41 protein-coding genes (2 of these 41 only partly in view) are annotated in these 57,671 nt (G+C 57.3%); 22 read left to right on the top strand and 19 right to left on the bottom strand.

Translation table 11 applies throughout. The features are described 5' to 3' along the window. Both fni and ACR0AG_RS09370 read right to left on the bottom strand, forming a co-directional pair. Positions 1-898: the 5' portion of a type 2 isopentenyl-diphosphate Delta-isomerase gene (gene fni / locus ACR0AG_RS09375; RefSeq protein WP_480838089.1), read on the bottom strand. The gene continues 152 nt to the left of window position 1, outside the view; only the first 898 of its 1,050 coding nucleotides appear in the window; it begins with the start codon at positions 896-898; the stop codon falls past the left edge of the window. Further along, a complete protein-coding gene (locus ACR0AG_RS09370) occupies positions 895-1,932 on the bottom strand; it encodes a hydroxymethylglutaryl-CoA reductase (RefSeq protein WP_480838087.1) in 1,038 nt (345 codons plus the stop codon). The genes fni and ACR0AG_RS09370 overlap by 4 nt, the downstream gene beginning before the upstream one ends. A gap of 329 nt (positions 1,933-2,261) precedes the next feature. Here ACR0AG_RS09370 and rfbC point away from each other — a divergent pair, with 329 nt between their 5' ends. The 11 genes from rfbC (at position 2,262) to ACR0AG_RS09315 (ending at position 20,845) form a co-directional block, all read left to right on the top strand. Further along, entirely contained in the window at positions 2,262-2,831 is a 570-nt protein-coding gene (gene rfbC, locus ACR0AG_RS09365; protein ID WP_480838085.1) for a dTDP-4-dehydrorhamnose 3,5-epimerase, read from the top strand. Continuing rightward, a complete protein-coding gene (gene rfbB / locus ACR0AG_RS09360; RefSeq protein ID WP_480838083.1) occupies positions 2,828-3,868 on the top strand; it encodes a dTDP-glucose 4,6-dehydratase in 1,041 nt (346 codons plus the stop codon). The genes rfbC and rfbB overlap by 4 nt, the downstream gene beginning before the upstream one ends. Beyond that, positions 3,865-4,737, top strand: coding sequence for a dTDP-4-dehydrorhamnose reductase (gene rfbD / locus ACR0AG_RS09355; RefSeq protein WP_480838081.1), 873 nt, complete (start codon positions 3,865-3,867; stop codon positions 4,735-4,737). The genes rfbB and rfbD overlap by 4 nt, the downstream gene beginning before the upstream one ends. 257 nt (positions 4,738-4,994) lie before the next feature. Then, the gene (locus ACR0AG_RS09350) at positions 4,995-11,420 is read left to right on the top strand and encodes a type I polyketide synthase (RefSeq protein ID WP_480838079.1); all 6,426 of its coding nucleotides are present in this window, start codon (positions 4,995-4,997) and stop codon (positions 11,418-11,420) included. Between the two features lie 2 nt (positions 11,421-11,422). Continuing rightward, positions 11,423-12,433, top strand: coding sequence for a glycosyltransferase family 2 protein (locus ACR0AG_RS09345; RefSeq protein WP_480838077.1), 1,011 nt, complete (start codon positions 11,423-11,425; stop codon positions 12,431-12,433). Between the two features lie 2 nt (positions 12,434-12,435). After that, entirely contained in the window at positions 12,436-17,043 is a 4,608-nt protein-coding gene (locus tag ACR0AG_RS09340; RefSeq protein WP_480838075.1) for a MupA/Atu3671 family FMN-dependent luciferase-like monooxygenase, read from the top strand. Continuing rightward, positions 17,040-17,708 carry a 4'-phosphopantetheinyl transferase family protein gene (locus ACR0AG_RS09335; protein WP_480838073.1) on the top strand — a complete coding sequence of 223 codons (669 nt, stop codon included), beginning with the start codon at positions 17,040-17,042 and terminating at the stop codon, positions 17,706-17,708. Before ACR0AG_RS09340 ends, ACR0AG_RS09335 begins: the two co-directional genes overlap by 4 nt. Before the next feature lie 60 nt (positions 17,709-17,768). Next, complete coding sequence (locus tag ACR0AG_RS09330; RefSeq protein ID WP_480838071.1) at positions 17,769-18,161, top strand: GtrA family protein; 393 nt, start codon at positions 17,769-17,771, stop codon at positions 18,159-18,161. Positions 18,162-18,178: 17 nt separating this feature from the next. After that, entirely contained in the window at positions 18,179-19,201 is a 1,023-nt protein-coding gene (locus tag ACR0AG_RS09325) for a glycosyltransferase family 2 protein (RefSeq protein ID WP_480838069.1), read from the top strand. Between the two features lie 54 nt (positions 19,202-19,255). Beyond that, a complete protein-coding gene (locus ACR0AG_RS09320; protein ID WP_480838067.1) occupies positions 19,256-20,023 on the top strand; it encodes a WecB/TagA/CpsF family glycosyltransferase in 768 nt (255 codons plus the stop codon). A 189-nt stretch (positions 20,024-20,212) separates the two neighbouring features. Further along, on the top strand, positions 20,213-20,845 hold the full coding sequence (locus ACR0AG_RS09315; protein ID WP_480838065.1) for an outer membrane protein: 633 nt from the start codon (positions 20,213-20,215) through the stop codon (positions 20,843-20,845). A 14-nt stretch (positions 20,846-20,859) separates the two neighbouring features. On the opposite strand, the gene ACR0AG_RS09310 is transcribed toward ACR0AG_RS09315, so the two are convergent. Genes ACR0AG_RS09310 through ACR0AG_RS09300 form a run of 3 tightly spaced genes read right to left on the bottom strand, consistent with a single transcriptional unit; the run spans position 20,860 to position 23,241 of the window. Then, the gene (locus ACR0AG_RS09310; RefSeq protein WP_480838063.1) at positions 20,860-21,591 is read right to left on the bottom strand and encodes an amino acid ABC transporter ATP-binding protein; all 732 of its coding nucleotides are present in this window, start codon (positions 21,589-21,591) and stop codon (positions 20,860-20,862) included. Continuing rightward, positions 21,591-22,424, bottom strand: coding sequence for an amino acid ABC transporter permease (locus ACR0AG_RS09305; RefSeq protein WP_480838061.1), 834 nt, complete (start codon positions 22,422-22,424; stop codon positions 21,591-21,593). Before ACR0AG_RS09305 ends, ACR0AG_RS09310 begins: the two co-directional genes overlap by 1 nt. 1 nt (position 22,425) lies before the next feature. After that, a complete protein-coding gene (locus tag ACR0AG_RS09300) occupies positions 22,426-23,241 on the bottom strand; it encodes an ABC transporter substrate-binding protein (protein ID WP_480838059.1) in 816 nt (271 codons plus the stop codon). Between the two features lie 282 nt (positions 23,242-23,523). Between ACR0AG_RS09300 and ACR0AG_RS09295 the strand changes: the two genes are divergently transcribed. Then, positions 23,524-25,254 (top strand): type I secretion system permease/ATPase, encoded by a 1,731-nt coding sequence (locus ACR0AG_RS09295; protein WP_480838057.1) that lies wholly within the window; start codon positions 23,524-23,526, stop codon positions 25,252-25,254. Then, positions 25,254-26,561 (top strand): HlyD family type I secretion periplasmic adaptor subunit, encoded by a 1,308-nt coding sequence (locus ACR0AG_RS09290; protein ID WP_480838055.1) that lies wholly within the window; start codon positions 25,254-25,256, stop codon positions 26,559-26,561. Before ACR0AG_RS09295 ends, ACR0AG_RS09290 begins: the two co-directional genes overlap by 1 nt. Before the next feature lie 15 nt (positions 26,562-26,576). Here the strand turns inward: ACR0AG_RS09290 and ACR0AG_RS09285 are convergent, their stop codons facing one another. Further along, entirely contained in the window at positions 26,577-28,487 is a 1,911-nt protein-coding gene (locus tag ACR0AG_RS09285) for a beta-propeller fold lactonase family protein (protein ID WP_480838053.1), read from the bottom strand. Positions 28,488-28,831: 344 nt separating this feature from the next. On the opposite strand from ACR0AG_RS09285, the gene ACR0AG_RS09280 reads away from it, so the two are divergent. From ACR0AG_RS09280 to ACR0AG_RS09270, 3 genes are all read left to right on the top strand, one after another. After that, entirely contained in the window at positions 28,832-32,722 is a 3,891-nt protein-coding gene (locus ACR0AG_RS09280) for a beta strand repeat-containing protein (RefSeq protein WP_480838051.1), read from the top strand. A gap of 148 nt (positions 32,723-32,870) precedes the next feature. Further along, complete coding sequence (locus ACR0AG_RS09275; protein ID WP_480838049.1) at positions 32,871-35,003, top strand: type I secretion system permease/ATPase; 2,133 nt, start codon at positions 32,871-32,873, stop codon at positions 35,001-35,003. Next, positions 34,987-36,297 carry an HlyD family type I secretion periplasmic adaptor subunit gene (locus ACR0AG_RS09270; protein ID WP_480838047.1) on the top strand — a complete coding sequence of 437 codons (1,311 nt, stop codon included), beginning with the start codon at positions 34,987-34,989 and terminating at the stop codon, positions 36,295-36,297. The genes ACR0AG_RS09275 and ACR0AG_RS09270 overlap by 17 nt, the downstream gene beginning before the upstream one ends. Before the next feature lie 28 nt (positions 36,298-36,325). Here ACR0AG_RS09270 and ACR0AG_RS09265 read toward each other — a convergent pair whose 3' ends face one another. From ACR0AG_RS09265 to ACR0AG_RS09220, 10 genes are all read right to left on the bottom strand, one after another. Then, entirely contained in the window at positions 36,326-37,027 is a 702-nt protein-coding gene (locus ACR0AG_RS09265; RefSeq protein WP_480838045.1) for a response regulator transcription factor, read from the bottom strand. Further along, positions 37,027-38,892 carry a PAS-domain containing protein gene (locus tag ACR0AG_RS09260; RefSeq protein WP_480838159.1) on the bottom strand — a complete coding sequence of 622 codons (1,866 nt, stop codon included), beginning with the start codon at positions 38,890-38,892 and terminating at the stop codon, positions 37,027-37,029. The genes ACR0AG_RS09265 and ACR0AG_RS09260 overlap by 1 nt, the downstream gene beginning before the upstream one ends. Before the next feature lie 91 nt (positions 38,893-38,983). Further along, on the bottom strand, positions 38,984-40,600 hold the full coding sequence (locus tag ACR0AG_RS09255; RefSeq protein WP_480838043.1) for a bifunctional aspartate transaminase/aspartate 4-decarboxylase: 1,617 nt from the start codon (positions 40,598-40,600) through the stop codon (positions 38,984-38,986). A gap of 17 nt (positions 40,601-40,617) precedes the next feature. Beyond that, positions 40,618-42,303 carry an aspartate-alanine antiporter gene (aspT, locus tag ACR0AG_RS09250; RefSeq protein ID WP_480838041.1) on the bottom strand — a complete coding sequence of 562 codons (1,686 nt, stop codon included), beginning with the start codon at positions 42,301-42,303 and terminating at the stop codon, positions 40,618-40,620. A 220-nt stretch (positions 42,304-42,523) separates the two neighbouring features. Next, on the bottom strand, positions 42,524-43,345 hold the full coding sequence (locus ACR0AG_RS09245; RefSeq protein ID WP_480838039.1) for an ATP-binding cassette domain-containing protein: 822 nt from the start codon (positions 43,343-43,345) through the stop codon (positions 42,524-42,526). Next, the gene (locus ACR0AG_RS09240; protein WP_480838037.1) at positions 43,342-44,340 is read right to left on the bottom strand and encodes an ABC transporter ATP-binding protein; all 999 of its coding nucleotides are present in this window, start codon (positions 44,338-44,340) and stop codon (positions 43,342-43,344) included. Before ACR0AG_RS09240 ends, ACR0AG_RS09245 begins: the two co-directional genes overlap by 4 nt. After that, a complete protein-coding gene (locus ACR0AG_RS09235; RefSeq protein ID WP_480838035.1) occupies positions 44,337-45,464 on the bottom strand; it encodes an ABC transporter permease in 1,128 nt (375 codons plus the stop codon). Before ACR0AG_RS09235 ends, ACR0AG_RS09240 begins: the two co-directional genes overlap by 4 nt. Positions 45,465-45,468: 4 nt before the next feature. Then, a complete protein-coding gene (locus ACR0AG_RS09230; protein WP_480838033.1) occupies positions 45,469-46,473 on the bottom strand; it encodes an ABC transporter permease in 1,005 nt (334 codons plus the stop codon). A gap of 67 nt (positions 46,474-46,540) precedes the next feature. After that, positions 46,541-48,580: an ABC transporter substrate-binding protein gene (locus tag ACR0AG_RS09225; RefSeq protein ID WP_480838031.1), complete on the bottom strand. Its 2,040-nt coding sequence runs from the start codon at positions 48,578-48,580 to the stop codon at positions 46,541-46,543. A gap of 30 nt (positions 48,581-48,610) precedes the next feature. Beyond that, the gene (locus ACR0AG_RS09220) at positions 48,611-48,799 is read right to left on the bottom strand and encodes a hypothetical protein (RefSeq protein WP_480838029.1); all 189 of its coding nucleotides are present in this window, start codon (positions 48,797-48,799) and stop codon (positions 48,611-48,613) included. Between the two features lie 442 nt (positions 48,800-49,241). Here ACR0AG_RS09220 and ACR0AG_RS09215 point away from each other — a divergent pair, with 442 nt between their 5' ends. From ACR0AG_RS09215 to ACR0AG_RS09200, 4 genes are read left to right on the top strand one after another with little or no spacing between them, the layout of a single operon-like run. Then, positions 49,242-50,366 carry an MlaE family lipid ABC transporter permease subunit gene (locus ACR0AG_RS09215; protein WP_480838027.1) on the top strand — a complete coding sequence of 375 codons (1,125 nt, stop codon included), beginning with the start codon at positions 49,242-49,244 and terminating at the stop codon, positions 50,364-50,366. A 1-nt stretch (position 50,367) separates the two neighbouring features. After that, positions 50,368-51,183 (top strand): ABC transporter ATP-binding protein, encoded by an 816-nt coding sequence (locus tag ACR0AG_RS09210; RefSeq protein ID WP_480838025.1) that lies wholly within the window; start codon positions 50,368-50,370, stop codon positions 51,181-51,183. Positions 51,184-51,188: 5 nt separating this feature from the next. Next, positions 51,189-52,505, top strand: a complete 1,317-nt coding sequence (locus ACR0AG_RS09205) for an MlaD family protein (protein ID WP_480838023.1) — start codon at positions 51,189-51,191, stop codon at positions 52,503-52,505. Continuing rightward, positions 52,502-53,158 carry an ABC-type transport auxiliary lipoprotein family protein gene (locus ACR0AG_RS09200; RefSeq protein ID WP_480838021.1) on the top strand — a complete coding sequence of 219 codons (657 nt, stop codon included), beginning with the start codon at positions 52,502-52,504 and terminating at the stop codon, positions 53,156-53,158. Before ACR0AG_RS09205 ends, ACR0AG_RS09200 begins: the two co-directional genes overlap by 4 nt. A gap of 26 nt (positions 53,159-53,184) precedes the next feature. Here the strand turns inward: ACR0AG_RS09200 and ACR0AG_RS09195 are convergent, their stop codons facing one another. Continuing rightward, on the bottom strand, positions 53,185-54,765 hold the full coding sequence (locus ACR0AG_RS09195; RefSeq protein ID WP_480838019.1) for an FMN-binding glutamate synthase family protein: 1,581 nt from the start codon (positions 54,763-54,765) through the stop codon (positions 53,185-53,187). A gap of 221 nt (positions 54,766-54,986) precedes the next feature. Between ACR0AG_RS09195 and ACR0AG_RS09190 the strand changes: the two genes are divergently transcribed. Together ACR0AG_RS09190 and crcB are read left to right on the top strand one after the other, a co-directional pair. Further along, positions 54,987-55,394, top strand: a complete 408-nt coding sequence (locus ACR0AG_RS09190) for a fluoride efflux transporter FluC (RefSeq protein ID WP_480838017.1) — start codon at positions 54,987-54,989, stop codon at positions 55,392-55,394. Continuing rightward, positions 55,391-55,753: a fluoride efflux transporter CrcB gene (gene crcB / locus ACR0AG_RS09185; protein ID WP_480838015.1), complete on the top strand. Its 363-nt coding sequence runs from the start codon at positions 55,391-55,393 to the stop codon at positions 55,751-55,753. Before ACR0AG_RS09190 ends, crcB begins: the two co-directional genes overlap by 4 nt. Here crcB and ACR0AG_RS09180 read toward each other — a convergent pair. Next, positions 55,750-57,273 carry a DHA2 family efflux MFS transporter permease subunit gene (locus ACR0AG_RS09180; protein WP_480838013.1) on the bottom strand — a complete coding sequence of 508 codons (1,524 nt, stop codon included), beginning with the start codon at positions 57,271-57,273 and terminating at the stop codon, positions 55,750-55,752. The genes crcB and ACR0AG_RS09180 overlap by 4 nt on opposite strands. Beyond that, positions 57,270-57,671 carry the 3' portion of an HlyD family secretion protein gene (locus ACR0AG_RS09175; protein WP_480838011.1) on the bottom strand. It continues 582 nt past the right edge of the window, so only the last 402 of its 984 coding nucleotides appear in the window; its start codon lies off the right edge, out of view — the gene reads right to left on this strand; its stop codon occupies positions 57,270-57,272. Before ACR0AG_RS09175 ends, ACR0AG_RS09180 begins: the two co-directional genes overlap by 4 nt.

The following is a 57,671-nucleotide window of genomic DNA, read 5'->3' as shown; positions in this document are numbered from 1 at the left end:
CCCCGCAGATATCAGCCCCTAAAATCAAGCTTTTAGCCATGTCGATCCCATTTCGGATACCGCCGCTGGCGATTACCGTGGCCGGAACGGCGTGCTGCGACAATGTTTCGCGCGCCTCAAGAAGGCTTTCAACCGTGGTCAGACCCCAATCCTGAAACACAATCCCCAGATCATCATCCTCGGCAGCGCGCCGGTGGTATTCGATACGGCTCCAGGATGTTCCGCCACGCCCGGCCACGTCGAAATGCCGTATTCCGGCGTTCAGGCCGCTTTCGACATCTGCGCCCGAAAGGCCCGAGCCGACCTCCTTGAGCAGCACGGGCACGTCCAGCGCGTTGCTGATCTCTGCAATTTTTGCAGCCAACCCGGCAAAGTTGCGATCCCCCTCTGGCTGGACCGCCTCTTGCAAGGGGTTGAGATGCAGATAGAGACCATCCGCGCCCAGAACCTCGACCGCGCGGCGACACTCAGACACGCCCATGCCGCAGTTCAGCTGGACCGCGCCGATATTGGCGATCAGCGGCACGGAGGGTGCGATGTTTCGCAATTCGAAACTGGCCCGCGCTTCGGGATTGGTGAACATCACACGTTGTGAGCCGACCGCCATGGCCACGCCGGTTTCTTCGGCAGCCGCGGCAAGATTGCGGTTGATGCGAATGATCTCATCATTCGCACCGCCGGTCATGGAAGAGATCAAAAGCGGAAAGCTCAGATCCTTGCCCAGGAACCGGCAGGATGTGTCGATCTGGTCGAGGTCCAGATCCGGCAAAGCCCGATGGATCAGAGCGACGTGATCAAAACCACTGGCGCCGCGTTCAACATCAGGATCGGCCAGAACAGCGCGCAAATGGTCCAGCTTGCGCCCCGCGACACTTTGATTTTGCGCGCGCGCGTTCACCGTTCAAGTTCCAGATGCGTGCGCACAAGCTCACCCGGATTGGTTTGAGCCGCCAGCAGCGAAAGCTCACCGCACAGCACCACACCGGCGCAAATACCGGCCAGACGGCGCGCATTCGCGCCGTTGTCTCGGGTCACTTTACAACCCATTCTGGCCAGATGCTCCTCGACGATGGAGTTCCCTTTGCCCGCCCCGACAGAGCCGACAATCAGGTTGGGCAACGTGCAGGAAAAATACAGGTTTTCACCGCGCTTTTCGCATTGCACCTGACCTTGCGAGCCTTCGATGATGTTCGCCGCGTCCTGACCTGTTGCCAGATAGAAGGCCAGCAACATGTTGGCGAAATGGGCATTGGCGCTGCGTAGCGAACCTGCGAGATTCCCGCCGACATAGTTCTTTTCGTGGTTCAACAGAACCATTTTGTCGGCATCGGTACGCAGCATCCGGGTCAGGATTTTCTTGGGAATTTCCAGCTCGGCGATCATGTATTTGCCGCGCCCCAGCAAACCGTTCACGGCCGAAGTTTTCTTGTCCGTGCACAGGTTTCCCGAGATCGACGAATAAGACAGGTGCGGCTGATCGGCGAGGACCCATTCCACCACAACTTCGGCGGCTTTGGTCACCATATTGTGCCCAGACGCGTCACCCGTCGAACATTCTACGCGTAAAAACAGCAGGTTGCCTGCGATTTGCCGGTTGAGATTGACCAGGCGTGCAAACCGGCTGGTAGAGGCCACAAGCTCGGCAATCTTGTCGTATTGGGACTGAATGCGAAGCCAGGCGGCATGCGCCTCGGCGCCAGATTTCGCGCGTACCACGATGGATCGTGTCATGCGCTCATCCACCATTGTCACGTGAATACCGCCGGAATGGCGCGAAACACCGGCGCCGCGGTCGGTCGACGGCCAAAGGGGGCTTTCAAACGTCGCAAGCGGAACGCTCACCTCTCCGTCAACAACGTCACCTGTGAACAGCAGGGGGCCGACCCAACGGGTCGGAATAGGAGTGGAGAACATTTCCTTGTCGCGCACCATTCGCCCCTCTTTGCTCTTTTTCCGGCCCAGACATTCGGCCACAGAGTCATTCTAAGCCATTTGGACTGCTTCAAATTTCACACATCTGCGATCCGCTCAGGCTGCCAAGATGGGCCCATTCTCAGGATACGTGCCGCCAGATTCGTGCCTTAGTACATCCAAGGCCACCGACACACCATCAATTTTCCAGATCGCCAAGACTGGACTTGGGGAGCCTTGGCAAGAGGAATACGGGCGCAGAGTGTTGACAAAACTCTGGGCGATGCAAAAACAGGGTCCATCGAAGTTTATGCGGTGGTTGCTTGGCCGTATTTTGGAGCCCTGGATCAATGGACATTCTATCGCTCGCCATACCTGAGGTGAAACTGATCACCCCCCGACGTTTTGGTGATGCACGCGGCTTTTTCTCGGAAACCTACAATCTGACCAGCTTTGCCCAAATCGGGGTCGATACGATCTTTGTGCAGGACAACCACTCTGTCTCTCAGGCCATGGGAACCGTGCGCGGGCTGCATTTTCAGGCCCCTCCGCGCGCGCAGGTCAAACTTGTGCGCTGCGGGCGCGGACGGCTTTTTGACGTGGCGGTGGATATTCGCAAGGGATCTGACACTTTCGGCCAATGGGTGGGCCAGGAATTGAGTTTTGAGAACGGTCAAATGATGCTGGTTCCGGCCGGATTTGCCCACGGATTTCTGACTTTGGAGCCTGATACAGAGATCATCTACAAATGCTCTGACACCTACGCGCCGGAAACAGAAGGGGCGATCCGCTGGGATGATCCTGATATCGGGATCAAGTGGCCAGACGTGGCGGCCGCGCCTAATATATCGGACAAAGATCGCGAGGCACCGCTTTTGCGCGACACGCAAAGCCCGTTTTCCTATGGAGACGACACATGAAGCTTTTGGTGACCGGGGGGGCCGGTTTCATCGGCTCCGCCGTGGTGCGGCAGGCCGTCGCAAAAGGACATTCGGTCATAAATGTCGATGTGCTGACCTATGCGGCCTGCCTTGAGAACGTCGCCTCGGTCGCCGACGACCCCGGCTATGTGTTCGAACACGCGGATATCAAGGATGCGGAGGCAATGGCCCGCATTCTGGATACCCACAAACCGGATGCAATCATGCATCTGGCGGCGGAAAGTCACGTTGATCGCTCGATCGATGGTCCGGCTGCGTTTGTCGACACAAATCTCCGCGGAACCTTTGTGTTGTTGGAAGCCGCACGCCAATATTGGTCAGACACCGGAAAACCAAAGTCGTTCAGATTTCAACATATCTCGACGGATGAAGTTTATGGCTCGCTGGGCGAAACGGGGTTTTTCACCGAAACAAGCCCGTATCAGCCCAACTCGCCCTATTCGGCTTCCAAGGCCGGGTCCGACCATCTGGTTCGTGCGTGGCACGAGACCTATGGCTTGCCTGTCGTTCTCACCAATTGCTCGAACAATTACGGGCCTTATCAGTTTCCGGAAAAGCTGATCCCCGTGGTCATTCAGAACGCGTTGGCCGGGCAGCCAATCCCGATCTACGGGGCCGGAGACAATATCCGAGATTGGCTGCACGTCGAAGACCATGCGGACGCGCTGTTGCTGGTTCTGGACAAAGGTCAGAACGGTCGCAGCTATAACATCGGCGGCGAGAACGAGATGACGAACCTTGCGATTGTGCAGCTGATCTGCAGCATTCTTGACCGACTGCGCCCGGGGGCAAAGCCCTATTCAGAGCAGATCACCTTTGTGACCGACCGTCCGGGACATGATCGCCGTTATGCGATTGACCCCACCAGACTGCGCACTGAACTGGGGTGGCGTCCGTCACACACGCCAGAGACGGGTCTGGAGCAGACGATTCAATGGTATCTGGACAATGGCGATTGGCTGAGCGTCCTTCAGGATCGCGCCGGGGTCGGTCAACGTCTAGGTCTGAACGAATGAAGGTATTGGTGTTTGGATCTTCGGGCCAGGTTGCCTCCGAGCTACGCAGGCGCGGCCCGGATCACGGGGTAGAAATCAAAGCACTGGGCCGTGACGATGCTGACCTCACCGACCCCCAAGCCTGCGCGGCGATGGTTCAGGGCACTGATGCGCAGGTCATCATCAATGCAGCCGCCTACACCGCAGTCGACAAGGCCGAGGATGAGCCTGAATTGGCTTTTGCGATCAATGCGGCAGCACCAGCGGCGATGGCTCGGGTCGCTGCGCAACGCGACTTGCCGTTTCTTCATGTTTCGACGGATTATGTTTTTGACGGCTCCGGCAGCAAACCCTTTGCGATTACGGATCAAACCGGCCCGTTGAATGTGTACGGGCGTAGCAAACTGGAAGGCGAGGTGCAGATCGCACAGGCCGGAGGCTGGCATGCAATTCTGCGCACCAGCTGGGTTTTCTCGGCCCATGGCAACAACTTCGTCAAAACCATTCTCAGACTGGCGGACACACGGGATCAGCTCAGCATCGTGGCCGATCAGGTTGGGGGGCCAACGCCGGCGGCGGGTATCGCCGATTGCCTGCTGAGCATGGCCAAAGCTGGCCCGAAAGGAAACGGAGGCGTTTTTCACTATACTGGCGCCCCGGAAACCAGTTGGGCCGGGTTTGCGCGCGAAATCGGATCCCAGGCGGGCCTATCCGTGCAGATCGACGACATACCAACGCGGGACTATCCGACACCTGCGGCCCGACCCTTGAATTCCCGTCTGGATTGCACCCGCCTCGAACGGGAATTCGGCCTTGTGCGACCGGACTGGCGACGGGCTTTGAGCGAAGTACTGTCAGAGCTTGGCCAAGGAGAAGAAGCCGAAAGGTGACAAAATTTGCCATCATTGCCCCAATTGTCCGCAATATGGAAACTTTGACGTGGTGCCGAATTGGAAAAAACTGAGTGTTTCGGCACCCCGTTTCATTCGCCGCGGAAGATTTCACAAGCGGAGGTAGACAACCAAGGCGATAATTTGGTGAAATGGCCCTATAGGCAGTGAAGGCACGAAGACCCATATCTGTATTGTTGGGCACGTTTTGTTGTGCCGGGTAACTGTTAACTTGTTTGTAATTGGGTGGTTCAAAAGTGAGTAATTCTGCCAGGGACGGCGATATCGCAATCGTTGGCATGGCCGCGCATTTTCCTGGGGCCCCGTCAATCGATGCTTACTGGTCCAATTTGAAACAAGGGGTGGAGTCTATCCGCCCCCTGAGCCGTGAAGAGTTGCTTGCAAACGGTGAATCTCCGCATTTGCTGGAACGGCCCGATTATGTCCCCTTTGCGGCACCGCTTGATGGGTTTGAAGAGTTTGATGCCGAGTTCTTTGGCTTATCCCCCAAAGAAGCCGCTATCATGGACCCGCAGCACCGCCAGTTCCTTGAGGTCGCGTGGGAGGCATTGGAAAACGCCGGCCATCCGCCCGAGAATTTCCCCGGCCCCATCGGTGTTTTCGCGGGCTGCGGCATGGGGAGCTATTTCTATTTCAACGTCTGCTCGAACCGGGATCTGGTGGATGAAGTCGGTATGTTCCTGCTGCGACACACCGGGAATGACAAAGATTTTCTGTCTACGCGCCTCAGCCACATCCTGAACCTCAAAGGGCCCAGCATCAATGTGCAGACGGCCTGTTCAACCTCGCTGGTTGCTGCGCATTACGCCACGCAAGCCCTGCTGACGGGCGAATGCGACATGGCAATAGCGGGGGGAGTCACGATCGAGTTCCCTCAAAACAGGGGCTATGTGTACAAAGAAGGCGAGGTTCTGTCCCCCGATGGCCACTGCCACGCGTTTGATCACAGGGCCGAGGGCACAGTTTTCGGCTCGGGCGCGGGCGCGGTTATCCTGCGCAGGCTTCAGGATGCGCTGGATGACGGGGATCACATCTGGGGCGTGATCCGTGGCACCGCAATCAACAATGACGGCGCGGACAAGGCCGGATATCTGGCACCCTCCGTTGATGGGCAGGCTGACGCGATTTCCGAGGCGCATGAGATGGCGGGGATCACCGCAGACACGGTTGATTATGTCGAATGCCATGGCACCGGGACCTATCTGGGTGACCCGATTGAAGTGGCCGCCCTGACACAGGCGTTTTCGGACAGCACATCCGAACTTGGCTTTTGCCGGATCGGGTCGGTCAAAACCAATATCGGTCATCTGGACACAGCAGCGGGTGTTGCGAGCCTGATCAAGACATCTCTGGCCTTGCACCACAAACAGATGCCGCCCAGCCTGGGTTTCGAAAAACCGAACCCGGCCATCGATTTTGAAAACAGCCCCTTTCGGGTCAACGACCGTTTGTCGGACTGGACCTCTTTTAAGGGGCCGCGCCGGGCCGGGGTCAATTCGCTGGGTGTAGGCGGCACCAACGCGCACGCCATTCTGGAGGAAGCACCTGAAAGGGCCGCTTCTGAGCCATCGGACTGGCCGTTCCAAATTCTGACAGTGTCAGCACGCAGCAAAAAAGCACTGGATGCCAATAGTGCGGCGCTGGCGGAGCATCTGAAAAGTGATCAGGGCCCTGATCTGGCCGATGTGGCCTGGACCCTAAAAAACGGCCGGCGCGGGTTTGAAAAACGCCGGGTTATCGTGGCCGAGACCGCCACCGAAGCCGCCGGGATACTGGAAGAAAACGACCCGCGCCGGGTGTTCACACATTCGGTCATTTCGGACGCACCCGAACATGTTTTCATGTTCCCCGGTGGCGGCGCGCAATATGCGGGCATGGCGCGAGATCTTTATGAGACTGAGCCGGTTTTTGCTGATTGGATGGATCAAGGCTTGGATATCCTGCAGGCCAAGCTCGACTACGACATTCGTGCGGTTTGGCTGCCGGAACCGGGTAAGGAAGATGCTGCGGAAGAGCGGCTGAAAACGCCTTCGGTACAGTTGCCGTTGATCATGATCACCGAATATGCCCTGGCCCAATTGTGGATGTCCTGGGGTGTTGAACCAGCGGCTTTGGTTGGCCACTCGATGGGCGAAAACACCGCAGCCTGTGTCGCAGGCGTCATGTCGTTTGAGGATTGCATCGGACTGGTGCATCTGCGCGGTCAGCTGTTTGATACGGTTCCCGCTGGTGGCATGCTCAGCGTTCCTTTGCCCGCGGCAGAGCTGAAGCCACTATTGGGCGACGCGCTGGATTTGGGCGCTGTCAACGCACCAAACCTCAGCGTGGCTACCGGCCCGCAAGCGGCCCTGGATGCGCTGGAAGAGAAGCTGCGTAAGCAAGGTGTGGATTGCCACCGGATTCCGATTGATATCGCCGCTCATTCAAGGATGCTTGAGCCGATATTGAAGGAATTCGGTGATTATCTGAGGTCCATAGAGCTCAGCACCCCGCAAATTCCGTTCCCATCGAACCGCAGTGGTAACTGGATCACCGATACCGAGGCCACCGACCCCGATTACTGGGTTGGTCACCTGCGCAATACGGTTCACTTCGCCGATTGCATCTCAACTTTGGCCGAAAACCCCGAGCGGATATTCATTGAAGTGGGTCCCGGCAAAGCGCTGGCATCTCTGACGGGTCAGCATGACAAGGTCGACGCCAACCAAGTCATCGGCAGCCTGCGCCATCCGCAGGATGATGTTGCAGATGATGCGTATTTTCTGGCCATGCTGGGACGCATTTGGGCATTGGGCGGCAGCTTTGACTGGGATCAGATCTGGGGCGAGGCGCGTCGAAACAAGGTGCCGCTGCCAACCTATGCCTTCCAAAGATCCCCCTATTTCATCGAGCCGGGCAAAACGCAGACCGAGGCGACAAATCAATGGCTTATGCGGACCGAAGATCCGTCAGATTGGGGCTACCGGGTTGCCTGGACACCGACATACGCAGCCTGTGATATCGACACCGCTGGTGATCTGTCTGAGGCTGCAGAAGAAACCTGGCTGATCTTTGCGGATGAGGCCGGTTTGGGGTCATCCATCGGCAAAAGACTAGAGAAAGCCGGTCACAGGGTCATTTCCGTCACGCCCGGCGATGCCTTTGCCCGCATCAATGATACACAGTATCAGTTGGCACCGGAACGCGGGCGTGAAAGCTATGACGCTTTGATACGCGATCTGGTCGAACGCGATCTGGTGCCGACGCGCATCGTGCATGGTTGGTTACTGACCCAGGCTGAGAAATTCCGCCCCGGCGGAAGCTTTTTCCATCGCAATCTGGAACAGGGGTTCTACAGCCTGTTCTTCCTGGCTCAGGCGATTGGCGACGAAGACCTGCCGGCGCCGCACATTCATGTGCTCAGCTCGGGCGCGTTGCAGGTTCGCGATGAACCCTTGAGCTATCCCGAGAAATCGACAGTTATCGGCCCGGTGCGTGTCATCCCGCGCGAGTTTCCGGGTCTCAGCTGTGCTCTGCTGGATATCGACCTTCCCCAGAGTCAGGGCAAGCGTCGCCCCCCTGCTCTGCCTGCCGGTTTGACCAATCAGGTGCTCGAAGATCTGCTGTGCCCTCCGGCGTCCTTTACCGCAGCGATCCGGGATGGAAAGCGGTTTGAGCAAGGCTATCGCCCGCAAGGTCTGACCCAGCCTTCACCTGATACTTTGCCTCTGCGCGACGGTGGCACCTATGTGATCACGGGCGGCTTTGGCGGCATTGGCCTGACGCTGGCAGAAGCACTGATTTCGCGGGCCAAGGCGAATATTGTTCTGCTGGGGCGGTCCGACCTGCCGCCGCGCGAGCAATGGGCGCGCATCCTGCAGAATTCTGCGCCAAAGGACAAAACCGCACGCCGCATTCGCGCGATCGAAAAGCTCGAAGCCGCCGGTGGTCGAGTTTTGCCCATGGCCGTGGACGTCAGCAATGTCGAAGAGATGCGTCAATGTGTTGAACGCGCGACGCAAGAGTTTGGTGCGATCAACGGTGTTATCCATGCGGCTGGCCTGATCGACGACGCCCCAATCCTGACCAAAACCATGATGGAGATTGAAGACGTCTTTACGCCCAAGATCCACGGAACGCAGGTCATTGACCAGGTTTTCCCCGACGGCGCGCTGGATTGGTTGGTACTGTTCTCTTCGACCTCTACGGCAACGGCCCCTGTCGGCCAGGTGGATTATGTTGCAGCCAATGAATATCTCAATGCCTATGCAAAAGCGCGCAATGGTGATCAGACACGCGTTCTGGCGATCAACTGGGGGATCTGGTCCGACGTCGGCATGGCTGCCGATGCTATGGAGGCGCGTACAGGTGCAACCGAACCCGCCCCAGTAACGTCGGCCAATATGCCGATGCTGGACGGTGCAAGTTTCGACAAGGATGGCCACCGGATTTTCAGCGCCACATATGACGCCCAATCCCGCTGGTTCCTGAGTGACCACCGGACAAAAGCAGGGCATGCGTTGATCCCAGGCACCGGTTACCTGGAACTGGCCTCGCAAGCCCTACGCGCGCAGGGCGAGACTGGGCCATTTGAAATCCGCGATCTGTTCTTCCTGCGACCGCTCGCCGTTCCGGATCATGAGGAACGCCAGGTCGAACTGCGCCTGCCCCGAAACGAGATCGGGTATGATCTGATCGTCCAAAGCGGAACAGATACCGCGCACGAACAGAATGCGCAGGCGAGCCTGTCGCTGCTTGCGCTGCCAACACCCGAATCCCTGGATATCGAGACCATCGCTGTCCGCTGTGGCACCCCGCGACAGGCCGAAGGTTCCGGGCGTCTTCATTCGTGCCAAGAGGCGCATCTGAACTTTGGCCCGCGGTGGCGCGTTTTGACATCGACGGCGTTGGGACAGGGCGAAGGCCTGGCGCATCTGGCTTTGCCGGATGACCTGACAGGCGATATCGAGAACGGGTATTCCCTGCATCCCGGCCTTATGGATCTGGCCACGGGTTGGGCCATGGAACTGATCAAAGGGTATGAACCCTCTCACCTCTGGGTCCCTGTCTCTTATCAGTCTGTCCGCGTCTACAATCCCTTGCCCGCCCGGATCATCAGCTGGGTCCGGAACGCGGCGGATAATCGCGGAGACGCCGAGGCGGCGAGTTTCGACATCACAATCGCCGCGCCTGACGGCACAGTTTGTGTTGAGGTTCAGGGCTTTTCGATCCGCCGCTTGGAGACTGCGGCAGATTTTGCCTTTGGCGAAACACAGGCGCAGGTCACCTCTGACCTTGATACGCCACCACCGCTCTCGCCCGCCGAGGAACGGCTACGGCACAATATCTCTCAAGGCATTCCAGCGTCCGAAGGACCGGACTTGTTCTTCAAGGCCTTGGCCCAGAAGCGATCCCAAATCATACTGTCATCCCTTGATTTGGATGGTCTGATCGCGCAGGCAGCGGAAACGGCAAGCGGCGGCGAGGACAGCGACCAGAAATTCCAAAGACCCGAACTGGAAGCAGATTTTGTCGCCCCCGAAAATGATATCGAACGGCGCCTTGCCGGGTTCTGGCAAGAATTGCTGGGTATTGACGAAATCGGTGTCGAAGACAGCTTCTTTGATCTTGGGGGGCATTCACTGATCGCGGTGCGGTTGTTTGCGCAAATCCGCAAAGCCTATAACGTCGATTTCCCGATCTCGGTCCTGTTCGAGGCACCGACCATCCGCAAATGCGCCGACCTGATCGCCGCGCGGGGTGTTCCGAAAGACGGCGGAGATCAAGCACCGGAAGCCACGGCCCCCAAAACGCCAGAACGCCGTTTCACACATCTGGTGCCAATGCACTCTGGCGAAGGTGGCCCAAAAACTCCGTTTTTCCTCGTCGCGGGCATGTTTGGGAATGTCCTCAACCTGCGGCATCTGGCGCATCTGATTGGCACGGATCGGCCCTTCTATGGGTTGCAAGCGCGTGGACTTTACGGAGATGAAGAGCCCCACCGCGACCTGCGCGAGGCTGCCCGGGATTATATCGCGGAAATGCGGCAGGTGCAGCCCCATGGCCCCTATATGCTGGGTGGTTTTTCCGGTGGGGGTATCACCGCATATGAAATCGCACGGCAATTGACCGCGGCTGGCGAAGAGATCACGTCACTGATCATGCTGGACACACCCTTGCCAGTGCATCGTCCTTTGACAACGGGGGATCGCTTGCGGATTCAGTTGCAGGAATTGCAGGAAAAAGGGATCGGATATCCGGTGCTTTGGGCAAAAAACCGGATTGCCTGGGAAATCGAAAAACGCAAACCCAAGGATGCAACCGCAGCTGCCGGTCAGCAGTTTCATGATACCGAAATCGAAGCGGCATTTATGGAAAGCGTCACCTCCTATCCTTTGCACAAATGGGATGGTCCCTTGACCCTGTTCCGGCCACCCTTGGTCGGCAAATGGCAGGTTGCAGCAGATCGGTTGGTCCATCACGAACGGTATTATCTGAGCGACGACAACGAGTGGACAGGCTGGGCCCCTCGGATCGAGGTGTTCGAGGTCCCGGGTGATCACGATTCGATGGTTCTGGAACCCAATGTCCGTGTGCTGGCGGCACAGATGAAAACCTGTCTTGAGAATGCCGAACGCAATCATCGGCATCCGGGGACGGTGATTCAGGAAGCAGCGGAATAGACATGTCTGATCCAAAGGTCCTGACCCTCATCCTGAACTACAAAACCCCGGACATGACCTTGCGGTCGCTCGACGCCGCGATCGTCGCGATGGCCAACATCTCGGGGGAGATCATAGTTGTCGACAACGACTCTCAAGACGGGTCGTTCGAGAAGATGAAGGCGCACCTTCAGGAAAAGGGATGGGACCAGAACCAGGCGGTTCGGGTGATCCAATCTGGCCGCAACGGTGGATTTGGTGCAGGAAACAACGTGGGTATTCGTGCGGGCCTATCAGACGGCACGCGACCTGATTACGTCTATATCTTGAATTCCGACGCATTCCCGAAACCCGATGCCATACGCCTTTTGCTAGAGCATCTGGAATCCACGCCCGAGGCCGGATTTGCCGGAAGTTACATCTTTGGAGACGATGGCGAACCTCACCTGACCAGCTTTCGCTTTCCTTCGGTGGCAAGCGAGTTCGAAGGCGCAATCCGTTTCGGCCCCGTGACGCGTTTGCTGTCGAAACATGTGGTTCCGATACCGATCCCGTCCCGGACACAACCGGTCGATTGGCTTGCAGGGGCCAGTTTGATGATGCGGCAAAGCGTGCTGGATCAGATCGGACTGTTTGATGAAACCTTCTTTTTGTATTTCGAGGAAACCGATCTATGCCGCCGCGCGGCGCTGACGGGATATCGCACCGACTATGTCCGCCCCAGCGAAGTCATGCATATCGGTTCCGCCTCAACCGGTATGAAAACCTGGCAGCGCGTCCCGGTCTATTGGTTTGATTCAAGGTATTATTATTTCGTCAAGAACCACGGGGTGGTTTATGCGGTTCTGGCAACTATGGCCCATCTGTGCGGCGGGTTTCTGCACTGGTTGCGCTGTCTGCTGACCCGCAGGGACACGCACACATCCCCTCATTTTTTACGTACCCTGGCCTGGCATGATCTGCGCGCGCTTGGCCGCGCGCCGTTCCCGGATCGGAACAAAAACCGCCAGCCCAGACCTGTTGTTGGAGAGTAACAATGGCATTTCGCACCTTTCTGATCGGCCACGAGTCACTGGTTATTCAATGTGGTGAAATGCTGTTGGATGCAGGTCACACGATCTCTGGCGTGGCGACGCGCAATCCGGATGTACGCGTTTGGGCGGAAGACAAAGATCTGACATGTCACGCGCCGGGCAACGATCTGGTGGACCGGATCGACGGGGTACAGTTCGACTGGTTGCTCAGCATCGCAAACCTGGATCTGCTGCCGCAATCCCTGTTGGACAAGGCCCTGAAGGGTGCGGTGAATTTCCATGACGGACCACTCCCCCGCTATGCGGGCCTGAACGCGCCGGTATGGGCCATCCTGAGTGGTGAAACCCAACATGGCATTACATGGCACATGATTTCAGGCGGCGTGGATGAGGGCGGTATCGTCGCGCAAAAACTCTTCGACATCAGCGATACGGAAACTGCCCTGACGCTGAACACCAAATGTTATGGCGCAGCGATTGACAGTTTTGGCGATGTCATACACGCCTTGGAAACCGGGCAGCAGCCCACGCCGCAGGACCTGACGCAGCGCAGCTATTTTGCCAAAGACAAGCGCCCCGCCGCAGGCGGTCGGTTGGATTTCTCCAGACCGGCCACCGAGATCGCTGCAATGGTTCGGGCGCTGGATCATGGGGAGTACTGGAACCCACTTTGCTGCCCCAAGATTGAGCTCGAAGATCGGATTTTCCTGGTCGGTCGCGCAACGCCCAGCACACATGCGGTCGATGGTGCCGCCGGAACAATCCTGGCAAGCGACAACACGAGCCTGACAATCGCCACGGGTGACGGCGCGCTCGAAATCGGGGATTTTCGGGACCTCAACGGGACACCCGTCTCTGTTGAAGGGCTCGCAACAGTTGGCAGCGCCCTGCCCGCTTTGGATGCGGAGGCAATAGATACAATCGTCGCCGCGCTGTTGCGGGCCGAACCAAACTGGCGCGCTCGCCTGCAAGAGTTACAACCGCTGGACGTGCCGCTGATCGAGGCCAATGACCCCTCCGGCGCGCCACGAACAAAAAACCTGCAAATCCCGGATGGCCTTGCAGAGGGCACGGTCGAAGCCGCGCTGGCCGCCTTGATGTCACGTCTTGGCGACGCTGCGATGGTGGATTTGGCACTGCGCATGGACGACACAGACGGCGTGTATCAGGCCAGTTGGGTGCCTGTTCGCTTTGAGGCCAACCAATCCTTTGCAAATGCCGCGCAGGGATTTGGCCGGGACAGAGCGCTGGCCTTGGACCTTGGGCCGTTCGCCTGCGATCTTCCCGCCCGCTTGCCGGGGTCCGGGCCGTTTCAGCCCCCGCTGGTCGGTCTTTCGGATCAGGCCACAGATGGGCTGGTCCCGGGTACAAGCCTGACAGTTGCCGGGAAGGATCAACACTATTCTCTGATCGTCGACAGCGGCCATATCAGTGAAACCACGATGCACCTGCTTGCAGCCCGACTGGAAGGCCTTTTGGTGGCGCTCTGCGACCCGACCTGCGCCGATCAGCCGGTTTCTACACTGCCCATTTTACCGGACTCTGAGCGTTCGCAAATTCTAAAAGACTGGAATGCGACGACGGCTGAATACGACCAAACCTCCTGCGTGCATCACCATTTCGAGGCTCAGGTCGCCCGTACACCCGATGCGGTTGCATTGGTGTTCGAAAACGAAAGCTTCACCTATGCCGAGTTGAATGCGCGCGCCAATCAGATTGCGCATGTTTTGCGCAACATGGGCGTTGGACCCGACGCACTGGTGGGTTTGCACGTCAAACGCTCACCGCTGTTGTTGATCGGCGCTTTGGGTATTCTCAAAGCAGGTGGAGCTTACGTCCCGATGGATCCGGCCTATCCGGCGGACCGGACGGCGCTGTATCTGGAAGACAGCGGCGCAAAGGTTCTGCTGACCGAAGACGCCCTTGTGGAGACTTTGCCGAACCATAACGCCCAAGTACTGGTCATGGATACCGATCAACGCCTGAACGGCGCCGAGATCAGTAATTTGGACAGCGGCGTGACCTCGGCCAACCTCGCCTATCTGATCTATACCTCTGGCTCCACCGGGCGCCCCAAAGGCGTGATGGTTGAACATCGCAACGTCTCAAACTTTTTCACAGGCATGGATGATCGCATCCGCCATGATCCCCCGGGGGTCTGGCTTGCGGTAACCAGCCTGTCTTTCGACATCTCGGTGCTCGAACTGTTCTGGACCCTCGCCCGGGGTTTCAAGATCGTTCTGTCGGATGACGAAAACCGGGCGCTTGTGGCCGGAGACTCTGATCCGGGGAAATCCATTACCGGTCAGGGTATGGATTTCAGTCTGTTTTATTGGGGCAATGATGACGGCGTTGGCCGCGACAAGTATAAATTGCTGTTGGAAGGCGCAAAATTCGCCGATCAGAACGGATTTTGTGCGATTTGGACGCCAGAACGCCATTTTCACGCCTTTGGCGGCCCCTATCCCAATCCATCGGTCACCGGTGCTGCGGTGGCTGCTGTTACCAGCAATATCGGCGTGCGGGCCGGCAGCTGCGTCGCGCCGTTGCACCATACCGCGCGAATTGCCGAGGAATGGTCGGTGATCGACAACCTGACCAATGGGCGGGCCGGACTGGCCATCGCATCAGGCTGGCAACCGGACGACTTCATTCTGCGCCCCGAAAACACGCCGCCGGAAAACAAACCCGCGATGCTTGAGGCGATCCAGACCCTGCGCCAGCTTTGGGCGGGGGAAACGGTCGAGTTTCCGACCAAGACAGGCGAGATGCACGGCGTTGTCACCCAACCGCGCCCGGTGTCGAAAACTCTGCCAGTTTGGGTCACAACCGCGGGTAATCCCGACACCTGGCGCGAGGCCGGGGCAATCGGCGCCAATGTCCTGACGCATCTGCTGGGGCAAAGCGTTCAGGAGGTTGCGGACAAGATCGGCATCTACCACACCGCCCTGCGCGACGCAGGTCATGATCCTGCCGATTACGAGGTCACCTTGATGTTGCACACTTTTGTGGGCAGCGACCGCGAAGAAGTGCGCGACATCGCCCGAGAACCGATGAAGGACTATCTGCGGTCAGCAGCCGGGTTGATCAAGCAATATGCCTGGGCCTTTCCCGCCTTCAAAAAACCCAAAGGTGTTTCAAACCCGTTCCAACTGGACCTCGGTAGCCTTTCTGACGACGAACTTGAAGGCATCCTCGACTTTGCCTTCCTGCGGTATTTCGAAGATTCCGGCTTGTTTGGCACCGTTGAAGAATGTCTGCACCGCGTAGAAGAGCTCAAACGCATAGGCGTGGATGAGATCGCCTGCCTGATCGACTATGGCATCCCGGTGGATCAGGTCATGGATGGGCTGAAGCCGTTGGCCGACGTTCTGCGCCGGTCAAATCAGGACATAGGGCTGGATGAAGGCGACTTTTCGATTGCCGCTCAGATCATCCTGCACAAGGTCAGTCACTTGCAATGCACGCCCAGCATGGCGCAGATGTTGCTGCTCAACGACGAGGCCCGATTTGCGCTGTCCAAGATCGAACACATGATGATCGGCGGCGAGGCGTTGCCCGGGTCATTGGTCAAACAGATCGACGCGGTGTCGAAGGCCCATATCGAGAACATGTATGGGCCGACCGAGACGACAATCTGGTCCACAACCGAAAGTGCCGCCGTTACGGAGGGTGTCGTCAATGTCGGCACACCCATCGCCAACACGCAGGTTTATGTTCTCGATGAGGTGGGTAACCCCGTTCCGATCGGCATGAGCGGAGAGCTTTTCATAGGCGGTGCCGGTGTAACCCGTGGCTATTGGCAGCGCGAGGACCTTACCGCGGACCGCTTTGTGCCCGATCCATTCTCGGACGTGCCCGGCGCGCGGCTTTACAGGACCGGCGATCTGGTTCGTTGGCGCCCGGACGGTCGTCTGGATTTTCTTGGTCGCGCGGACCATCAGATCAAACTGCGCGGCTATCGTATCGAGTTGGGCGAGATTGAAAGCTTGATCGACACTCAACCCGGAGTGCGGCAGTCGGTCGTTCTGGCGCGGGAAGATACGCCGAACCTCGTCCAACTGGCCGCCTACATGACGACAGACGCCTCGGTTGACGAAAAGGCATTGCGGCGCGCGTTGGCCGACAGCTTGCCCGACTATATGGTCCCGGCGCATTTCGTGACGCTGAATGAATTCCCGCTGACGCCAAACCGCAAGGTAGATCGCAAGGCTCTGCCTGCGCCATCGGCCAGAAAGCAACCGACAGCCCCAACCGCACAGCCTGTTTCTCAAGGGTCCGTCACGCAGAAAGTCGCAGCCATCTGGTCGCAAATTCTGGGTGTTTCCGAGATCGGCAGTCGCGATAACTTTTTTGATCTCGGCGGTCATTCTTTGTTGGCCGTACAGGCGCATCGCGAGATCAAAACGACGCTCAACGTTGCAAGCCTAAGCATCACCGACATTTTCCGGTTCCCGACATTAGGTGGGCTTGTCGAAAAGATTGAAGAGAAAACAGGACATACCTCTCCTGAACCTCAGTCTGTCAAACCTGCGCCCGAGAAAGCAAATGCGCGCAAGGATGCCATGGCGCGACGGCGAGAGATGCGGGCACGCAGACGATCCGCATGAACGATTTTGCTGTCATCAGGGCCATGTTGCAGCACGTACTCGGCCCAGAGATCGGCATCGGGATAACAAACCCCGGGATTTCCAGCGGCAGGCTTCTGCCCGAAGAAGAACCCGCAATGGTCCGGGCCATTGAAAAACGAAAGACCGAGTTTACCGCTGGCAGGGTCGCAGCCAGGATGGCCATGCAGGACCTGGGCCTGCCACCTGCGGCAATACCCATGGCCAAAGATCGCAGCCCGGTTTGGCCCTCGGGTCTGATCGGATCGATCACGCATTGCGAGGATCTGTGCATCGCTTTGATTTCAAGCGACAGGCACTGGGTCGGAATTGGCGTGGATGCCGAGACCAAGACGCCACTTAGCGCGAGCCATGTGAGCGTCATTTGCACACCCGCTGAGCAAAATTGGCTGCGGTCGCAACCGATCAAAGCTCAGGAGCGGCTGGCCAAAGAAATTTTCTGCGCCAAAGAAAGCACCTACAAGGCGCTCTACCCTTCGATTGGTCGAATACTGGAATTTGACGAGGTCGAGTTCGACTTGCCGCTTGGGCGCAGCGTTGTCCTGTCTGAAAACGGGTCAAAGCAGAAACTCGCCATTCAGGTTGATCCCATCACAGTTGAAAACAAAATCATCGTCATCTCTTGCCTGTCACAGAAGCCTGCGTAACAAAAACACAGGACTGGGACGTACCCAGGCCGTTTTAAACATGTGACGGAGCCGCCGGTCGTGAAACTGATCGACCTGATCTATGCAGAAGGCAAGATAATCTCCCGGTTTTCCCTGACCGGGATTGTGGCCACACTTGTGCATATGAGCGTCAGTTTCGCCTTGCTCAACCTCACCGTGATTGGACCTCAGGTGGCCAACTTCTGCGGCTTTTTAACCGCACTGGGATTTTCATATATTGGCCATTACCATTTCAGCTTCAAAAGCGACAAAGCGCATGGTAGCGCTTTCCCACGCTTTTTGGCGACCACAGCGATTGCCTATACCTGCAATATCCTGGTCGTGGCCGCACTGACGTCGCAGACGACATTGGGAGCAAATATCAGCTTGTTTTTGGGGATAAGCACGATGCCTTTTGTCAGCCTGATTTTGTCACGTATCTGGGTATATTGAGTGGATGGGGGCCCGGCATGATCCAAACTGATCTGGCTGACAAAAACAACAGCTGCTCGATGTCCATCGTTGTTCCTGTGTTCAATGAGGAAGAGAGTATTTCGCTGTTTGTCGACCGGGTCGCCCCGATCCTCCGGCAGGTTTGCGATACGCTCGGGGAGCGGGCAAAAAGCGAGATCATTTTCATCGATGATGGCAGCTTTGACGGCACGGTCGAGGCGATTTCAGAGCTTTCGGTTCAGGATATCTCGATCCGGTTGATCAAGCTCTCGCGTAATTTCGGCAAAGACGCCGCGCTTGCCGCCGGGCTTGCTTATGCGCACGGTGACGCGGTGGTTCCGATGGATGTCGATCTGCAGGATCCGCCGGAACTGTTGCCGGACATGGTCAGAGAATGGCAAAACGGCGCCCTTGTCGTGAACGCAGTGCGCGCGGATCGGTCCAACGATACTTGGTTCAAACGCAAAGCGGCCGAGGCTTTTTACGATTTCGTCAATATGCTGTCGAAATACCCGGTTCCCAAGAATGTTGGTGATTTTCGATTGCTCGACAAACGTGTGGTCAAGCACCTGAATGCCATGGAAGAACGTATCCGGTTTAACAAGGGCTTGGTCGCTTGGCTGGGGTATAATACAGCTGCGGTTGAGTATTCGCGTCCAGCACGTGAAGCGGGCATGACCAAATGGAAGGTCTGGTCGCTTTGGAATTTCGCGCTGGACGGCATTACCGGGTCCAGCACATTTCCGCTGCGCGTCTGGTCTTACATCGGCGGGATGTTAGCACTGATCGCCGGGATCTATTCGATTGTGATCCTGTTAAAGACGTTGATCTTTGGTGTCGATCAGCCGGGTTATGCCTCGCTGATGATCGTGGTACTGACCTTGGGCGGCGCGAACCTCGTGGCGCTTGGCATTATGGGGGAATATATCGGGCGTATCTCGATTGAGGTCAAAAAACGCCCGCTTTACCTGATCGAAGACATCAAAGAGATTTCTGATCAGGATGTTGTCACCTCTTACCCGCAAAAGCAGAAAATCTGAGGCGGAGAGGCCAGGTATGAGCGTATCGGTGACGGTTAGGGCCCAGGATTGAGCGTGCGTGACGCTAGTGTTTGTGCCGGGACTTATCCCCTGTCACTGGTCAACGTCCCGACGCGTGCCGCGCTTGAAAAGAAAATACTGGCTCATTTTCAAGACGGTAGCGGATTTTCCCTGGCAACCCTGAACCTCGACCACATCGTGAAGATGCGGCAAAGCCCGGACTTCCTGGATGCTTACGAGGCGCAAACCTACGTGGTAGCGGATGGGAATCCGATTGTCTGGCTCTCGCGGCTGGCCGGGCGGTCAATTGAGCTCCTGCCTGGGTCTGAATTGATCGAACCTTTGGCGCGGCTTGCTGCAAAAAACAATGCACCCATCGCCATGCTCGGCGCCACGCAAGAGGCTTTGGACCTCGCCGCAAGACGACTGGAACAGGCCAATCCTGGGCTCGTCGTCTGCGCCAAGATTGCACCGCCTTACGGGTTTGATCCAAACGGCGCAGATGCGGCGACCTGCTTGAGTGAAATCAACGCGTCCGGTGCGCAGATCTGTTTTTTGGCATTAGGGGCGCCGAAACAGGAAATTCTGGCAGCACGCGGGGCAGAATTTGCACCCGATTGCGGTTTCATCTCGATTGGGGCGGGCCTTGACTTTATCGCAGGCAGTCAGACACGCGCGCCCCTTTGGGTTCGAAAGCTAGCACTGGAATGGGTGTGGCGCCTTGCAACCAACCCCAGCCGATTGGCCGGCAGATATGCACGCTGCATCGCGATCCTGCCGGGTTTGACGTGGAAAGCCTTGGGGTCGCGGCACAGACGTTGAGTGTGATCAGATCAACAGATGCGTTTTGAAATCCATCGTATTCGTGTATGATAATATGATACAGGAAGGGATAGGTTTATGCGGTCAAAAATTGGAATTCTTGGTACAATTATCGCAATTTCTGGCCTTGGAACGCCAGTTTTAGCCCAAGAAAGTGAGTGGAACCACGAAGCGACCGTCTATTTGTTCATGCCGGAAACCGAAACATCCATTGCAAGACCTCGTGGCACATTGGATGGCACGCTCAGCTTTTCGGACGCGCTGAGCAATCTGGATTTTGCCTTCATGGCGGCGTTTGCTGCGTCGAACGGGCGTTGGAGCATACTTGCGGATTACAATTACACAGATTTGTCCTTCAGCAATGACACGCCCGGCCCGGCCTTTTCTGGCCTGGACACATCGACCAAAACCCAGTTTCTCAGCGGGTATGTTGGCTATCGCGTCTACGAGGACCCAAGCGTTCAAGTCGACCTTGCGGGAGGTTTCCGATGGTTCAGCACCGAAACGGAATTCACTTTGAACGCTGGCGCCGCAGCAGGCAGGACGACTTCGACGGACAGCAACTGGACGGATGCGGTTTTAGGCGCGCGGGCGCGGTTTGTGATCTCTGACCGATGGACCGGTACCGGATTTGTCGACTATGGCGGCTTTTCCAGCGACAGCGAAACCTGGCAGGTTCTGGTCACCGCAGATTATGCCATCAATGACCGATGGCTGATCCGGGGTGGATACCGCTATATCTCGTTTGACCATGAGATTGACGGAAATGACTTCAAATTCAGCCAATCTGGACCGCTGATCGGCGCAACGTATCGTTTTTGACACTGACCGAACATCTACTTTAAGGCCCGTGCCAGAAAAGCCTGGGTCGCCTCCTCTTTCGGGGATCCGAAAAGCACTTCTGGCGGGCCTTCTTCGACCACTTTGCCATTTTGCAGGAAACACACCTTGTCTGCGGCCTCGCGCGCGAAACCCATTTCATGGGTCGCCATAACCATGGTCATGCCCTGTGTCTTGAGCATGAGCAAAACGTCCAGAACTTCGCCCACCAATTGGGGATCAAGGGCCGAGGTGATTTCGTCAAACAGCATCACCTCGGGTTTCATCGCCAAGGCCCTTACAATCGCGACGCGTTGTTGTTGCCCACCCGACAACTGATCGGGATAGTTGTGCATCCGATCGCCCAACCCAAATCGTTCGAACAGCGCTTCAACCTCGGGCTGCAACTCTGATCTGGACAGGCCGCGCACGCGGCGCGGGGCCAGCATGACGTTTTCCAAAGCGGTCATATGCGGAAAAAGATTGAAACTCTGGAACACGATGCCGATCCGCGCCCGTACCGATTGCGGATCGCGGTCGGGAACCGAGATATCTTCGCCATCTAAAAATATCGCACCATCTTCGATGGGTTCAAGCAGATTGATACACCGCAGGAGGGTCGACTTACCAGCCCCGGACGCCCCGATCAGGCAGACCATCTGGCCTTCTTCCACATCCAGATCAATCCCGTCACAGACAGTATTGTCGCCAAACCGTTTGACGACATCGCGCAGCTCCAGCTTGGCCATCAGCGCCTCTCTTTCATTTGGCGCGCCATCAGGTGGTCGGCGTAACGTGTGGCCGGGATTGTCACGATCAGAAAGATGATCGCTGCGCCGACATAGGGTGTGAAGTTGGCCAACAGGGATTTGAACACACCGGCCTGCCGGAAGATCTCGACCGGACCGATGAAACTCAGCAGCGATACGTCTTTTTGCAACGCAATCAGCATGTTCATCTGCGACGGCACGACGTTACGAATGGCCTGCGGCAGAACAACGTCCCGCATGACCTGGCGCTCGGATAGGCCCAGCGAGAGAGCCGCCGCCCGTTGGCTGTGATGCACACTGTCGATGCCTGACCGAAAAATCTCGGCCACATAGGCCGAATAGGTCAGGATCAGCGCCAGCGAACCCCAGATATAGGGCGAGTTCCAAGGGCGCGGCAGGCCAAGCCCGGGAATACCGAACCCGATCAAGTAGACGGTCAGGATCACCGGTACGCCTCGGAACACATCTGTGAAGGCCGCTCCGAAGATGCGCAGGGGAAACAGGGCTGGTGATTTCGCGTCCCTTGCCAATGCGATCAAAAGACCCAGCACGGCGATGGCCGGGGCCGACCAGGCAAAGATCATCACATTGATCCGAAAAGCCTCAAGCAGCTTGGGAAAGGTCTTCCACAGAACTTCGCCGTTGAAAAAGCTTTGCTGAACCTTTTCCCATCCAGGCGCCAATGGGACCAGGATGATCGACGCGGCCACAACACATACTGTGCTTGTGGCCGCAATGATCAGCGAACGGCGACGCTGCCGCGCCTCATAGAGCTGGCGGCGTGTCATGCCCGCCGTCTTCGAATTTGACATATTATTTGATCAGGGGAACGCCGGTTGTGTCTTGCAGCCAGGTCGCCTCGATCTCGGCCAGTTTGCCGTTTTCGGTCAGCGTGGCGATCGCCTGATCAATGCAGGTTTTCAGCGGGTTGCCTTCTTCCAGCAGCATGCCGAACTGATCGGGATTGTCATTCTGATCCGCCGGGAACTGACCGATCACTTTCGATCCTTCGATCATCACCGCGCTGAGGAACAAGGCAGTCGGCAAGTCAAACAGCGCCGCGTCGATCTGATTGGCCGTCATGGCCGCGTTGACGTCGGCGTTGTCACCGTAAAGCAATGGATCGCTGTCGGGTTGAATAATACTGGCCAGTTTCGGCACGGCCGTGGTTGACCCTACTGCACCCCATTGAAGTCCTTTGAGGGCTTCCAGCGAAGGCGCGGTGTCAGTCGCGTTTGCCCCGACCAGAACAGCCATAGGCGCGGTGTAGTAAGGTGCAGAGAAATCAACCACCTGATCCCGTTCCGGGGTGATCGAGTATTGCTGCATATTGACGTCGAATTCCTTCGCGCCGGGTTGAATCGCCTCATCAAAAGACGAGCGTACCCAAACCACATCTTCAGCGGCAAAACCCATCTCTTCGGCAACGGCATAGGCCACCGCGGCCTCAAACCCTTCGCCTTTTTCAGGAGCATCATCAAGAACCCACGGGAAATAGGCCGGGTTTCCGGTTGCAATTGTGAATTTCCCGTCTGTCAGGGTTTTACCTGCCGCGCAGTGCCCATCGGCCAGAACCGGTGTCGCAGCACATGCCACTGAAAAAGCCGCAATTGATAGAACCCTGGACATCATTGACTCTCCTGTTGGAACATTTCGCGGCTACGGTAAATCTGCCGGACGGATGAGTCCAGCCAACCCTGTGCAAGATATGAAATTCCCAGAACGGCGCGTTTTCGCCGTAGGTGTGTCAAACTCTGCTCAATCGAAAACTCATTGTTCAAGGCCCGTTGTTCCTCAAAAACGCCGTGAATATAGTGCCGCAACCGCATGGCCAGCAAAGTTCGCCGGATCCGCGGATAAACGAGCGAGTATGTCAGGTACTCGAAAACGAGGCCATAATTCGTGAGCTTGATGAACCGAACTTTGACTGAGCAGAGCGGTGAGTTGCGAAAAACTCGCAACCAGGGGTCCAGGTTTTTCGCCCTGGCCTTTGTGTTCAGCATCTTCGTGAACCTGTTGATGCTGACCGGGCCGCTGTTCATGCTGCAGGTCTATGACCGCGTCCTGGGATCAAGATCGGTCGAAACGCTTGCGGCCCTGTTCCTGCTGGTTGCCCTTCTTTATGCCCTGATGGCGATGCTGGATTATGCCCGCGGACGGATCATGGCCCGCTTTGGTGCAAACTTTCAGGCGTCGCTGGATGAGCGGGTTTTTGACGGCACCATCACGCAGGCCCTTGACCCGCGACTGAGGTCGGCGCCCGCGACTGCGCTGCGAAATCTGGAATCCATTCGCGCGCTGTTTGCCTCGCCTGTCTTTCTGGCACTGATGGACATTCCCTGGACCCCGATTTTCATCGCGGCGATTTTTCTGTTTCACCCGCTGTTGGGTTGGCTGGCCATAGCTGGCGGGACAATTTTGATTCTCGTCGCGGTTTTGAACCAGTTGCTGACGCATCGCAAAGTCGCACAGGCGCAGGCGGCGACCGCACAGGCCAACTCTTTTTCAGAACACGCAAGGCAGGCCGCCGAAGTTGTCCGTTCACAGGGAATGCAGGGCAATGTCGCCAAGCGCTGGTTGCAGCAGAGATCGCAGGCACTGACCGAAACGATTGGGGCCAGTGATTGGACAGGTAGTTTTTCCTCCCTGACCAAATCGCTCAGACTGTTTCTGCAATCGGCCATGCTGGCGCTTGGGGCCCTGCTGGTGCTGCGCAACGAGATGACGGCAGGTGCGATGATCGCAGGTACAATCCTGTTGGGTCGTGCCCTCGCCCCTATCGATATGGCTGTGGGTCAGTGGGCGACAATAGAGCGTGCGCGCACGGCCTGGCAGAGCCTTGGCAGGTTCCTAAGCGTCACGCCACCGGATGAGGCGCGCACAAAGCTGCCTGATCCCAAGGCGCATCTGGTGGCGCAAGGGCTGACCGTGATCCCCCCCGGCGCCCAGACGCCCACATTGCACAACGCATCGCTCAAACTTGAGCCGGGTAAGGCGTTGGGTGTCATTGGCAAAAGCGGTTCGGGCAAGACAACGCTGGCCAAGGCTTTGCTTGGCTTGTGGCAGCCGGCGGCGGGCGAAATTCGGTTGGATGGGGCCGCTTTGGATCAGTACGATCCCGACGCGCTTGGACGACATATCGGATATCTGCCCCAACAGGTTGCACTGTTTAACGGTACGGTGGCCGAAAACATCGCGCGCATGTCGCTGAGTCCGGATGCCGAAGCTGTGGTTGAGGCCGCCAAAATGGCAAATGCCCATGATCTGATCCTGGGACTGGAGGACGGCTATGACACGGTCCTGGAGGGCAATGACAGCCTGCTGTCCGGTGGTCAGATGCAAAGGGTGGCCTTGGCCCGCGCACTCTATGGCGATCCTGTCCTGCTGATTCTGGATGAACCGAATTCGGCCTTGGATGCCGAAGGAACCGCGGCGCTGAACAATGCTGTTCGAACGCTGAAAGAGGCGCGAAAATCGACCATCATCATGACGCACAGACCGCAGGCGATTTCGGAATGCGACGATCTGATCGTTGTTGAGCAGGGTCACATCGTCAAATCGGGCAGCCGTGACGAGGTTCTGAATTCGATGGTTCAGAACGCCAAGGTGATCAAACGTCACCTGAACAAGGTGGGTGAATAATGGCCAATCCGCAAAATCGCCCATCTTGGAGCATACGTGTACCTGCCTTCGTTGGGCTATTTGCGCTGGCCGTTCTGGTACTGGGGGTCGGTGCCTGGAGTGTGCGCACCAAGCTGGCGGGCGCTATCGTTTCGCAGGGCGTGATCGAGGTGCAGAGCAACCGTCAGGTTGTCGAACATCCCGACGGCGGTGTTGTCGGCGAGATTTTTGTGCGCGATGGCGATCAGGTGGCGCGCGGTGACATGCTTTTGCGCCTGGACGACACGTTTCTTGCCTCGGAACTCACAATTGTCGAAGCGCAACTGTTCGAGCTTTTGGCGCAAAGAGCACGGCTAACAGCCGAGCGGGATGACGTTCACGTCGACATGCTGGACACTCAGCTTGCCGAATTGGCCGAGTTGGAACAAATTGACCCTGATTTGCTGGCAGGGCAACGCCGATTGTTTGAGGCACGATTGAACACTCTGACGCAGCAGGTCGAGCAATTAGGCAAACAGAAAACCCAGATCGAAAGCGAAATTGACGGAACAGAGGCACAACTTGCCGCGTTGCGCATTCAAAATACGCTGATTGGGTCCGAACTCAAAGACCAGCAGGGCTTATTGGACCGTGGATTGACCCAAGCCAGCCGCGTGCTGGCCCTGCAACGAGAGCAGGCAGGATTGACAGGTGAGATCGGCCGTTTAGACGCAACCATCGCACGCCTCAAAGGCCAGATCGCAGCGACCGAGATCGAGATCGTCGAGCTTGAGGCAACACGGCGCGAAGAAGCAATTACCCAGTTGCGAGAGGTTCAATCCAATATCGTCGAACTGGCAGAGCGTCGTCTGTCGCTGAATGAACGCCTGTTGCGGCTGGACATACGGGCACCAGTCGCTGGAACCGTCTACAACAGTCAGGTTTTTGCGGTTCAGTCGGTTATCCAGCCGGCAGAGCCAATGATGTATGTGGTCCCGCAAGACACCCCGTTGCTGGTCGCCGCCCGCGTCGACGCGCTACATGTCGATCAGGTGCATCAGGGTCAGGAAGTGGCGCTGCGTTTTCCGGCTTTCAATCAACGCGAAACCCCCGAGCTGCAAGGACGCGTTCTGACAATTTCGGCGGACACGTTCACCGATGAAAGCTCGGGCTTTACCTTCTACAAGGCCGAGGTCGCGCCAGAGGATGGCCAAATCGCATTGCTGAATGGGCAGGAATTGCTGCCCGGCATGCCGGTTGAGGCGATGATCAAAACGGATGAGCGCACGCCGTTGTCGTATCTGGTCAAACCCATGTCAGACTATTTTTACCGCGCTTTCCGCGAATAGATGGCTGATCTCTGATCAGACCGTTTCGATATTGCCCAGCAGGATCGATGTCATGTCGGCGGTGAAATCTCCGTCAACCACAGTCACGCGGGTCCCGGTTTCGTAATCCACGTTGGTTCGGGTGATGCCCGATAGATCCACGTCGTCATCCAGAAAAACCCATTGCGCGGGATAGTCCGTCGGTTGATCTACTGCAGCCTGCAAAACGGCCAGGGCGTCCAATGCGTTGATGGTTCCGTCCCGCGTGATGTCAGCTGCGATCAGGTTTTCGACACTCGCCGGGCCAAATGTGGGGTCCAACCCGACTGAAATGCGCAGAACCTGCAACGCGTCCAGTGCTGTGATCTGACCGCTTTCTGACGAATACGCTTTATAGATGTCCAGATCACCCGGGAAGGTGCCATCGGGTACCTCAAGCGCGAATGCGCCGTCATCATCGGCCTGTGCGGTGATCGTGGCCCCTCCGTCCGGCGCAAATCGCACTTCTGCGCCTTGTAGCGCCGGGTTGTGGGTACTCGAATCCAACGTAACCGGACCCAGAACGCCAGTAGAGGCATTGCTGTCCGGTCCGTTGTTCAGGTTGACCGGGATATGATCGGGCCAGTCGAACCCCGATCCAAAGATCTCGCCCATCGTTAAGGGACCGGTCTGAGATCTGATGTCGATGAACTCGTCCCTGTATTCAATCGTTGCACCCTGCGCGGTCGAGGTGAACTCTAACTGCGCGGGCGAGCGTAGAAACGCATAATGTGAAAGATCGAGCTTATCCACACCGGCTTGAAAATCGATGATCGTCGTTGCCCCGCTGGTCTGGCGCAGAACAAAAATGTCTGCGCCGCTCCCGCCTGTCATCGTCGTCGCACTTGTCCCCGTGATCAGGATGTCGTCCCCTGCCCCGCCAACCAGCGTTGAATCCAGAATGCCACCGGTTAGGATGTCATCACGCGCAGTGCCATTGATCGTTCCAAAGCCCTGATCAATGATCCCGAGGTTGTCGACAGACACGCTCAGCTGCGTCAAGCCTGCATCCTGTTGCGAGGCCGCGAAAACCTGCAACTCATCGCCGATATGGGCGGCAACCAGCGTCTGGACATTCTGCAACCCGCTGGCGAGCGTGTCGGCAAAGCTGTCCATATGGATCAACTGCCCATCAGGTGTCATGGTAAACAGGGTAATGCCATCATCGCCGCCGCCCGCCACAACAAAAACCCGCCCATCGACCTCGACAACGGACATGTCCTGTACTGTTTGGAACCGGGTGTAGAGCGTGTCCAATGCGTGATCCGCCGGAATCAGCCGACCATCGCTATCGAGTTTGAGCACACTGATCGAGCTGCTGCCGGATCCGGCAATCAAAACCCAGGATTCGCCATAGGCCTGGACCACCTCGACCGCAGTCGGCGTTCCGACGCCAAGCGTCAGGATAGAATCATTGTCCTCCACCAGCGAAAGCGCGCCGGTATCCGTGTCCAGACGGTATGTGGCAATGGCATTGCTGACCGAGTCCGCGGCGATAACGTAATGCTCGGTGCCCGATTGCAGAATTTTCAGAGAATCGGCATTTGCAGAGATCGTACCTGTGGCCGTTAGGGTCCCATCCGGGTTGACCCGATAGGTTCCGATCTGACCGGCGTCCGAATGCGCCACGGTCAGAAAATCGACAGCACCCGCCTGCAATTGCGCCGCGGCCGAGATATCGCCCCCGCCATTCAACCCCATAGTTTCCTGCAGATTTCCGATCGTGCCGTCACCGCCGAGGTCATAGGTCACAAGACCTGATGCGGTGTCGACATCAAGCGCCAGATGATCCTCGCCATCCAGCATCACCGGAACGCCGCTGCGGCCAACAAGGTTGGTGATCGACGCGCCGTAATACTGCTGATCCTGCACCTGCGGGGCCGCGTCATCCACAAGGCGCCACGACACGATCCCACCCCCTCTGCCCGTCAGGCTGTAGAGATATGTTGTGCCGTTAAACGTTTTTAAAGCCGTATCGCCGATACCTGAATCGAGCGCTGCGGTCCCCGTTGCCACCACTCTTTCGAACTGAAGCATCATCACCATTCACCCCCATGCCATATCTGGCATTGAGACAAGAATGATCCGACGCCCAGATCGAAACCAGAGCAGAAATAAGGTGAAAACAAGGACTTCGGTTTCAGTTTAACTCAATTTTTCTGGTTCGTCCGCGCACGGCACCAGCTGGAAACCATGATGAACGGATCGCTAAGATTTCCAGCCGTTTGCGGCAACCGTTTACGAGGGGCAAGATGACCAAGGAAACCGGTAGGAACACTGTTCTGAACTCGGAAGAGTGGCAATCTTCTGAACGCAAACGCCACATTCACACCTGGATTACCGGCAAGCTTGGGAAATGGTCCGGGCGCGGATTGATGGGCGGCCTTGGGTCGACCCTGTTGACTTTACCGGCGCTGGCCCAGGCCACATCGGCAGAACTGGACGCCTTTCAATTCGTGACATCCATTCCCGGCGTGCGATCAGCCAAGCTGTTGCACAATGGCGATGTGAAATTGAAGCTGGCAGATGGTCGAACCGTTGTGGTGGCTGCGGAAAACGCACAGGTGCTGGAAAACGGATCGGTCATGATCGCCGATGATGCAGCGGCACAGATTGCCCAACTCAGTGCTGTGGCAGAGGCCGGTGGGGCTGCGGCCACTGCGGGCGGTATCAGCAGCACAGGCATGGTACTGGGCGGTCTAGGGGTCGCCGGTGCAGCCGCAGCCGCAGGCGGCGGAGGCGGTGGTGGCGATGACAGCACGGACCGACCCGTAGATCGCGGCGGCAAGGGCGGCGGTGGCGATGGCCCATCAACACCTCCGGCGCCACCTCCGGAACCTCCTCTGCCAACGCTCAACCTGGCTGAACTTCAGGGTGGCACGCTCAGCAATACAACCACAGAGATTCCGGTTCCCGATGGTACGACAACTGTCGAGGTTGAGGTTGGAGGTATCACCAAAACCGCAACCCCCGACGTGGACGGCAACTGGAATGTTACACTGACGCAGGCCGAGGCAGAGGCCCTACCACAAGGCGCGTCCTTTGTGACCGTTCGCAATTTGGATGTCGACGGGGCCGAGATTTCCACAGGCGCAACAGAGTTCAACATCGATACGGTTCCGCCGACCATTTCGATCTCTTCCATTTCGACTGGCCCTTCCCTTAACGCCGACGAACAAGGGGGATCTTTGACGGTTTCCGGCACCACCGACGCCGAAGCAGGTCAAACCGTTTCGGTTCAAATCAATGGTCACACCTATACAGGTACCGTGTCAGGCGGAAATTGGAACATCGCTGTCCCCTCCAGCGGTCTGAGCGCTCTGCCGGATGCCTCTAACGTGAGCATAACAGCTGATGTGTCTGATCGCGCAGGCAACCCCGCCGTTCAGGCAAACAGCAGCTTTGATACGGATTTCACCGCACCGACATTGTCTTTGGATGCTGTCGCCGGCGGATCAATTGATCTGATCGACGTGGGTGGAGATCTGACCCTGACCGGCACAACAAACGCAGAAGATGGCCAGATGATCACCGCTGATTTCAACGGTCAGCAATACACCGGGCTCGCATCCGGCGGCACCTGGAGCGTCACCGTCCCCAACGCTGATCTGGCCGGGCTAAGCACCGGAACACCGGTTGCCGTCAGCGTCGCGATATCGGATGCCGCCGGGAACTCGGCCGTCCCGGTCTCGGTAACGGTGCCAGTGGACCTGACCGGGCCTTCCATTTCCATTTCCCCGTTGTCCACAGGCAGTGTTTTGAACGCGGCAGAGGTAGGTTCGGATCTCGTGGTCAGCGGGCTGACCGGCAATGTGACCGATGGTCAGCAGGTCACGGTCACGCTGGATGGGCAGACCTATACCGACACAGTGTCATCAGGCAGTTGGAGCGTGACGATCCCAAGCGCAGACCTTGTTGCTCTGGCCGATGGGGGCACGTTCTCATTGACAGCCGATGTTACAGATGCTGACGGGCTTGTTGCGCCTCAATCCAGTGCTTCGGTGTCGAAAGACGTCACGGCGCCAACGCTCAGTATTGATACGTATTCTCATGGGGCTGTCGTCAACGCCGCCGAACAAGGATCCGATCTGACCATCGCAGGGTCTACCAATGCAGAAGACGGGCAATTGGTGACGGTGTCACTGAACGGCGAAACCTACACGGGAGCGGCATCGTCCGGTGCGTGGTCGGTTTCGGTGCCAAGCGCTGATTTGGGTGCTTTGGCCGATGGCGCAACCATCAATGTGACGGCTGATGTCACTGATGCTGCGGGAAATCCTGCGGTTCAAGCAACCAGCAGCTTTGACACGGATTTCACCGCGCCTTCGTTGAATGTTTCGTCGGTTTCGTCCGGTGCGGTGATGAATTCCGCAGAACGCGGCACCGACCTGACCATCTCGGGCAACAGTGACGCGGCAAACGGAACGGTCGTTTCGGTTTCCCTGTCGCGCCCGGACGGAACGGTTGATGTCAGCGGCACAGCAGTGGTGAGCGGCGGCAGCTGGACCTACACCGCCACCTCTGCCAGCCTTGGCGCTTTGCAGGACGCAGAAACCTACGACATAGAAGTTTCAGTTACCGATGCCGCTGGCAACACCCGAGAGGTTTCAACCGGCCTGACGACCGACTTCACCGCTCCGACCATCACCATCGACCCACTCACGACCGGCGCGGTGCTGGATGTGATTGAAAGGGGCTCGGATCTAGGGGTGACCGGGTCAACCACCGCCGAAGACGGTCAAACGGTCACGGTTAACCTTGGATCGGAAACCTATACGACGACCGCTTCGGGTGGGATGTGGTCGGTCACCATTCCTTCGGTTGACCTGAGCGCACTGGCAGATACCACGGCCTATACACTCTCGGCTGCGGTGTCCGATGTGGCCGGGAACGCCGCAACGGATGCAACCGCGGGTCTCACCACGGATTTCAAACCCATCCTTTCACTCGACGCGGTCGGACAAAACGGATCGGTTTCCCTTGCCGATGCTCAGGCTTCGGGCCTGACGATTGCCGGGCAATCCTTCGGTCTAACCGCAGGACAGTCGGTGGATATCGCGCTCAACAGCAGTCCAGCCGGAAGCACAACCGTGAACGCCGATGGCAGTTGGAGCCTAAACCTGCCCGCATCGACCTTCTCCGGCATGTCGGCGGGCGACGCGCTGGATTTCGGGGCGCAGGCAACTGTCTCGGGAGGTCCGGATCCAAGTCCCGTATCCCAACAGGTCGTCGCGCACAGCCCTGCCGCCTACGTCATTACCGAAGCCGGGCGGAGCGGAACCACAGTCACCTTCGAAATTCATGCAGATACGGATCGCGACATCTCATCCGGCCTCGCGTTCACGGCCACGCTCGGGTTCGATCCCGCAGTTGTTACATTTGACACCGGCTCCGAAGTCGAAAATGACGATTTCAGCCTGTTCCTTGCCAACCCAAGCGGTGCAAACGCAGTCAACTTCGGAGGGGCCGCAACAAGCTACAGCGACCTGTCACAACCAATCGTCACCTTTACGATGACAGTTCAGGACGCGGCCCAACCGATTGAATTGACCCTGACGACACCCGATGGCGGGCCATCCAATCTGTTCCTTGGAACCGACGGCGCAGACACATTGGTGGGGACTGATCTGGATGACCTTATCCGGGGCGGTGACGGGGACGACACCATCGACGTTTCGGGTGCCGGGCGCGACATTGTTGTGTTCGAAGCGGATGCGGCGGAAAACGGGTTCGATACGGTGACAGGTTTTAGCCTTGGCCCAGCGGCTTCGGTGTCGGACGCACTGATGTTCAGCGGGCTTGATACCAGCTCATTGCGCGGCAACGGTACAGGGTTTGAAACACTCAGCACCGGAGACCAGATCGGCGCCAATACCGGTTTTGTCGGCCTCGAAACCGTTTTGACTGACCTGAATGATGCGACGATCGAGTTTGCCGCCGAAAGCCTGGCCGATGCACAGGCGGGTGACGAGATTTACATTCTTGCGACCGACGGCTCCGACAGTGCTCTGGTCAAGGTGGAGTACTCGGCACCCAACGCCGCGTCAGTGGAAACGCTGACAGAATTCGAGGGACTCTCGGACCTCGGTAACCTGAGCGCGGACAACATTTTGTTGACCGACCCGACGGGTGCATCGGCCTGAAGACCTCAAGCACCTCGCAGTCTCTGCGGGGTGCGCGTTCTTTTTCAGGCGGCTCGGGTAAACGGTACAGGCCTCATCGGCAGTGGTGAACCGTCTGTAATCCCACCGATCCATGGATGGCAGCTGCAAATCAAACGGGGTACGATTGATGGCAGAGACAAAAACATCACTGACCGCACTAGAAAGCTGCATGGTTCACATTGCAGCCACCTTTGAGCGACCCTTGACGCGTGCAGCGATTCACGCGGCTCAATCAGGCGCTTCCGGTGAGCTCACCGTTCGCGATGTAACCGATCTTGCCAGCCAGATCGGGCTTCAGGCTGGATTTGGCGCGCAGAAGCTTTCGAAATTGGATGATGTCCTATGCCCTGCTCTCCTCCTTCTCTCAGACGATCGCGCTGTCGTGGTGCATGGGCGTTCCAAAACAGGCGATCTGCTGGTTTACGACCCCGTTCTGGGATCGGGTGTCGGAGAAGTACAAGAATCAAAACTGGTTGAAGCCTATTCCGGCTACGCCATTGTATTCAGGCGCGAACATGACCGCAGCTTGTCGCCAGACGACCCTCAAATCGCCGGGCACTGGTTCTGGTCACCGCTGGCGGCTAACAAATGGGCTTATGGTCAAGTGGCCCTCGCCGCCGCGACGGCCAATGTGCTGGGCCTGTCAACTTCCGTTTTCATCATGATCATTTACGACCGGGTTTTGCCCAACGAAGCAACTGCGTCGCTGGTCGCGCTGACGTTAGGCGTCGCGATCGCCTTAATATTCGATTTTCTCCTCAAGGCATTGCGGGCGGGTTTCATCGATCGAGCCGGCCAAAAGGCAGATTTGGCCGTCGGGCGCCGCGTCTTCGACCAAGTATTGAACATCAAGATGACCTCCCGAACCGGTTCAACCGGTGCAATCGCCAGTACCGTCCGCGAGTTCGAGACATTGCGCGAGTTCTTCACCTCGGCAACTTTGGTTGCGGTCGTCGATCTGCCGTTCATCGCTGTGTTCATAGCGGCAATCTACTTTGTCGGCGGACCCCTGGCGCTGATCCCCGCTTTGGCCGTTCCGGTTGTGCTGCTGACCGGGCTTGCGATCCAACCTTTCCTCTCTCGCCTCGCTGAAAACAGTTTTCGCGAGGGGCAATCCAAGCAATCCGTATTGGTGGAGGCCGTCTCGGGCCTGGAGACGATCAAGACTACTGCCGCCGGACGGCAGATGCGGTCCAGATGGGCCGACGCGCTTGCCAGGCAATCGACCTATGGCACCCGCAGCCGCTCAGTCACTCAGTTTGCCCTGAACCTGACTGGTTTCTCCCAACAAGCTGCTCAGGTGCTGATTGTGTTCTACGGTGTGTTCCTGGTGATTGATGGCCAGACCAGCATGGGCGCTTTGGTAGCATCCGTTATGTTGACGGGTCGCGCACTGGCTCCGCTGGGACAGCTGGCCCAAACCCTGACGCGTGTGAATCAAGCGCGGAGCGCCTATCGCAACCTGGACGCGCTGATGCGCGCCGACAGTGAACGCCCCGCCGGTCGCACATGGATCAGCCGATCGAAATTTGACGGACGCATTACTTTTTACAACGTTCACTTTGCCTATCCTGATCAACCAGACGACACGTTGAAAGGTGTCACCTTTTCTGTCGAACCGGGCGAAAAAGTCGCGATCCTGGGTCAGATTGGATCCGGGAAAAGCACGATCACCCGCCTTTTGCTTGGCCTTTATGAGCCGCGCGTCGGATCAGTGATGTTGGACGGGCTGGATATCCGGCAGATCGACCCCGGGGATCTACGGCGTAACATCGGATCTGTGTTGCAGGATATCTGGCTGTTTTCCGGCACGGTGCGCGACAACATCACCAGCGGTGCCATCAGACCCAGTGATCAGCAATTGGCGCGGGCCGGTCAAACAGCTGCGGTCGAAGACTTTGTCGCGCGTGACCCGCGTGGGTACGACATGAACCTGAGTGAGCGCGGTGAAGGTCTGTCAGGCGGCCAAAGGCAGGCCATCGCACTGGCCCGTGCGTTGATCGGCAAGCCTCCGGTTCTGTTGCTGGACGAACCCACAAGCGCGATGGACGTCAAAACCGAAGCCGAGGTGATCAAACGCCTGAAGGAAGAAACGCGCGATACGACCATGATTGTCGTGACACATCGCGCGAGTCTTCTAGATTTGGTTGATCGGGTTATCGTGATCGAAAACGGAAAAGTCGGTGCCGATGGTCCCAAATCAATGCTGCTGCAAAAGCGTCCTGAGAACCGGAGGCATTTGAATGTCGCGACATCCTGACCTTCGAACCCTGGCGCGGGAAATGCGGGGGCAATCCTCGGTTCGGGGATCGATGCTATTGTTTGTGATCCTAGGTTGCCTGCTCAGCGCGGGGTTCTGGGCCGCATACACGGAAATCGATGACGTGGTCAGATCCGATGGTCGCATCGTGCCATCAGGCAGCGTTCAGGTCATCGAGGCAACAGAAGCCGGCGTGCTGAATGCGGTTCACGTGCGAGAGGGCGAGGTTGTCGATGCGGGCACGATCCTTATGGAGTTCGACACCACTCAGATAGAAAGCGAGTTGAGCCAGGAGCGGCAGCGAGCTTTTGGTCTAATGGCGCAAGCGCATCGATTGCGGGCCGAGATCGAAGGAACTGAGCTGAGTTTTGATGCAAAGCTTATCGCAGACGCCCCCGATGTTGTTCGATCTGAAACGGCTCTGTTTCAGGGTCGGCGGGCTGAGTTGGCTGCCGAAATTGCGATCCTTGATCGACAGCAACAGCAACAGCAGCGCGAATACGAAGAGGCGTTGGTCGATCGGAATACGGCCATTGAAACGCTCGCGGTGATTGCTGATGAACGGGCGTTAATGACCCCAATGGTCGAACAGCGCATGGAACCTGCAACAACCCTGCTCACCTTGCGCCGCAGCGAGGCAGAATGGGCGGGGCGCAAGACGCGCGCAAACGCAGTAATGGCGCGGCTGCAAACTGGTCTTGTCGAAATCGATGACCGGGTTATCGCCACGCGCAGCCGGTTTCGTAGCGCGGCGCTGACCGATCTGGCCCGCGTCACGGCCGAGTTGTCGGCCATTCGCCCGATCCTGCCCGCCTTGCATGACCGGGCCGAACGCGCAACCGTGCGCTCTCCGGTACGGGGGGTCGTCAATCGGATACACCGCACCACTGTCGGCGGCCTGGCGCGCAGTGGTGAAGAGCTGATCGAAATTGTACCCTTGGACGACACACTATTGGTCGAGGCCTTTGTGCGCCCGGAAGACATCGCTTTCCTGCATCCTGGCCAAAAGGTCAAAGTCAAGATAACCGCTTATGATTATTCAAGATATGGCAGTCTGGATGGCGAGATTCAGCGCATCGGAGCCAGCACGGTCACGCGGTCAGAACAAAATGAAGAAGACGTGTTCGCGGTTGAGATACGTACATCTGACACGATGCTGGACGCCAACGATGTGGCCGTGGAAATCATCCCAGGAATGGTTGCACAGGTCGATATCCTGTCGGGGCGAAAGACGGTGATGCAGTATCTGATCCGCCCGGTGTTGAAGATCAAGGATCAGGCGCTGCGGGAATAGAACCTACAGCGCAAAACCTGCCGTCGGGCTAAGACCACTGCACATCGCCCAGAAAGATGTAGCCCGCGCCATAGATCGTCTTGATCAGTCTGGGGTTCTTGGGGTCCTCGCCCAGTTTCGTGCGCAGGCGTGAGATGCGCACATCCATTGCGCGATCGAAACTGTCCCCTGCGCCGCCGCCCAGGATCTCTTGCATCCGGGCACGACTGATCAGGCGTTTGGGACTTTCCAGAAACAATCGCAGCACCTCACCTTCGGCATGGCTGAACGTCGTTTCCTCGCCCGTTTCACCGACCAGAAGGTAGCGATCAAAATAGGCCGTCCAACCGTTGAAGGTGGCAACATCCGAGCTTTGCGACACTTGCCGCGGAGACCGCAGGCGGGCGCGGATACGGGCGACGACCTCGGCAGGATCAAAGGGTTTGGTGATGTAGTCATCCGCCCCAAGCTCCAGCCCGGTGACCCGATCCTGCACCTGGACCCGCCCCGAGATAATGATAACCGCTGCGCCCTGTTCCAGCGCCAAACGGTGCACCAAGGTCAACCCATCCGTATCCGGCAGGGACAGGTCGACCAGACATACATCCGGCGTCACGCGCTTCAAGGATGCCTCAAATTCCCGCGCGCGTGAAAAGCTTTGGGTGCGAAATCCGGCCTCTTCCAGGGTTTCCGTCAGAATGCGTCTGATCTCGGGTTCGTCATCCAGAATAGTCACCAATGGTTGAGTCATCACGCGGCCTCGGATTGGATCAGCGCGGCAAGTTGAGCGCTGGAAAAGGGTTTGTTCAAAACCGGCGCGACAGAAGACGCCTGACGGTACAGGGGGTCCGACAACGAAAGGGATGTCATCAAAATACAGGGCAGCCTGCCTTGCACCTGAGCGGCCAGATCAATTCCGGTTTCAATACCTTCAAGCCGAATGTCGGACAGCACCAGCGTTATATCCTGAACATCAGCAATCAAGGCGGAGGCTTCTTTGACGGATGTCGCCTCGATCACCGTATGTCCAAGGTCTACCAGCATGTCGCGAAACTGCAGGCGCAAGTCGTCCTGATCTTCGACCAGCAATACCAATCCGTCACGTGCGGGCGGCGCAGGCCGGAACGGAAGCCGAAGAACCACCGAGGCCCCCGAAGGTGTGTTACGAAGTCGCATATCCCCCCCGGCCAATTTCACCGTGTCGTAAACCATAGGCAGCCCAAGGCCAGATCCTTTGCTGCCTTTTGTGGTAAAGAACGGGTTGAGAGCCTTGTCCAAAGCCTCATCGGAAAACCCGGGCCCGGTGTCCGAGACTGCGATTTCGACCCAGATCTTGCCCACCGCATGTGCGCTGATCGTGATTTGGCCGGAAAGGCCGCAGGCGTCACGGGCATTCAGAACAAGGTTCAAAAGCGCGTCTTGCACCATGCCGGGATCAAGCATCAATGCCGTATCCGGCAGAGTGTTCACAACAGACAGCCCAACCCCACGCGGTAGAGAAGGCGAGGCAAGCACGCGCAAATCTTCAAGCAGTCCGCGCATGTCGGTTGCGCGGGGTTGCGGGGTCCGGTTGCCGGTCATCTCTGCGATCCGGTTCAACAACTGACCACCCCGACGTGCGGTCTGCTGGGTGGCGTCCACCAGCTCATGCGCTTCAACAGACAGGCTCATCTTGTTCAACCGGGACTGCATGCCCAGAATGATCGTCAACAGGTTCGAAAAGTCATGCGCCAAGCCGCTGGTCATCTGCGCGGCCATCGCCCGGCGTCTGGTCTGCTGCAACGCGACGCGGGCCTGGGTCTCTTCGGTGACATCGACGGACATGATGTAGACGCCGCCCTGATTGTCCGGCGTGAAAGACACGCGAATACGCCGGGAATCCTGTGCTTCGGTAAATTCGAACACCGAGGTTTCACCGCCATAGGCCTTGTCGAGGTTGCTTTTGACCCGCTCAAAGGCATGCGCGCCTAAAGCTTCGGAAATATGCAGCCCCAGAATCTCGGACGGACGCCCCGGCATGACCGAACTGAGTTTGCGGTTCGAATAATCATACCGCCCATCTGCGCCCAGATGAGCAATATGCGCGGGCATCATTTCAGTTGTCATCCGGGTGCGCGCTTCGATTTCTGTCAGCTGGCGTTTGGCCTCTTCCAGCGCGGTGATAGTGGATGCCAATTTTCGGTTCGTGGCCGAAAGCTCTTCGGCACGTCCCAGCAATTGCTCGGATAATTCCTCGGACCGGGCCCGCAACAGACCTTCGGCCTGTTTGGTGCGGGTGATGTCGGTGTAAACCGCAACCCAACCACCCGTAGGCAATGGCGCCCCCTCGACCGAGATCACCTGACCGTTCGGGCGGGTTCTTTCAATATAATGGGGCTCGAACGCCAGCGCCTGTTCAACGCGCTGGCTCACGATCTCATCGACATTTTCGATCTGACCGTATTCTCCGCGGCTGGCAAGGAAATGGATGGTGTCATAGAATCGCGCGCCTGGCTCGGTCAGGTCCTCAGGAAGATCGAACATTTCCTGAAATCGAGAGTTGCACAGCACCAACCGCAACTGATTGTCATAGATCGACAGCGCCTGACCGATCAGGTTCAACCCTGCGGTCGTCATCGCCTTGATGCGCTGCTCGGTGATCTCCAATGCCGTCCTCCCCTGCGCTTATGGGTAACACCAGTTCCAGCACAGGGGTAGAGGGATTGAACTAACCGTTCAGCGGCAAATTGTTCGCAGCCCGATAGGCTTGTACATAGCCGCGCGCAACGGATTTGACGGCGGTCCCGATCTGGGCATAAGCCTCATCCGGGAGGTTGGCAAACGACACCCGGGCCGACCAGTCGGGCGCATCAAACCCGCTGCCATTCAGCAGGACGATGCCGTAATCTTCGGCGAGTTTGAAGGCGATATCCAGCGGGTGAACAGTTTGCTTGATCCAGGCGACGACGTCCTCGCCCACGTATTTCCGCAACCAGAATTCAAAGTCGATGATCCCGTAATAGGCATCATAATTTTCGCCTGGGTTGACCTCGATCCCCATGGCTTCGGTCAGAAGGTTGAAACGGCGATGCACCAGTTCGATACACGCGGTCTGATACGCCTTTTTGGTGTCAACTAACTCGCTGAGGGAAAACAGGGACATCATGACCTGCTGAGGCAGCGACAGCCCGGCGGTGTGGTTCAGCGCGACATCGCGGCTGTCGGCGACGATCCTGTCGATGAACCGAATTTCGCGCGGATGCAGGCTGAGCGTGCCATAACGCTTATCCAGTGTTTGCTGAATGTTCTCTGGGTGATCAGCGAGTTTCAGATCGAAAATGTTGTCCTGCGCAACGGCAATCACACCAAGGCGCCATCCGGTGCATCCAAAATATTTCGAATAGGAATAGACACCGATCGTATTGCGGGGCAACGACCCCATAACCGATGTGAAATCATGCACAAATGTGCCGTAGACATCATCCGTCAGAACAATCAGATCAGGCCTGTCGTTTTTAACAAGATCCGCCAGCTTCTTCAACGAAGCCGCGTTCAGGGCAACCGAAGACGGATTGCCGGGATTGACCAGAAAGAAGGCTTTGACCTTTGGGTCCTTCAATTTTTCCACCGCCGCGTCGGTCAGCTGAAATCCATCCGCTTCGGTGGTTTCGACGTGAACAGACTCCAGACTGTAATCCTCAAGTTCGGGCATTTCGAGGTACGGCGTGAAAATGGGGGTACACAGCGCAATGGTGTCGCCGAGGTTCAGCAACCTGTTGGCCTTGAGGGATTTGAAGATATAACACATGGCCGCCGTGCCGCCTTCGACCGCGAACAGGTCGAACTGCATTTCTGGGCGATGGCCGGCACACATGGACCACATGAGGTACTCATGCGCGATGGTCGCGTTGTGTTTCAGGATGCGATCCGGAACCGGATAGTTGTCGCCGATGATTGAGTCCGTCAGCTCGTGCACAAAGGCGTCTGGCTCAAATTCAAAGGCCTGGATGGCATGGTCAACAAGTTGCAGCAATGTCTCGGCACCCGGCATTTCAGTATTTGCCGCGCCCCAACTTTGCAGCCTTTCGTGGCAACCCTTTGCCGCTGGCATTCCACCCAACCCCGCGGGGTGGTTCATGACCCGTTTGGATTCGGTTATTGCAAACTGCCCCAGCGCAAAGAAGGCCTCACGCGGGCGGGTGGCGACCCAATTCGGATTTCCGCGCCCGGCATTCAGGAATGCGCTGTTGGATTTATGCGCCTCGGCAGAGGCCAACCTGATCAACTCATCCTTGATCTGAAAGGGGCTGAGCGCCTCAAAATCATGCAGCTTCAGACTATCCATGAATCAAACCTTTCCAATCAACTGAGGATCAAGACAACGACCATTCCAAAGATGGTCAGCAATGTGTTTCCGATGGCATAAGGCATGCCGTATCCAAGGGCGGGGATGCGGCTTTGGGCTGCCTCTTGAATCATACCCAACGCTGCGGTTGTTGTCCGCGCGCCGGCACAGGCGCCGAACAGGATCGCCGGATGGAACTTGAACACGTAGTGCCCGACATAGACCGAGAATATCATTGGCAGAGAGGTCGCAACGATCCCCCACAACAGCAGGGCGATGCCCGCCTGTTTAAGTCCGGCGATAAAATCCGGCCCGGCTGTTATACCGATGACGGCAATAAAGACATTCAGGCCCAATGTGTTCATTAGCCACAGCGAGGGGCCCGGAATTCTGCCAAAGGTCGGGTGCACAGTGCGCAGCCAGCCCAGAACCAGGCCCGACAGCAACGCGCCGCCCGTGGTCGACAGGCTGATCGGGAACCCACCCATCATGATTGCAAGCGTACCGATGATCCCGCCGATGAAGATACCCCAGCCGACAAATGCCAAATCGGTCGTATCCACGGGGCGGTCGGCGTAACCGATTTCGGCAATCGCGGCTTCGACATGGCGTTTGCTGCCCTGCAGGGTCAGGATGTCGCCACGGTGCACGGCCGTGCCCGGCAACAGGGGCAGTTCCAGCATGTTCCGCGTCAGTTTCGACAGATAAACACCGCGCGCGATCGGCATTTCCCCAAGTTCTTCCAGCGTTTTGCCATGCACCTCTTTGCTGGTGATCAGTACATCCAGCTTTTCTGACGGAATGGTCAGCAAATCTGGCGCGTCGGCTTCTTTCAGCTTGTTTTCGAGCAGGCCCACCAAATCGGCGCGGCGGCCCGAGAACATGACGATATCTCCGGCCTCCAGCACCGTGTTGTCATCAACCTCGATGATCTGATCACCGCGTTTCAAACGCTCGGCATAGATGCGGACGCCTGGCAACAGATCCTTGACCGGCTGCCCCAACAAGTCGCTGCCTTCCGGTATCTGAAAAGCCCGCGCCTCGATGGCGCGGTAGGCCGAGACGATCCCGCTTCCGGTCTCCAAACTTGTACCGCCGCCCAGCTTGGCCTCGTATTCCTTGCATGCGGCCACAAGATCTACACCGATCAGCCGGGGACCAATCTTGGCCAGGATGATGGCAGAGCCGATGGTGCCGTAGATATAGGTCACCGCATAAGCGACCGGTATCTGGTTTGAATAGGTCTGCGCTTGTTCGGCAGACAGGCCCAATTGGTTGATCTGGTCAGTAGCGACGCCAATCGCAGCTGAAATGGTTTGCGAACCGGCATAAAGCCCAGCGGCATATCCAAGGTCGAGCCCTGCGATCATCGCCGCAACCACCGGTACAACCAGACACAAGATCAGAACGCTGAGAGCAAAGATCACCTCACGCGCGCCATCAACTTTGAGGCCCCTCATGAATTGAGGACCCACGCCGTACCCTACGGCGAAGATGAACATGATGAAGAAGGTCGACTTTACCGCCGAGTCGATGTCGATATGCGCTTGCCCGATCACGACCGCTGCCAACAAGGTGGCCGTCACGGTCCCAAGGCTGAAGCCCATGAATTTCCAGGGGCCGACAAGAAAGCCGATACCAATGGACAGAAATACCGCCAGTTCCGGGTAGGTGCGTAAGATGTTTACCAACCAGTCGACCACAATCCACCTCGCAAATTCAAACGTTGCTGACTTCAGGTGTCTTGACGGGCAGACCGGTCGTGATTATTCAGACCAGAAAGATCTGCCCACAGACTTCGTTACCTGTTCGGCCACGGCGGACGGGAACAGGGTTCAATGAAGGCACGATACCGCAAGCCCCGCGTTTGTCTAGAAAAATCGGAATATCAGCATGTTAGGTGCTGACAAAACGGCCAGATTTTCAACTGACTTTGCGATGATCCGGATCAAGCGATGGAATGGCGTTCAGCAAGCGTTTCGTATAGTCTTCCTTCGGTGCGGCAAACAGCTCTCGCGTCGGCGCGCTTTCGACGATTTTCCCGTGATACATGACCACAACGAAATCGCAGGTATGGGCAACCACCGAAAGATCGTGGCTGATAAACATGAAGGTCAGCCCCATATCGGATTGCAGCGATTTCAGTAGATTCAGAATGTCGGCCTGAATGGACACGTCCAGCGCCGCCACACATTCATCCGCCACGACGAAACGGGGCTCGCTGGCCAAGGCTCTGGCGATTGAAATCCGCTGACGCTGACCGCCCGAAAATGCGTGCGGATAGCGACGAAGATGTTCGAGGTTCAGCCGGCATTTGGCCGCGATTTCGCGCACACGCTCATCCGTTTCCTGCCGGGATTTGGTCAGGCCCATCACTTCCAACGGTTCGGCGATGATGTCCCGGACGGTCATCCGGGGGCTCAGGGCCGCATAAGGATCCTGAAAGATCAGCTGCGCGCGCTTGCGATAGACCTTCAGGTCCGCCGGAGACATTCTGGTCAGATCGAACGATTGCTCACCATCGTCATAGGTCGCGTTGCCGCTGGAGATATTGACAGCATTCAACAGGGCCCGGCCAAGTGTCGTCTTGCCCGACCCGGACTCTCCGACCACGCCAACAAAAGCACCTTTGGGAATCTCGATCGAGACATTGTCGACCGCCTTCAGGGACCGTTTGTTGAACAGCCCGCCACCCAAAGCGAACTCGACCGTGAGGTTTTCGGTTTTGATAAGAGGTTGCGTCATGGCTGGCCTGAGATGTCTTCTGGGAAAATGGCCGCGAAATGTCCGGGGCTGACTTCGGTAAGGGGCGGTCGCTCGGTTTCATAGCGTGACCCGGGGGGCAGTTCCGGGTTGCGCGGATGGAACACACAACCCGATGGACGTTCCAGCGGCGAAGGGATATCGCCCGGAATGGGCGTCAGTGGCGCGTCCAGATCATCCAGCTTGGGCAAGGCGTTCAAAAGACCCCGCGTATAGGCATGGGCGGGGTGACGTATCACCTCGCGAACCGGGCCGCTCTCCATGATACGCCCCAGATACATGACCGCCACACGATCTGCGGTTTGCGCCACAACGCTCAGGTCATGGGTAATGAAAATGATGCCCATGCCGAATTCGGCCACCAAATCCTTCATCAGGTCCAAAACCTGCGCCTGAATGGTCACATCCAAAGCGGTGGTAGGCTCATCCGCGATCAACAGCTTTGGTTTGGTCGATAGGGCCATTGCGATCATGGCGCGCTGGCGCATCCCGCCCGACAACTCGAACGCGTATTGGCCAAATCGCGTAGCGGGCTCAAGGATACCGACCCGATCCAGCATCTCGATGGACAGTTCTTTGGCCTGCTTCTTGTTCATGCTGGTATGAATCAGCAATTGTTCGACCATCTGGCTGCCGATGGTCATAGCTGGTGCGAAACTGGCCATTGGTTCCTGAAAGATCATGCTTATGGCACCGCCACGCACGACCTCCATGTCACGCGGGCGTTTGAGCGAAAGCACATCGACCGGACCCGATTCCAGGTGCAGAGTGATCTTGGATTCAGGTCCATAAACGGTGTTTCGCGCGTTCAGCTTCATCAGCGATTTGGCCGTCACCGACTTGCCCGAGCCGCTTTCGCCGACCAGACCCATTACCTCACCCGGAGCCAGCGAAAAGGACACATCGTCCACCGCCGTGATCAGCCCTTCGTCCGTCTTGAATTGGACGGTCAGGTTCTCAACATCGATCAGGCTCATTTCCTGGACTCCGAATAGGGATCCGCTGCATCGCGCAAACCGTCGCCCACGAACACAAACGCCATGACAAGCGCAATGAAGAAAAAGACCGGAATGAAATACCAGTGATAGTTCAGCAGCACATCCGCGTTGGTCACATTTTGCAGCATAACGCCTAGGCTGTTGACCGGGTCCTTAAGACCCAGACCAATAAAGCTGAGCGCCGTTTCACTGAGCACCACATAGGGAAACGAGATCACGAGATCGACGATGATATAGCTGGTGAAGCTGGGCAGCAGGTGTTTGCGAATGATGTGGCTGGGCGACGCACCGCAAAGCCTTGCCGCCAGGACGTATTCCTGATTGCGTTCGGTCAGCAGATGGGTGCGCACGCGTCGGGCCAGCGTTGGCCACCCGACAAGCCCCAATATTGCAGTGATCACGAAGAACCGCGTTTCCGCTGACCATTCTGGCGGGATGAACGCAGCAATCGCCATGAACAGCGGGATCGAAGGGATCGTTCGCACCGCATCCGTGATCATCTGGATCACGCTGTCGATCATGCCGCCGTAATAGCCGGCAACCCCTCCGATCACGAGGGCCAGGACAAACGAGATCAGAACCCCCAGCGTGCCTACCTGCAACGATGTCCAGACCGCATGCAGGGTACGGCTGAAGATGTCCTTGCCCTGCGCGTCTGTTCCAAACAGGTGAATGTAACCAGTATCTGTCCCAAACAGGTGGATAGTGCCGGGAATGAAGCCGAACAGTTTGTATTTGTCGCCCTTCACAAAGAACTCGACATAGCGCCGTTCGTCTTCGTTGACCTTCTCGACCCAGCGGAAGTTTGTGGCCAGCGAACGCTCACGCGTGACACCGTGCAGGAAGGGCCGCAACGAACAGCCGTTCTTGTCACAGAACTGCGGGATTTGGGGCGCGCCGTTCAGATAATCCTTATCCCGCCCCGCCGCAGTGGGGTCATAAGGCGAAAGGAACGGAGCAAAGAGGCCCGAGAGGACCAGTATGATCAGCACCCAGGCTGCAATCATGGCAGATCGCTGCCGCTTGAAACGCGCCCAGATCAGCTGTCTTTGCGAGGCGGTAAAATAGGCTTCTTTGGCCTTTTGGTCGGTTACTGCCGTCATCGGATCACCTCAGAATGCTCTTGCGGACCCGCGGGTCGAGCACCGCCAGCAGAATATCCGTCATGAAGTTCAGCGCCACGATGGACGCGGTCAGCAAAAAGATGATGGCGCCCGCAAGCTGCTGGTCATTCGACCGCGCCAGCGAGTCCAGCAAAAGCGACCCGGCCTCGGTCAATGTCAGGATCAGGGCCACAATGGGCAGTTCGTTGAAAATGCGGTTCAGGTCAAAGCCCAGCGAATTGACAATCGGTCCAAGCGCGTGCCGGGCCGGATAACGCCACAACAGGCGACGACCGTAAATCCCACGGGCCGAGGCCGCAGTGACGTAGAGCTTGCCAATCTCATCAGACATCAACGCGCGAACGGTTTGCAAAGCAAACGCCGTCGCGGACCATCCCAGGATAAAGACCGGCAGCCAGGCATGTTTGATAAGGTCGACAAACTTGCCCCACGACCACGGGGCGTCTTTGTATTCGGGTGAAAACAGACCGGTCAGCGTTTCACCGAAATAGACCGTTGAAATCAGCATGATGATCAGGGCCAGCAAGAAATTGGGCATTGCCAGACCCAAATAGCTGACGATCCGCAAGGAGTTGTTCAGGAACGCATTGTTCGAAGCAGCCGAGATGATCCCGACCGGGATCGCGATCGCATAGGCCAGTGTCAGCGAACCCAGGCAGATCCACAGCGAAATCCAGAATTTGTCACCCAAAAGCTGTGCGATATCGACGCGCAGAATACAGCTGTCACCGAAATCTCCGTGAAACGCGCCAACCAGCCAAGTAGACCAGCGGGTCAGGAACGGTTGATCCAGACCGAGGCGGATACGTTCGTTTTGAATATCGACAAGCGTGATTGCCTGCCCTTGCGTGTTCTTATACGCCAGATAGCGCTCGGCACAGTCGCCGGGCACGAGCTCCATCAATGAAAACACGATTAAGGACACGATCACCAGCGTGACCAGCGCCATGACTGCTCGGGTCGCGGCAAATCGGGCGAATTGTAACATGCTTATCCCTTGCGCAAGTCGTAAAGGCGGGCGCGAACGCCCGCCTTCATGTTAGATCGTATACCGCTTATTCGCTCAGCGACCACTGATAGGCGCGATAGGGATAGGTGCGGTAGAATTCATAGGACGCGGTTGTGAACTCCGGCACGTTGCTCAGCTTGTTGCTGAAGTAGATCGGTGCAGGTGCAGAGATGACCCCGATGAATGTCAGATTACCGGTCATGGCCTCGACCATGCGCGCGCCAATCTCAGCCTGTTCCGGCGAACCGGGGATCGAGGATTGGAACGCGATGATGTCGTCCATCAGATCCTTTGCGTATTGCGGAGGTTCAACACCGGCGGCACCGTCCGACGCGACCCATTCAGCCCAACCCATTGCCGGGCGCAGACCAAAATAGTCCGAATACGGTGGCACCCAAAGCTGGTTGTCTCCCAGGTTGGTGCCCAGCGGTGAGCCAACGGTCCAGATCAGAACATCCAACGTGTTGGCCGACTGGGCCGAGCGAAACTCATCAGGCGTCACTTCCTTGATCTGGGTGTTTACGCCGATGTCTTTCCAGTTCTGCGCAATCAATTCAACAAGCGCCGAGGACACTTCCTGAGACGAGAACTGCCAATCCAGAACAAACGGGTCACCATTGGGCAAATCCCGATTGCCGTCACCGTCCGCGTCAACAAGCCCGATCTCGTCCAGCAAGGCACCGGCGCGATCCGGATCGAAGGACGATTCAAAGTTCACCCATTTCTGATCGACAAACTCTGGCACAGGCGAGAAGCCAACATATTGCTGAGGCGTCCCGAGGCCGAAATAGATCGTCTCGTTGATCTCATCGCGGTTGATCGCGTTCGACATTGCCGTACGGTAGCGCATGTCGGTGAAGATATCGCGGATCGCCTCGTCTTCATGCGTCAGGTTGAAAGCAACCGCCGGCATCGCGATCGTCGGTTTCACGTCGATGCGGTAGCCGCCATTCTCCTGACCCTCCAACAGGACTGGCGCAGATGGCAGACCGACAGACTGCGCCTTATAGGTGACTTCCCCGTTCAGAAGTTTCAGGACGCGGACTTCTTCGTCGCTGATGTAAACCTCGTCCTGCTCGTTGATGTAAGGCAGCTGGTTACCAGCGGTATCGACCGCAAAGAAATAGGGGTTCGCGACCAGATGGCGGCCTTCGGCGGTTTCGTTGACGATGATATGGCTTTCCAGCGTCGGCACGGTGTGCTTGGGCAAACTGTCCAGCTTGTCACCCGCCGTCAGCATCGGAGATGGCGTATCTGTCCAGTCCGAGTTGCCGTAATACGCCTTGATGGCGTCATAGCCGTTTTCGTAACCCAAGGCCTGCGCATTTGCGTCTGCATCGGCGTTGATCTCGGGGTGGAACTGACCCAGGAAGTGTTTGGGCTGATAGGGCTGAATGTACTGCGTCGCGAAGGTTTCGATCAGACCGGCTTTGGGCGCCTTGAGGTTGAACTGGACCGTTGTGTCATCAAGGGCCACAACTTCCATCGGCTCGCCGCCCGCCAGCGCGTAGTCCTTGGCTTCGGGGATGACATTGGTGTCCATCATCAGGTTGTCGTACCAGAATACGACATCTGCCGACGTAAACGGCGCACCATCCGACCATTTGTGACCCTCGCGCAGCTTTACGGTCAGCTGGGTGAAATCGTCATTCCACTCAAAGGATTTTGCAACGTGGGGCACAACGGTTTGCAGATCGTCGGTATAACGAACCAAACCTGTGTGACGGGTCGACAGGAAATCTGACGTTCCGGATTCAGTCGCGTTGGACAGAGCGTTGAACTGACCCCCATACTGACCGATTGTGTCATACGGGACCACCACCAGAGGTTCAGCCGGAAGGCGATCTGCAACCGCTGGCAGGTCGCCATTGCCCTTGATCCGCGCGTTCAGGTCCGCAATGGCCGGATTTTCCGAAAACGCCATCTCGCAGCCTGCGGCTGACTGGAACTCGGCCAGATCATATTGCTGAGGATGAGCGCCGGCAGCGACGCCTTTGTCATCCGCGATAGTGACAGCCGGACACGCTGCGAAGGCAGCGCCGGGCAGCACGATTGCTGCAACACCTGAAAGAAGTAGTCTTTTCATGTTAGGTCCCTCTTGAGGTTGAGACATTGGCTATTCAGTCCGAAACGGCGCCTGATGATCCGTCGCGGTGAATCGGTTGAAACTCTGCCTGTTTGAACTGCGGTGAGTGAAGCGGGCCAAAGCGGCGCGCCCTTGTTGCGGGCGTACCGCCCGCATAGAAATAGCTCCGGCTGACCTGGTGAGGTCGCAGTAACCGGTGATGACTTTTTCTTCTGTCATGATGTCCGCAAACACAGATCTTTCTTCAAGGCTTCAAAAGACCATAAAGTTGTGACAGTTTTTTAATGTTTTTGTCGATAATTTTTTTTTACGGTCAAAAACCCAACTTTTCAGTCACTTTCCCTCAAAATCCTTACCCTGTTGCCGTCTGAACCGGTCAATGCCCCATCAGACCGTCAAAGAACGGCAGATGTTTTTTAATCTTTACGTTCGATCTTTCGCGAATTTCGGACAAAACGCAGGCCAAAAACCGCGCCGGACCGAATCTGTCGGGGCCGTTTGACAGACGGATCAGGTTGAGGGTTTTGGACCGAAACCCAAAAAGTGCATCTGCCTCACCTCTCAACCACCGGCCAAACTGGAGGCACACGCACAGGTGCGAAAATTCGCAACTCAGCATAAACCCATTGCAGCCGCGTGGTTTTTCACATCACATATGGCCATGACCCAGCCTACCGTCACCCTCGACAACACGACCGACGGCGCGTTCATTCGGATATCGGGCGACCTGCGGACACAGGCGCTGGATACGGTCGAACGCGCCTTTGCGACGGTGAAACCAGAAGGCCGGGCGGTGGTGCTGGATCTGTCAAAGCTCGACTCGCTGGATACCGGCGGGGCCTGGCTGGTCGCCACTTTGGAACGCCGTCTGAAAGAAGGCGGCGCCTCGGTACGACTCGACGGGCTGCAACCGGCGCATGCATCGTTGATCGAAACGGTGTCTGAAAGCATCCCCGACAAGTTCGGGGAACAGGCCCCACCGACTGGCTTTGTCAATTGGGTCGAACGCGTGGGCGAACGCACGGCAGGCGCCTGGAAAGACACTCTGTCGATCCTGGGGTTCCTAGGCCTGACGCTACACCGGCTTGGGCGCACTTTGATCATGCCCTGGCGACTGAGAAAGGCCGCCCTGTTCTCTCAGATGGAGCAGACGGGGTTCAAAGCCCTACCCATCGTCGGTCTGATGGGGTTCCTGATCGGCGTTGTTCTGGCGTTCCAAGGCGCCACGCAGCTAAAGCAGTTCGGGGCAGAAATTTTTGTGGTCGAACTGATCTCGATTTCAATCCTGCGCGAACTTGGCATTCTGTTGACGGCCATTATTGTTGCTGGTCGTTCCGGTTCGGCCTTCACTGCTTCGATCGGCTCGATGAAGGTTCAGGAAGAGATTGACGCCATGCGCACCCTGGGCCTGGACCCGATCGAGGTTCTGGTTGTGCCGCGTGTGCTGGCTTTGCTGATCATGCTGCCGATCCTTGGCTTTGTTGCGGACATGGCCGGTTTAATCGGCGGCGCATTGATGAGCTGGATTGACCTTGGCGTCAGCCCCGGCATGTTCCTGACGCGGCTGAAGGAAAACACCGGTGTCTGGCAACTGGCCATCGGCATGATCAAAGCGCCCTTCTTTGCGCTGGTCATCGGCGTCATAGCCTGCTGGCAAGCGATGCAGGTTCGCGGATCGGCGGAAAGCGTCGGACAACGCACCACCGCATCGGTCGTGCAATCGATCTTTATGGTCATTGCCATCGACGCGCTGTTTTCGATCTTTTTCTCGGAACTGGGGGTCTGACATGGACGGCACGACCCTGCAGCAGGACAATAAGATCGATGCGCAGAGAGAAGCCGTCATTCGCGTGCGCAACCTGACCAACCGTTTTGGCGAACAGGTCGTGCATGACAACCTGAACCTTGATGTCTGGCGCGGCGAGGTGCTGGGCGTTGTGGGTGGATCGGGCACCGGCAAGTCCGTGCTGCTGCGGACTATCGTTGGGCTGAACACGCCCGCCTCTGGCAGTATCGAAGTGCTGGGTGTCGACGTGTTGAACGGCCCGGAAGAGGAACGCAAGAAGATTGAAAAAAGCTGGGGCGTCGCCTTTCAGGACGGGGCGCTGTTTTCGTCTCTGACCGTCTTGCAGAACGTGATGGCCCCTTTGCGTGAACACACCGGCATGAGCGAAAACCTGATGGCCGCATTGGGTGGCCTCAAGATCAGTCTGGTCGGTCTGCCTCAGCTCAGCTGCAGCAAGTTTCCCTCAGAGCTGTCGGGGGGTATGCGCAAACGCGCGGCATTGGCGCGGGCGCTGTCTCTGGACCCGGAAATCGTGTTTCTGGACGAGCCAACCGCCGGATTGGATCCTATCGGAGCTGCGGCCTATGACGATCTGATCGGCGAGCTGCAACAGGCGCTGGGACTGACCGTTTTCATGGTCACCCATGATCTGGACAGTCTTTACGCCATTTGCGACCGCATCGCCGTACTTGCAGAAAAACGCGTGTTGGTTGAAGGTCCTATAGAAGATATGACCAAGGTTGATCACCCTTGGGTGCAGGAATATTTCACCGGCCCCCGGGCCCGCGCGGCGCAACAGAAGGGGCAGGACAGGTAGAGGCGATGGAGACCCGAGCGAACTATATCCTGATCGGCGCATTCACCCTTGCAGGTATTCTGGGTGCGTTCGGCTTTTTCCTGTGGCTCGCCAAGTTTGAAGTGACCCGGCAATATGCCTATTACGACGTGCTTTTTGACAACGTTTCGGGCCTGTCTGCAGCAGGGGGCGTGAACTATAACGGCCTGCCGGTCGGTCAGGTGATCTCACTTAATCTGGACGACGACGATCCGTCGAAAGTGCGCGTCCGACTTGAAGTTGACGCGGACATTCCGGTGACAAAGGAAACCATCGCGCAGCTGCAATCTCTGGGCGTCACCGGCGTCGCCTATGTCGAGCTGTCGGGCGGGTCGCCAAAGGCGGAACGCCTGCCCCAGGACAGTGTGATCCCAAGCAAGCGCAGCTCGATCCAATCCCTTCTGGAGGGGGCGCCTGAGGTTCTGGAAAAGGCGGTGACGTTGCTGGAAAACTTGAATTCCATCGTCGATGAGAAGAACCGCAAGGAAGTGACCGATATCCTGACAAATCTGGCGCAGGCATCCGGGAAACTGGACAAAACACTGTCTGATTTCGAATCCCTGTCCAGCGATCTGGGAAGTGCGGCCAGCGAGATTGGTGCCTTTACCAAACGACTGGACACTCTGGCAAACACGGCCGAGACCACTCTGACGACCGGGACCGATACGCTAAATAGTATCAAGGCAACCTCGGAAACCGCCAAGTCGACACTAGAAACCGCCAATACTGCAATCAAAAACGCGGATCGTGTGATCGCGCAGGACATCAAGCCCTTTGTTGAACAAGGCACGGTTCTGGCCAAACGCCTGACAGAATTGTCCGATGAAGGCAGCGTGACCCTGGGGGTCATCAGCGAAACGGTTCTGAACGCGAACACGACGCTCAGCTCTGTCACCTCGGCCATGGATACCGCCAAAGGTGCTTTGACATCGGCAGAACGCGCCTTTGATTCAGCCAATCGCGTGATAGACGAAGATATCGCCCCCGTGGCGGCAGATGTCAGCAACGCCGCAAATGAAGTCGCGAAAACTGTGTCGAACGTCACCGAAAAGATCGACAAGATTTCGGACGACGTGCTGAGCGCATCCCAATCGGCCTCGGATTTGCTGGGCACGATTGACGGGATCGTTCAGGACAATCGGCGGCAGGTGTCGGATTTCCTGCGCATTGGTCTGCCGCAATTCATCCGGTTTGTCGAAGAATCGCAACGCCTTGTGATCAGCCTCGACAGGCTGGTAGACCGGGTCGAGCGCGATCCTGCGCGCTTTCTGCTCGGCACCCAAGCTTCGGAGTTTCGTCAATGATCCGGCCATTTCTTGTGATTGTGGCACTGGCCCTTCTGACCGGATGCACCGGCCTGGACACTCTGCGCCAAGCGTCTAAGCCAAACGATCTGTATTTGCTGACACCCAAAAGCACATTCTCATCCAGCCTGCCCCGGGTGCAAAAACAGATCGTGGTCCAGGAACCGACCGCAACCGCAGCGGTCAACACCGACCAGATCGCCGTGCAACCGACGCCTTTGCAAGTACAGTACCTGCCGCGCGCCCGCTGGGCGGATCGTGCGCCGGTCATCGTGCAATCGCTGCTGATCGAAAGCTTTGAAAACTCGGGCAAAGTGGCGGCGGTGGGCCGATCCACGGTCGGTTTGCGCGCGGATTATGTTATCGCACCGGATTTGCGTGAGTTTCAGGGCCACGTAATCGCCGAAACCGAAAATTCGAAAACCGTTCAGATCAAGGTGCGCATCAACATCAAGATCCTGGATGAATACGACGACAAAATCATAGCATCGGCCTCATTCGAAGAAAATGTCGTTGCTGCCAGCGATGCGACGCCGGATCTGGTGGTTGCCTATGACGAGGCTTTGGGCGACACGATGCGCGACGCGGTCGAGTGGAGCATTCGCAAAATCCACAACCACGTTGTGGCCAACCCCCGCAACCAGGCACGCTGACCGTATAAAACGGTACCGGAACGCCGCTAGAAACTTGCAGCGGACGCGGCTTTCCAATCGTCGGCAAAATGCAGCGGGATATCATCCTTGAGCAGGGCGTCATCGTCCAGAAACTCATACAACTCAGCATAAGTCTTTTCGCCTTCATCCGCCATTCTGCGTCGGATATCGCCCGGCCTTAGGTCGGACACCTTGGCCTTGCCCATTGCGCCCAAAAGCTCGCGAAAACTTTCAAGCGTCACGTCGTGGAACCGGTGCACGCGCTGGCGTTTCTGCGGCACGTTCACCGCCCTGCCCCGGACAGGGTCCTGCGTTGCCACGCCCGATGGGCAGCGGTTCGTGTTGCAGTGCAGGGCCTGGATACAGCCAACCGCAAACATCATCGCACGGGCGGCGTTACACATGTCTGCCCCAAGCGCGAATTTTTCCACCATGTCGAACCCGGTCGCCACCTTGCCCGAACAAATGACCCGGATCTTGTCGCGTAGCCCGACCCCGCGCAGGCAATTGTTTACAAAGATCAGGCCTTCATTGACCGGCATCCCCAGCCGGTTGGTAAATTCGACGGGCGCGGCACCAGTGCCGCCTTCTGCCCCGTCCACGGTGATGAAATCGGGCAGGATACCCGTTTCCAACATGGCTTTGCAGATCGCCATGAATTCGGATCTTTTGCCGATACACAGCTTGAACCCGATAGGCTTGCCACCCGACAACTCACGCAGGTGCTGTACAAACTCCATCAAGCCGGTTGGCCCGTCGAATGCGGAATGGATAGGGGGCGAAATGACATCCTGATGTACGGGTACACCACGGATTTCAGCGATTTCTTCATCCACTTTCGCGGCAGGCAGAACGCCCCCGTGAGAAGGCTTGGCCCCCTGCGACAGCTTGATTTCAATCGCCTTCACCACCTCGAGTTTCGATTTTTCTGCAAACTTGTCCTGATCGAAGCCCCCATCGGCTGTCCGGCACCCAAAATAACCTGTGCCGATTTGCCAGATGATATCCCCACCTTCGGCCAAATGGTGCGGAGAAAGCCCCCCTTCGCCGGTGTTATGCGCAAACCCGCCATCCATGGCCCCGCCGTTCAGGGCCCGAATGGCATTGGCGCTGAGCGCGCCGAAGCTCATGGCCGATACGTTCAGACGCGACGCATTGTAAGGCTTTGAGCATTGCGGTCCGCCCAGAACCACCCTTTCTTCGCTTTCATCCACATGTTTCGGCGACAAAGAATGATCGGCGCGATGATAGCCAACGGTCAGAATATCATACTGCGTACCAAACGCCTGCGTATCCACCTGCCCCTTGGCGCGGGAATACACTAGCGAGCGGACGATCCGGTTAAACGGGCGACCACTTTCGTTGGTCTCAACAAAATACTGACGGATTTCGGGACTGACAAATTCCAGCATGTACCGGAAATGCCCCAAAACCGGATAGTTGTTCAGAACGTTATGCCGGGTCGTCAACAGATCATAGGCGCCAACAAGCACGTAGGGAATGACCAGCACCAGCAACCAATGAATTGGCGACCAGAAGAACCCCAGAATAAGGACCAAAGGCAAAACCAGAAAAGCAATGGCAAAATACACTCTGCGAACGATCATCTTGGCTCTCCCTGGGTTTCCCTGAGCATTGCGCGACCCAAGCCCGCTGGTCAGGGCGCGCGCCGTTTGAATAGGACGTTGGAGGGAGTGACCATTGATTGCAAGCATTTGGCAGATAAAATCTTTGAACCCTCGAACTCGTGATTACCGTCCGCAGGTTGATCCGGCCCAAAGCACGCGATATCCCAATGAATAACCGGGGCTCAGCGGGACAGAATGAAGTGGCAAGATCGGCGCCTGCACAAAAGCACTCGGTTCTCATGTATGGGGCGGTCTTTGTTGGCGGTGCGGCGGGGTCATTGCTGCGCGAAGCGTTTTCCCTGGCCATACCCGGACTGCCCTTGATCACCGCTACTTTCGGCATCAATGTTGCTGCGTGCTTTATACTCGGCTGGCTATTTGCGGTCAGACACAGGGTTCATGCGCATGTTTTGCATTTGGGGGCTGTTGGGTTTTGCGGCGGTTTGTCGACCTTTTCTTCCTTCGTCCTGGAACTTGAAAAGATCGCAACAGACACAGGCTGGGGTGTCATCGTGGCCATTGCCGCAGAGATCAGCGCCGGTCTTGCAGCCGCCTTTCTGGGCGAAGCCATCGGCCGCCGATATCGTTCCGACAGGCGGCAGGGATGAGCGAGTTCTACCTGCACGCCATGTTTGGTTTAGGCGGTGGTCTGGGTGCCGTCCTGCGACATTGGATTGCGCTGCGCATTACGCATGATTTCCCTTATTCCACCTTGATCGTGAATGTATTGGGCAGTTTCCTGCTGGGTTTGTGGGTTTCGACCTTGGGCGGGCCCGGCAGTATCGGTGAGGAAGAACAGCGTCTGGTCCTGGGGTTTTGTGGCGGGTTCACCACGTTCTCAAGCTTTGCCTATCAGTCCCTGCAGTTGCACCGGGATCATTCAGTGATTCACGCGGCAGGGAATATTCTGTCCAGCCTTGTCCTGTGCTGGCTGGCCCTATGGCTGGGGCTAAGGGTTGCGGGCTAATGGGCCGCGACCGGGGCCGTGGCACCGGGCTTTGCCGCCTTGCAAAAGAACAACAGCGGTATTGTCGCCAATGCCAGCAGCCCGAGATTGTTGAAAACAGTCAGGTACGAAATCAGCTCGGCCTGACGGGCGATCTCTTGCCCCAGAAAGGCTGCGCCTTCTGCGCTATCAGGCGTCAGGCCCAGCGGTTGCAAATAGGCCTGAGCAGCCGGGTTATAAGGGGTCACATTATGGCTCAGAACCGCTGTGTTGGTCTGCATGCCCCGCACCAGCCATGTGCCGACCAATGAAATACCAACGGATGACCCCAGTTGGCGCGTCACGTTGAACAGGCCAGAGGCTTCATCCTGTCGGGTTTTTGTAATGCTTTCAAAGGCCAGGATCGACATCGGCACAAATACCAGCCCCATGCCCAGCCCGCTTATGGCTCCGGGCCAGGCCAGTTGCCAAAACCCGGCGTTCAGGTTCAGCGCACCCAGCATGAAATTCCCGATTGCAGTCAAGAGCATGCCGATGCCCGCCAGCACTCGGGGATCAAAGCGCGTGACCAGCAGTGCGCCGGTGCCCACCATGGAAATCCCAGCCGCAATGCCGCGGGGAATGAACAGATGACCGGATTCGATCACGGGATAATCGAGCAGGCTTTGTACAAAGGTCGGCAAAATGGCGATGCCGCCAAACAATGAGATCGCAAACCCGGCAATGACAAGGTTGCAAAGCGCAAAATTACGATCCGCGAACAAGCGTAGATCGACGATCGGAGATTTTGAGGCGAGCGCATGGACGACAAAGGCAATCGCTCCGATGACAGACGCCAGCACCGCGATTTGTATCAGATGCGAGGTCAGCCAATCCATGGTTTCGCCCTGATCCAGAACGAATTGCAGGCATCCGATGCCCAAGGCCAGCATAGCCAGACCTTTCCAATCGATCACCACGTCTTCCGTCTGGTCCTCGGGCAGCTCACCTGCCAATAGCAAGAGCGCCATCGCCGCCACGGGAAGGTTCACAAAGAAAACCATCCGCCACGAAAAATACTCGGTCAGAAGCGCGCCGATTGTGGGACCCAGAACGGGGGCCACAACAACGCCCAAGCCAAAGACGGCCATGGCCTGCCCCCGCTTTTCGCGCGGGAACGCATCAAACAGGATGGATTGCGAAAGCGGGATCAGGAAGGCGCCGAACATGCCCTGGGCCAGTCGGAATGCAACGATGGTTTGAAGGCTCCAGGACAGACCACACAGAACGGACATGGCGGCGAACCCGGTCACGGCCGTCAGGATCAATCGCCTGCGTCCGACCTTACGGGCCACAAACCCGGTCAGCGGCATCACCACCACGGCCGTTACGATATAGCTGGTGAGGATCCAGGTCGCTTGGTCGGTGGTAGCTCCAAACGCAGCCTGGATATGCGGCAAGGCAACGTTGACAATGGTGCTGTCGAGCACTTCGAGTATGGCGCTGAGAACGACGGCGATCACGATCACCGGATTGACGCGGCTGACCGCCGTCGCCGTCATTTAGAAGCCTGTGCGCCGGTTGTATCCACCACTACTTTGCTGCTGCCGCCGACCCTGAGCGGCGCATCGGTGGGATCAAGTTCGATCCGCACGGGAAAGCGGCGCGTGACTTTGACCCAATTGCCGCTGGCATTCTCGGAGGGCAACAGAGAAAACGTATCCCCGGATCCGCGCCCAATCGACGCCACGCGCCCCTTCAGGTTGATACCCGGCAACATGTCAATCTGAACACGCACCGATTGGCCGGGCCGAATGCGAGGCAAAGCGGTTTCTTTGAAATTGGCATCGATCCACCACTCGGATGCTTCGACAATGGAAAACTGGGGGGCGTTCGCGGAAACCGAAGACCCCGGACGCAATGTTAGGTTGGCGATCCATCCGTCTGCTGGGGCAGACAC

This window comes from Ruegeria sp. H6, assembly GCF_056532975.1.
The sequence above is the reverse complement of the archived record's forward strand: the minus strand, read 5'-3'. Positions and strand labels throughout refer to the sequence as shown.

What these genes read in the sequence shown, in the direction of transcription:
- ACR0AG_RS09370 (WP_480838087.1), bottom strand. Translation starts at nt 1,932, where the DNA reads ATGGTGCGCGACAAGGAAATGTTCTCCACTCCTATTCCGACCCGTTGG.
- rfbC (WP_480838085.1), top strand. Translation starts at nt 2,262, where the DNA reads ATGGACATTCTATCGCTCGCCATACCTGAGGTGAAACTGATCACCCCC.
- rfbB (WP_480838083.1), top strand. Translation starts at nt 2,828, where the DNA reads ATGAAGCTTTTGGTGACCGGGGGGGCCGGTTTCATCGGCTCCGCCGTG.
- rfbD (WP_480838081.1), top strand. Translation starts at nt 3,865, where the DNA reads ATGAAGGTATTGGTGTTTGGATCTTCGGGCCAGGTTGCCTCCGAGCTA.
- ACR0AG_RS09345 (WP_480838077.1), top strand. Translation starts at nt 11,423, where the DNA reads ATGTCTGATCCAAAGGTCCTGACCCTCATCCTGAACTACAAAACCCCG.
- ACR0AG_RS09340 (WP_480838075.1), top strand. Translation starts at nt 12,436, where the DNA reads ATGGCATTTCGCACCTTTCTGATCGGCCACGAGTCACTGGTTATTCAA.
- ACR0AG_RS09335 (WP_480838073.1), top strand. Translation starts at nt 17,040, where the DNA reads ATGAACGATTTTGCTGTCATCAGGGCCATGTTGCAGCACGTACTCGGC.
- ACR0AG_RS09325 (WP_480838069.1), top strand. Translation starts at nt 18,179, where the DNA reads ATGATCCAAACTGATCTGGCTGACAAAAACAACAGCTGCTCGATGTCC.
- ACR0AG_RS09315 (WP_480838065.1), top strand. Translation starts at nt 20,213, where the DNA reads ATGCCGGAAACCGAAACATCCATTGCAAGACCTCGTGGCACATTGGAT.
- ACR0AG_RS09310 (WP_480838063.1), bottom strand. Translation starts at nt 21,591, where the DNA reads ATGGCCAAGCTGGAGCTGCGCGATGTCGTCAAACGGTTTGGCGACAAT.
- ACR0AG_RS09305 (WP_480838061.1), bottom strand. Translation starts at nt 22,424, where the DNA reads ATGTCAAATTCGAAGACGGCGGGCATGACACGCCGCCAGCTCTATGAG.
- ACR0AG_RS09300 (WP_480838059.1), bottom strand. Translation starts at nt 23,241, where the DNA reads ATGTCCAGGGTTCTATCAATTGCGGCTTTTTCAGTGGCATGTGCTGCG.
- ACR0AG_RS09295 (WP_480838057.1), top strand. Translation starts at nt 23,524, where the DNA reads ATGAACCGAACTTTGACTGAGCAGAGCGGTGAGTTGCGAAAAACTCGC.
- ACR0AG_RS09290 (WP_480838055.1), top strand. Translation starts at nt 25,254, where the DNA reads ATGGCCAATCCGCAAAATCGCCCATCTTGGAGCATACGTGTACCTGCC.
- ACR0AG_RS09280 (WP_480838051.1), top strand. Translation starts at nt 28,832, where the DNA reads ATGACCAAGGAAACCGGTAGGAACACTGTTCTGAACTCGGAAGAGTGG.
- ACR0AG_RS09275 (WP_480838049.1), top strand. Translation starts at nt 32,871, where the DNA reads ATGGCAGAGACAAAAACATCACTGACCGCACTAGAAAGCTGCATGGTT.
- ACR0AG_RS09270 (WP_480838047.1), top strand. Translation starts at nt 34,987, where the DNA reads ATGTCGCGACATCCTGACCTTCGAACCCTGGCGCGGGAAATGCGGGGG.
- ACR0AG_RS09265 (WP_480838045.1), bottom strand. Translation starts at nt 37,027, where the DNA reads ATGACTCAACCATTGGTGACTATTCTGGATGACGAACCCGAGATCAGA.
- ACR0AG_RS09260 (WP_480838159.1), bottom strand. Translation starts at nt 38,892, where the DNA reads ATGACGACCGCAGGGTTGAACCTGATCGGTCAGGCGCTGTCGATCTAT.
- ACR0AG_RS09255 (WP_480838043.1), bottom strand. Translation starts at nt 40,600, where the DNA reads ATGGATAGTCTGAAGCTGCATGATTTTGAGGCGCTCAGCCCCTTTCAG.
- ACR0AG_RS09245 (WP_480838039.1), bottom strand. Translation starts at nt 43,345, where the DNA reads ATGACGCAACCTCTTATCAAAACCGAAAACCTCACGGTCGAGTTCGCT.
- ACR0AG_RS09240 (WP_480838037.1), bottom strand. Translation starts at nt 44,340, where the DNA reads ATGAGCCTGATCGATGTTGAGAACCTGACCGTCCAATTCAAGACGGAC.
- ACR0AG_RS09235 (WP_480838035.1), bottom strand. Translation starts at nt 45,464, where the DNA reads ATGACGGCAGTAACCGACCAAAAGGCCAAAGAAGCCTATTTTACCGCC.
- ACR0AG_RS09230 (WP_480838033.1), bottom strand. Translation starts at nt 46,473, where the DNA reads ATGTTACAATTCGCCCGATTTGCCGCGACCCGAGCAGTCATGGCGCTG.
- ACR0AG_RS09225 (WP_480838031.1), bottom strand. Translation starts at nt 48,580, where the DNA reads ATGAAAAGACTACTTCTTTCAGGTGTTGCAGCAATCGTGCTGCCCGGC.
- ACR0AG_RS09220 (WP_480838029.1), bottom strand. Translation starts at nt 48,799, where the DNA reads ATGACAGAAGAAAAAGTCATCACCGGTTACTGCGACCTCACCAGGTCA.
- ACR0AG_RS09215 (WP_480838027.1), top strand. Translation starts at nt 49,242, where the DNA reads ATGACCCAGCCTACCGTCACCCTCGACAACACGACCGACGGCGCGTTC.
- ACR0AG_RS09210 (WP_480838025.1), top strand. Translation starts at nt 50,368, where the DNA reads ATGGACGGCACGACCCTGCAGCAGGACAATAAGATCGATGCGCAGAGA.
- ACR0AG_RS09205 (WP_480838023.1), top strand. Translation starts at nt 51,189, where the DNA reads ATGGAGACCCGAGCGAACTATATCCTGATCGGCGCATTCACCCTTGCA.
- ACR0AG_RS09200 (WP_480838021.1), top strand. Translation starts at nt 52,502, where the DNA reads ATGATCCGGCCATTTCTTGTGATTGTGGCACTGGCCCTTCTGACCGGA.
- ACR0AG_RS09195 (WP_480838019.1), bottom strand. Translation starts at nt 54,765, where the DNA reads ATGATCGTTCGCAGAGTGTATTTTGCCATTGCTTTTCTGGTTTTGCCT.
- crcB (WP_480838015.1), top strand. Translation starts at nt 55,391, where the DNA reads ATGAGCGAGTTCTACCTGCACGCCATGTTTGGTTTAGGCGGTGGTCTG.
- ACR0AG_RS09180 (WP_480838013.1), bottom strand. Translation starts at nt 57,273, where the DNA reads ATGACGGCGACGGCGGTCAGCCGCGTCAATCCGGTGATCGTGATCGCC.